The sequence below is a fragment of the Pseudoruegeria sp. SK021 genome, from assembly GCF_002119405.1.
Taxonomy (GTDB): Bacteria; Pseudomonadota; Alphaproteobacteria; order Rhodobacterales; family Rhodobacteraceae; genus Meridianimarinicoccus.
Genome location: NZ_MTBG01000028.1, coordinates 1 through 44243 on the forward strand (window position 1 = coordinate 1; position 44243 = coordinate 44243).

A 44243-nucleotide genomic window follows, 5' to 3' on the forward strand; every position below is an offset into this window, starting at 1 on the left:
TCTCTTCAGATTACAAATTGTCAAACAACGTGGGGCAAAACCCCGAAAACCTCGTCAATGCAAGAGGCAAAAATTCACAGGTGGCGCTCAATAAAAGCGCTGCCCGCTCACACTCGTCTCCAACATCGCACCAGAACCAACTCGCCGCCGGTCCCGATCCCCGTCCCCAGCGCCGCAGTCTCGTTGGCGCCGTGTCCGGTAGAGGCGTATCTAGGGAGTTCGCCCCGGAGGCGCAAGCTTTTTCTTCGGGGCGAGGCATTTTTTTTAGAATTACCCCATCGGTCGCCTATTTTTCCGTCAATCTCGCTAGACTGATAAGCCCCCCCCCATCTGCGCTTGGATCGGAGGCGACCTGGATCAGACCGGGCCTACAGAACCGCTGCACCGTCATGACTTAGCAGATCCGTATGGGCTGGCTGAACCTCGACCGGGTGACTTGCTTTCTGCAAGGCTTCGCTCCGCACAGGATCAAAACCGTCATTCCAGCGTCAACGATGAGGTGCCCCCCTTTAGACCTTACAACGCTCCACTCTCGGGACAGGTCAGAGCCGAGCCAAATTTTCAGAGCACCCTTTAAACAAGCCATCCCACCGGTGCCTTGCGCTCAGCCGCCCCCGATCCAAATCGCACAGCCGGCGTCGGGGTAACTGTCCCACGCGGGGCACCGATTATCAGCCCGACGAAAGTCCGATAAACGTCCGATCATTCCCCGACAGAGAAATTCCAATGATTACATTCGGAAGGACTGGTCTTTCTAATCTCACCACAAACCGTCCAATGCGGCTTCAGGTTTGCAGGGAGATCGGGACCCGTTAAACACGACGGATGCCGATGCCAGTTCTGAAAGGCCGCCAATGACACCCCAGAAACTCTATGCCGGCGCGAAGCTGCGCGAGATTCGCCGCGGGCTGGGACTGACGCAGCGGGCCTTCGCCGACAGGCTCGGTGTATCGTTGCCCTATCTCAACCAGATGGAGAACAATAACCGTCCGGTGTCTGCCGGTGTTGTGCTTGGCTTGGCGCGGGAATACCGGGTCGATGTCACCGATCTCAGCACTGGCGATGCCGAACGACTGGTCACCGACATGCGTGAAGCCTTGGCCGACCCCGTGTTTCATGATGCTGAGCCGCCGCTGGCCGATCTGCAACTGGCCGCCTCAAATGCCCCGGCTCTGGCGCGGGCGTTTCTGGAATTGCACCGGGCCTATCGGCAAGGCCATGAACGTCTGGCCGCATTGGACGAAGCGTTGGGTCGCGGCGGCGCCCACCGCGTCGCATCGCCGTGGGAAGAGGTGCGGGACTTTTTTCACTATTGCAACAACTACATCGATGCGGTGGACCGGGCGGCGGAAAGGTTCTCGACCCTGGAACGGGTCGGGTCGGGTCCGATGGGTTTGTGGGCGCGCGGGGTGGCTGCGCTGACGGCGATCGGGGTTGAGGTCACGATTGCCGACCAGCCCAAGCTGCGCAGCTATGATCCGGTGCGGCGTCGCCTGACCCTTGCGCAACGGGCGTCACCGGCCACTCAGACCTTCCAATTGTTGCATCAGGTTGCGCTTTTGACCCAAACGGATTTGCTGGAAGCCACCTTGGATCTGGCGCGCTTTCAATCGGGAGACGCCCGCGCCATCGCCCAAATCGGTCTGGCCAATTACTTCGCTGGTGCGGCCCTTCTGCCCTATACCCGGTTTCTGGCAGCCGCGCAGGACGCACGCCATGATCTTGAAGTGCTCGGCGAACGGTTTGGTGCCTCGCTTGAGCAGGTCGCGCATCGCCTGTCGACCCTGCAACGCCCCGGCGCAAAGGGCATTCCGTTCTTTTTTGTCTGCGTCGATCAAGCTGGAACCATCACCAAACGTCATTCCGCCACCTTGATGCAGTTCGCCCGCTTTGGCGGCGCCTGCCCGTTGTGGAACGTACACCGCGCCTTCGAGACCCCCGGTCGGTTCTTGCGACAACTGGCCGAAACGCCGGACGGGGTGCAGTATCTTTGCCTCGCCCGGGATGTTTCAAAATCCGGCGGCAGTTTCCATGCACCGATCCGGCGTTACGCCATCGGCTTGGGCTGCGAGGTCCACCACGCCGGGGCCCTTGTCTATGCCGACGACCTCGACCTCGGCAATGCCCGAGCCTTTGAACCTATTGGAATTTCTTGCCGGATTTGCGAACGGACCGATTGCCACCAACGCTCGGTGCCACCGCTGGAGCGCAGCTTGACCATCGATCCGAACCAACGCGGAACGCTGCCTTACGAGGTGACGCGATAGTTCAGACGGCCTCCACACCGGGCCGCACCCCACGCTCAGTATTTTGGGCCGTCCCATGTCACGGTCTCAATTTCGCCCGCCCGTGCAATCACCCCGTGACCGTTCACTTCGGCCGACGCCCACGGCCCGGCGGTGCCGTCTGGCCATATCACGCGAACGCGCGCCGAGGTTGCCGCTCCAAGACCGAAATGCGCAAACCCCGCCTGCCCGCCTGCGTGACCGCCGCCGACCTGCACCTCGCGAAGCGCCGACACTCCATCAGCCTGTACTTCGATCTTGGCGCCCACCGCATGCCGATTTCCCGCCGCCTGTTCAAGACGCAGTTTCAGCCAGTTTCCGGCCCCGGTGGTGACATTTTGATAAAGCTTTAGCGGCGCACGCCGTTGCACCACGACAAGATCAAGCAGGCCGTCCCGGTTCAAATCGGTCACGGCTGCGCCCCGCCCGCGGGCGGTCGAGCCAACCCCCGCGCCATCGCCATATTCAAGAAAAATGCCATCTGGCTGCTGCATCAGCAGGTTGTCGGGGTCGGCCATGGCGCTATCGGGCATCTGATCAACGTTGCCCTTCGCGATGAACAGGTCATCGCGGCCATCATTATCGACATCGCCAAATTGAACGTGCCAGCCGGTGCTGGGCCGCCCCTCGTCACCGATATAGGGCAATTGTGCCGTGGTGCCGCGCGGCCATGCGATAGACTGATATGTCGGCGCCCCGTCCGACGTCGTGAGACTATAAAGTTTTTGGTCCGCCATGCTGGTCACGGCAATCTCTGGCGCCCCATCGCCGGTGATGTCCCGAGACGCAATGCCCATCCCCCATAGCTTTTGGGTTAGCCAGCCGTCGCCGTCGCCGTATTCCTGCAAGACCGGCGACACGCGGAACAGTTGCTCGCGGCCCTCGGTGACATAATAATGGCGATCGTTGCTGATCCAGAGGTCCTGCTGGCCGGATCCGCGCCAGTCGGTGAACAGCATCGACAAAGTGCAAAAACCGGGCGCGATCGTCTCTGGCGGCAGATAGCCGTCCCCACCGGGACGAAACAACTGATGGGTGTCGCAAGCGCCGAACGGACCGTTCGGATCGGCGCGGTCAACGTAATTGCCAACGGCGAATGTCGGCCGCGCGGCCGCGCCCTCCCAAGTAGCAGAAAATGCTGTGGTCCATCCCGCACCCGGGGCAATGGTCCATGCCGCGTCGGCAGGTTCAAATTGGCAATTGCCGAGGCCGCGAAAGACGGCGTTGGCGCCGACCCGCATCACGAAAAGGTCGAGATGGCCGTCGCCATCAATGTCGAGGGGATAAGCGCCGGTGACACCGGTCAGGCCCAGACCGGGCGGTTCTGGGAAATCGAAGGACAAAGGCGCGCCCGCGCTTGGCGTGGTATTGCGCAACAGCCGGGCCGGATTGTCACCGCCTGCAACGTAGAGGTCCGGAAAGCCGTTGGAATCGCAATCAAAAACTGCAACGCCGCCGCCGACAAAATGCTCCCATCCGCCGGCATAGACATGGGTGACAGGCAGGGTGTCGCTGAGATCGCGGAAGGCCGGGTCGGCGGCCAGCGGCGTCGCAACACCCAGCAGGACCACCCAGATGAGGCGGCAGCAAGATCGCAGATTAGTCATGCGCCGCCCCCCCTGCCGCGTCGGACTTCTGTCGGACTTTCGTCGGACTTTTATCGGACCGTACCTGCGTTGGCACGCTGGGCACGGCCCCTCATTGCAGGGGTGTCAGCCAGCCGACATCGCTTCCATGACCTCGTCCGACACCTCAAAATTGGCGGTGACGATCTGAACGTCATCATCATCTTCCAAAGCTTCGATCAGGCGAAACAATTTGGTGGCCGATTCCAGATCCAGTTCGGTGACGGTCTGGGGCTTCCAAATCAGCTTAGTCGATTCAGATTCGCCCAATACCGCTTCGAGGGCGTTGGACACCTCGTTCAAATCGGTGTCGGCGGTGTAGATGACATGACTTTCGTCATTGCTTTCCACATCGGCCGCGCCGGCCATGATCGCGGCTTCCATCACCGTGTCGGCATCACCGACCGAAATCGGATAGACCACTTCGCCCATACGATCGAACATAAAGGACACCGAGCCGGTTTCGCCCAAGTTGCCACCAAGCTTGGCAAAGGTCGAACGGACCGAACTTGCCGTACGATTGCGATTGTCGGTCATTGCCTCGACGATCACAGCAACACCGTTCGGGCCATAGCCCTCATAGCGAATCTCATCATAGTTGTCGGCATCGCCAGCCTGTGACTTCTTGATCGCGCGATCAATCACGTCCTTGGGCACGGATTGCGACTTGGCTTCTTTCACCGCAAGACGCAGACGCGGGTTCTTGTCCGGGTCAGGTTCGCCCATCTTGGCGGCGACGGTGATTTCCTTGGACAGCTTCGAAAACAGCTTGGAGCGCGCCGCGTCCTGCCGCCCTTTACGATGCTGGATGTTTGCCCATTTTGAGTGGCCTGCCATGACCCAAGATCCTTCGAATTGCCCGATTTCGGTCTCTATATGTCACCGAAGGCACGGCCCGCAAGCCTTGGCAACACGCACGAGGCAGCGTGCCAAGGCCAAAGCCCGTCACAAGGGCCAGAGCAGCGGGATCAGCAGCGCCGACAGAATACCCACTGACAGGTTCAGCGGAATGCCCACTTTCATATAGTCTGTGAAGCGATAGCCGCCGGGACCAAACACCATCATATTGGTCTGATAGCCGATGGGCGTGGCGAAACTGGCGCTGGCCGCAATCATAACCGCGATCACCAAAGGCCGAGGGTCTAAACCCAGCTCATGCGCCAACCCAATAGCAATGGGCGTGACCACCACGGCCACCGCATTGTTCGACACCATCTCGGTCAACACCGAGGTCAACAGGTACACGGCCCAGACCAGCAGGAACGGCGACAATCCAGCCAGAGAAGGGGCCACCCGGCCAACCACCAACGACACAGCGCCTGACGCCTCCAGACTGGCACCGATGGCCAGCATGGAAAAAATCAGCACCAGCAAGCGTCCGTCGATAAAGCCAAAGGCCTCGTCGGCATCGATGCACCGGGTCAGCAGCACCACGGCGACCGCAACCACCGATAAAACCAAAATCGGCGCCACACCGAAGGCGGCGAGAGCCACGATCGCGGTGAGACAGACAATCGCGATCGGCGCATGGCCGCGTCGGAACGCCCGGTCAGACGGGGTCGAGACATCGACCAGATCCATGTCGGTGGCAAGGCGCTTGATGTCGGCGGGTGCGCCCTCCAACAACAGGGTATCGCCCACCCGCACCACCAGATCATCCATCTGTCGGCCGATATTTTGATTCGAGCGATGCACCGCCAGCGGATAGACGCCATACCGCCGCCGCAGGCGCAGCGCCCCAAGCGAGCGTCCGATCATCTTGCATCCGGGGGTAATCAACACTTCAACCGTGGTGGTTTCAACGGATGACAGTTTATCGACCATGGACAGGTCACGGTTCTGTTGCAGCCCCAGCAATTCCGCCATCTGGGTCCGAAGCACCACCCGGTCCCCGGCTTGCAACGACACTTGCGCCATGTCGCGCCGCAGCGAGGCGTCGCCGCGCAGCACGTCGATCAGCCGAACCCCATCGCGCTTGAACAGGTCGACATCGGTGACATCACGCCCGATCAGGGCACTGTCTTCGGGAACGGCGACTTCGGTGAAAAACTTCATCCCGCTGCGACCAGACAGCAGGCTCGCCATGCTGTCCCGCTCCGGCAGAAGCCACGGCGCGATCACCCCCAGATAGATCATGCCCCACGCCACAACCGCAAGCCCGAGCGGCGTGACCTCGAAGATGGTGAAGGCGGCCAGCCCTTGCGACCGGGCGACGCCGTCCACCAGCAGGTTGGTCGAAGTGCCGATCAGGGTCATGGTGCCACCCAGAATGGCGGCATACGACAACGGAATCAACAGCTTGGATGGGGCCTTACCCAAGGTCCGCGCCAGTTGCGTGAAGACCGGGATCATCACCACCACCACCGGCGTGTTCGACACAAACGCCGAGGCGAGCGCGACAAACGCGATCAGCGCAGCAATGGCCATTTTCGGGCTGCGCCGGGCAAGACTTTCAATTTTCTTGATGAACCAGTCCAGGGCCCCGGTCCGTACCAAAGCCCCCATGACCACAAACATGGCCCCGATTGTCCAAGGGGCGGGGTTCGATAGCACCGCCAAAGCGCTCTCATAAGGCAAGATTCCCAACACCAACATGGTGGCACAGCCGCTGACGGCCACCACTTCGGCGGGGTATTTATCTTGTAGAAAGCCCACAAACATCACCAACACAATCACCAGTGCGGCGATCGCATCTGCATGGGGAATCCCCAGAAGTTCACTCATAGAGCCGCCTCACACACTCGACGGGCGATCATCCCGCAGCAGGAACGGAACGGCAAGCCTGCGTTTTTTGTTCCGCTCCCGTCCGTGATGCATTCGCTGCGCTTTCGGCAGCGATCAAGGGGCCGAAGCCTGCAGAACACCGCCTTCGCGGACCATGCGAACGGTGCGGGCCTTGCCGGTGCGATCATCTGTCTCGACGAAAACCCCCGACAGGGTGGCCTCGCCCGAGGCGGGCGTGAACCGGCCAGACCCCATCCCGGTGACGAAGCGGCGCAAGGGTTCGGCCTTTTCCATCCCGATGACGGAATTATAGTCGCCGCACATGCCAGCATCGGTCTGATAGGCGGTCCCGCCCGGCATCACCATCGCGTCCCCGGTCGGTACATGGGTATGGGTGCCCACCACCAGCGAAGCGCGGCCATCGCAGTAATGCCCCATGCCCATTTTTTCCGAGGTGGCCTCGGCATGGACATCGATCAAAATGGCTTGAACCATGCCGCCCAACGGATGCGCTTTCAGCACCGGTTCCACCGCCGAAAACGGATCATCGAACGGGCGTTTCATGAACACCTGCCCCAAGGCCTGCATCACCAGAATCTTGCGGCCATCGGGCAGCCGGTAAACGCCATGCCCCCGCCCCGGCGCACCGCGGGCATAATTCAGCGGCCGCACGATCCGGGATTCTTTACCGATATGGGACAGCATGTCCCGCTGGTCGAAGGCATGATCGCCAAGCGTCACGCAATCGGCCCCGGCCTCAAACAAGGCCTTGGCATGGTCGGGCGACAATCCCGAACCGGCAGTTGCGTTCTCGCCATTGATGACGACGAAATCCAGCCGCCAGTCGCGACGCAGACCAGCCAAGCGTTCGGTCACGGCAGAGCGACCCGCGCGCCCCATGACATCGCCAAGAAAGAGAATTCTCATGCGCCTTGGTTAGGGGGCTGACCGGTCCGGGGCAAGCGGTTTTGCCGGACCTTTTGACCCAAGGCCGCTTGGCGCGAAATTAAGGGGCGGCCTGAAATGCAATCCCGCGCTCTGTGATCACCGCATCCAGCGGTTGGTCGGTCGCCTCTTGCGGCAGATCGGAGTCGAATTGGTCGGCAAAGGCAAAGCCCACCGCCAGCACCGGATGCTGCGTCCGCAGCGCCGCCAGCGTCCGGTCATAATGGCCTTTGCCATAACCCAGCCGCGCCCCGTTTGGACCAAAGGCCAGCAGCGGCACAATGACCACAGCCGGCAGGAGCGGCGCAGCTTCGGCAGGGGTTGGCACATTGAACGCCCCTTGCGTCATCTCAGCGCCCGGCTGCCAGCGCAGAAACTGTAAGGGCTGATCCGCGCCAACAATCTGCGGCACGCAGACAGAAGCCTCTGCCGCCCAGCCCGTCATCACCCGCAGAGGATCGATTTCCGTGCGAATGGGCATGTAGCCCGCCAAAGCCTGCCCGGCATAGGGCGCCAAAAAAGCCCAAAGATGGCGATGCGCCCCGGTTTGATCGATCCCAGCATGGGCCGCCGCGCGCCGAACCACCGCAGCCTGCCGTGCCGCCATTTTTTTGGATAATAAATCTGTCATAGCAACACCTTGCTGGCCAATCCGAGAAAGGCAAAGAAGCCGACCACATCCGTCACCGTGGTCACAAAGGTTCCCGACGCCAACGCCGGGTCAAGTTTCAACCGATCCAAAACCACCGGGATCAGGATGCCGGCCAGACCGGCCACCAACAGATTGATGACCATGGCGACAGCGATCACCCAACCCAAGGTGAAGGACGCGAACCAGACCGCACTGATCAACCCCATGACGATGGCAAAGAACACACCATTGGCCAGCCCGACCAATGCCTCGCGCCGGATCACCCGGGCCATGTTCGACCCGGTCAGATCGCGCGTCGCCAAGGCGCGGACGGCGACCGTCAAGGCCTGCGTTCCGGCGTTTCCGCCCATGGAGGCCACAATCGGCATCAGCACCGCCAAGGCCACCACCATCGAGATCGCCTCTTCGAAGCCCGAAATCACGATGGAGGCCAAAATTGCCGTCAGCAAGTTCACTGCCAGCCATGGCAAGCGCGCCCGCACAGTTTCAATCACCGTGTCCGACAGGCTGCCTTCGCCGACACCGGCCAGACGCAGGATGTCTTCTTCGTGCTCTTCGCTCATGACAATCATGGCGTCGTCGATGGTGATCACCCCGACCAGACGCCCCGCGTCATCCACCACCGGCGCGGAAATCAGGTGATACTGATTAAAGGCATAAGCGACGTTTTCTTCGGTTTCCGCCACCGGGATGGTCAAAAACGTGTCTTCGGGAATATCACGCAGCAAGGACGCGCGGGGGGCGGCCAGCATCCGGCCCAGCGTCACATTGGCAATCGGGCGCATCCGGGGATCAACCAAAATGATGTGATAAAACTGCTCGGGCAGATCGTCGTGGTTGCGCAGGTAATCAATGGTCTGACCGACGCTCCAGTCTTCCGGCGCGGTCACGACCTCGCGCTGCATCAACCGGCCTGCCGAGTATTCCGGATAGGCCAGCGCCTGCTCAACCGCGACCCGATCAACCGAATCCAGCGCCTCGAGGATGACCTCTTGCTGGTCCTCGTCCATGTCCTGAACCAGATCGACAACATCGTCGGTTTCAAGGTCACGGATGGCCAAGGACAAAGCGTCAGGCCCAAGGATTTCAATGACTTCGTCGCGGAGACCTTCGTCAAGTTCCGACAGAACCTCACCGATCCGATCGGATTTCCAGAGCCGCAGCAGCGCCTCGCGTTCGGATCGGCCGACCTGTTCCAGAACGTCGGCGATGTCGGCCGGGTGCATCTCATCAAGGATCGCGCCAAGGGCGACGGCGTCTTCGGCGTCGATCGCCGCGCTGATCAGGTCTTCGCGCTGTGCGTCAGAAATAGCGTCATGGGAGATCTGGTCTTCGGGGTCTGGGGTGTCGGACATGGGATCCCTCTTTTTCTCATATCTTATCGAGTGCACTATGGATGCAACAGCACAAAGACCGTCCCGTTGGCCGGACTGCGACACGGTGCCATGGGGGGCAAGACCAGCAACACCGCCTGCCGGGCCTTGCCGCGGGCGTCCGGTTGGCGTTCCATGGCGCCAGCCAATCGCAAAGGACACCCCGAGATGACCCCTACCACCCTTTTGACCGGGCAAACCCTATGCTTTCACGGCGATCCCTTTGCGACCCACTGGGATGATGCGGTGATCTATGAGGCGCATGGTGCCGTCGCCATCGCAGACGGGCGGATCACGGCGGTCGGACCGGCCACCACCTTGAAGCAGGCGCACCCGCACGCCACTGTCATTGACCACGGCAATGGGTTGATATTGCCGGGATTCATCGACGCGCACGTGCATTATCCGCAAACCGGAATGATCGCCAGTTGGGGCAAACGGCTGATCGACTGGCTGAACACCTATACCTTCCCAGAAGAACTAAAATTCGCCGATCCGGCCTATGCCCGAGCGATGGCAGATCTGTATTTCGACACCGTTCTGGCCAATGGCACCACCAGTGTTGCCAGTTTTTGTACCGTCCATTCCGCCAGCGTCACCGCGTTTTTCGAGGCGGCGGCGGCGCGGGGCATGTTGGTGGTGGGCGGCAAGACCTGCATGGACCGGAACGCACCTGACGGATTGCTGGACACGGCACAGACCGCCTATGACGACAGCAAAACCCTGTTGAACCAATGGCATGGACGGGGACGTTCACGTTACGCGATCACACCGCGCTTTTCCCCGACCTCGACCCCCGATCAGCTGGCGGCGATGGGGGCGCTTTGGGCGGAATTCCCCGATTGCTTGATGCAGACCCATCTGAGCGAGCAAACCGACGAGATCGCTTGGGTCAAGACGCTGTATCCCGAGGCGCGCGATTATCTGGACACCTATGAAGCCCACGGGCTGCTTGGACCGGGCGGGCTTTATGGTCACGCGATCCATCTGGAACCGCGCGAGATCGCCCGGCTGGCCGAGGTGGATGCCAGCTTGGTCCACTGCCCGACATCCAACACGTTTATTGGCTCTGGCCTGTTTGCCGCGATGGATTTTTGCACGGCGGGTCAACGGGTTGGCCTTGCGACAGATACGGGCGGCGGGTCCAGTTTTTCGATGCTGCGGACCATGGCGGCGGCCTATGAGGTTGGGCAATTGCGCGGCACGCCGCTGCACCCGGCCCAGTTGCTGTGGCTGGCAACGGCGGGGTCCGCCCGGGCGCTGCGGATGGAGGCAGAGATCGGCACATTGGCCCCCGGAATGGCGGCGGATTTGGTGGTGCTGGATCTGGCCTCGACCCCATCCATCGCCCAACGCAGCGCCCGCGCCACCGATATTTGGGAGGCGGTTTTCCCCACCATCATGATGGGCGACGACCGGGCGGTGCGCGGCGTCTATGTAGTTGGAAACGCTCGGGGATTTGCGTCGGACTAACGTCGGACTTTTATCGGACTTTCGTCGGACCTTTGACCGGCCCATCTGCACTGGGGCTTTGCGGACTGCGGGCGGTGCGGTAAGCTGCCCGCAGTCCCCTACCGGAGCGCCCCCCATGCAGCCTGATCCCACCCTTTCCCTGAACGACGGCACCGCCTTTCCGAAGATGGGCTTCGGCACATGGCGACTGGACGACGCCGCAGCCACCGAGATGGTGGGGCACGCCATCGGATGCGGCTATCGCCTGATCGACACCGCCAAGGCCTATGACAATGAAACCGGGGTCGGACAGGCGGTGCGTGCCGCCGAGGTCGATCGGGACGCCCTGTTTATCACCAGCAAGGTCTGGAACGACGATCACGGCTATGACGCCACTTTGCGGGCGTTTGACGGCTCAATGCAGCGTCTGGGGCTTGAGGTCATGGATCTGTATCTGATCCATTGGCCGGTGCCCGAGGCTGGATTGTTCGAGGACAGTTGGAAGGCCTTGGTGCGGCTGAAAAGCGAAGGCCGGGTCCGGCAGATCGGCGTGTCGAATTTTCGCGCCCCGGATCTGGACCGGATCATTGACGACAGCGGCGTCACACCCGCCGTGAACCAGATCGAACTGCACCCGCGATTTCAGCAGCGCAGCTTGCGGGCACTGCATGAACGGCTGGGCATCCGCACCGAAAGCTGGAGCCCCCTTGGGCAAGGCAATCTGGACGATGATCCGGTCCTGGCCGGGATCGCCGCACGACTGGGCAAATCGGTGCCGCAAGTGGTGCTGCGCTGGCATCTGGAGCAGGGGCTGATCGCGATCCCCCGCTCCGGCACCCCGGCGCATATTGCCGCGAACCGGGCGATCTTGGACTTCACGTTATCGGAAGAGGATCACATGGCCATCGCCCGGCTGGATACTGGAGCCGGGCGCATTGGTCCCGACCCCAGCACATTCACCGACGCCTAAGGCGCGGGTCTTCTCCCGTTACGACAGGCACTCGGCCATGTTTTGCGCCATGGCGCCAATCAGGGCGGGATAGAGGCCCGGTCCCGGCGTCAAATCGGCCCCTAACGGATCAAGGGTTGCGCTGTTGGCGTCTGATCCGTCCAGAACCGTGGTCACCAGTGCCGGGCTGAATTGCGGTTCTGTAAAGACGCAGACGACCTGCAGATCCTCGACGGTCTGGCGGATTTCCGCGATGCGGGCGGCGCTGGCCGGGCTGGCATCGCTGAGGGTAATGGCCCCGGCTGCGGCCAAGCCAAACCGGGTCTCAAAATACTGATAACCGTCATGGAAGGTGATGAACGCGCGGCCTTGGACCGGGGCCAGCAGCGCATCAATGCGGCTGATCTCTTGATCAAGAGCCGCCACACCCGCCTCGGCATTGGCTGTGTAGATGGCGGCATTATCGGGGTCGAGGTCAGACAAGTGCCCGGCGATGGTGGTCAGCCAGACTTGGGCATTGGACGGATCGAGCCACAGATGCGGATCGACGCCGCCATCGGCGTGATCATGGTCGTCGTGGTCACTTTGAGCATCCCCGTCGTGGTCATGCTCCCCATCGGCGTGGTGGTCTGCATCGTGGTCGTGGTCGTGGTCGTCATGGGCATCGTGGTCGTCATGGGCGTGATCGTCATGGTCATCGTCGTCGTGATCGTCATGATCGTCATGGGCGTGATCATGGGCATCAAAGCGCGCGCCCTCGCGCAGCGGCAGCACGGTGATGCCGGGGGTCTGGGACAGGTTTTCGACCGTGGCTTCAGGGGCCAGCGTTGTGATCGGATCGCCCAGCCATGGGCTGAGGCCGGGACCGACCCAAACCACCAGATCCGCCGCTTGCAACGCGCCTGCATCCGACGGGCGCAGGGCATAGGTATGGGGCGACTCGCCGGGGCGGACCAACACCGAAGGCGTGCCCAGATCACCCATCACCGTGGCCACCAACGCGTGGACCGGGGCAATATCGGTGACCACGGACGGCACCTCGGCCACAAGGGGCGTGGCAAGGCACAGCCCAAGCGGGGCGAGACGCAAGACGGCAGGACGGGAGAGGCGCATGACGATTCCTTGTAATACTATAACACTCGACGTTCCTAACATGCGATGTTATACTATATCAACAGCCAATCAGGAGCGCCCATGTCCGGCATCGGATTTCACCATCACGACCACGCGGTCTGCGTCGCCGGGGCCCTGCAGGCAGCCGAAGACTACTGCGCCCGGAACAAACTGCAACTGACCAAAGTACGGCGCCGGGTGTTGGAAATTTTGCTGGCGGCGCACCGGGCGATGGGCGCCTATGATATTTTGGCCCAGTTGGCCCGCGAGGGGCTGGGCTCGCAGCCGCCGGTGGCTTACCGGGCGCTGGATTTTTTGGTCAGCAACGGATTCGCCCATAAGATCGAGACGTTGAACGCCTATGTGGCCTGTTCCCTGCCGGGGGCGGCGCATTCGCCGGCGTTCATGATTTGCCGGGTCTGCGGCGCGGTGGTCGAAGCCCCCACCAGCCCGCAAGCCGGACGGTTGGGGGAAGCGGCGCGGGATCTGGGCTTTGCCATCGAAACCGCCGTGATGGAAGCCGAAGGCCTGTGCCCGACCTGCCGCGACCACGGAGCCGCAGAATGAGCCTGATTGAATTGCAAGATGTCAGCGTTCGACTGGGCGGGCATCAGGCCTTGAGCCATGTCAGCCTGACCATCGCCCCGGGCGAGATCGTGACCGTGGTCGGGCCGAACGGCTCGGGCAAGACGACGCTGCTGCGCTGCATCATCGGCGCGGTCGAGCCGCAATCGGGCGCGGTACGTCGCCAGCCGGGGCTTCGCATCGGCTATGTGCCGCAGACATTGGCCATTGACCCGACCTTGCCGATGACGGCGGGGCGGTTTTTGGGCCTGCCCCATCGCCGCCCTGCCCGCGACATCACCGAGGCCTTGATCCATGCCGGAGCCGACGGTCTGGCACAGCGCCAATTATCGGCGCTGTCGGGCGGGCAATTTCGCCGGGTGCTGCTGGCCCGCGCCCTTCTCGAGCGCCCCGCCCTGCTGATCCTTGACGAGCCGACCACCGGCTTGGACCAGCCCGGATCGGCGGCATTTTATCGCCGGATTGAACAGGTCCGGCGCGAATTGGGCTGCGCGGTTCTGATGGTCAGCCATGAATTGCACGTGGTGATGAGCGCGTCCGACCGAGTGATCTGTTTGAACGTCCATGTCTGCTGCAACGGCACGCCCGACGTCGTTGCCTCGGCCCCGGAATACCGGGCGCTGTTTGGCTCCGGCACCGGCGGCGCGCTGGCGCTGTACCGCCACGACCATACACACAGTCATGACGACGGGGCCGCATCGCCGCCACATGATCCCCCCCATGAGAGCGGCCACAGCCATGGCCCGGACTGCACCCATACCCACACCACCGGAGCGCCGCACTGATGCTGGATGATTTTCTGATGCGCGCGACCTTGGCCGGGATCGGCGTCGCACTGGCCGCAGGTCCGCTGGGCTGTTTCGTGGTCTGGCGGCGCATGGCGTATTTCGGGGATGCCACCTCTCATGCCGCGATTTTGGGCATCGCCCTGTCCTTGGCCCTGTCACTGCCGGTGTTCGCCGGGGCGATGGCCGTGGCCCTGATCATGGCGCTGATCGTGTCGGGGCTGAGCGGGCGCGGGATTGCCATCGACACGATGCTGGGGGTTCTGGCCCATTCAGCGCTGGCCTTTGGCTTGGTGGCGGTGTCGTTCCTGCAAGGGGTCCGGCTCGATCTGATGGCTTACCTTTTTGGCGATATTCTGGCGGTCAGCCGCGGCGATCTGATGGTGATCTGGGGCGGAGCGGCCTTGGTGCTGGGGCTGCTGTACTGGCGCTGGTCCGCGCTGCTGACTGCAACGCTTGGGCCGGATCTGGCCTATGCCTGCGGGGTGAACCCGCGCCGCGAGCAACTGGTGCTGACCGTCGCGCTGGCGGTCGTCGTGGCGGTGGCAATCAAGGTGGTCGGCGTGCTGCTGATCGCGGCGCTGTTGATCGTGCCTGCCGCCGCCGCCCGGCCGCTTAGCCGCACGCCAGAGATCATGGCCCTGCTGGCCGCCGGGTTTGGCGCGGCCTCGGCCTTGATCGGCTTGCGCCTATCCTATCTGCAAGACACTCCGGCGGGACCGACGATTATTTGCGTGGCCGCGATCCTGTTTGCCCTAACCAATTTGGCGGGAATGGTGATGCGCCGCCGGGCCTGATCCGCGGCGCGACTGCGGCGTGCTCAGGGGGATTTAGCCCAAGACCCCCACCGGCTGAATGTGATCGCCGCCAGACCTTACAACGCCTGCACCGCGATCCCCGCGTCGCATAGGGCGGCGCGGGTGGCCGACGCAATCGCCACCGCCTCGGCCGTGTCGCCATGCAGGCAAATGGTGTCGATCCGGGTTGGAATGCGGGCCCCACTGGCTGTCAGGATCGCGCCATCGCGAACCATTGCGACCACGCGCGTTGCCGCCGCATCGGCGTCGTGGATCACCGCCCCCGGCAGGCTGCGATCCACAAGGCTGGCATCCTCATTATAGGCGCGATCAGCAAAGATTTCAGCGGCATAAGGACCGCCCATGTCACGGGCGACCGCTTCCATTCCGGTGGCAGCAAGCACCATCAGGATAATCTCTGGCGCAACCGCGCGTGCAACACCAAAGCAAATCCGCGCCAGTTCCGGATCCTCGGTGGCCATGTTCGACAGCGCCCCATGCAGTTTGAAATGCCGCACGGTGCCGCCCGCCGCCCGGGCCATCGCCTGCGCCGCGCCAAGCTGATAGCGGACCGCATTGGCAAGACTGTCTGCGCCCAACGACATCCGCCGTCGCCCAAAGCCTTGCAGATCGGGAAACCCGGGGTGGGCCCCAATGCCGACGCCATTTTGCACCGCCAGCCGCATGGTTCGGGCCATCACATCCGGGTCACCGGCATGAAAGCCACAAGCTATATTGGCCGAGGTTACGATCTTCAGCAGCGCGGCGTCGTTGCCCATCGGCCACGGACCGAACGCCTCGCCCATGTCCGCATTCAGATCCACGCGAAGAGAGGGTGAGGTCATGGCTTAGGTGGCTCCTCGTTCAGTTCGTGCCCGGCGGTGACGCCACCGATCAGCTGGTACGACAGCAGATCGCGGATATCATGGGGGTCCCGGATCAGACGTGCCAGTTGCCCGGACAGACGGGCGGTGGCCGCATCGGCGGCACGGGTGATGGCCAGCCCTTCGGCCAGCGACACAAATTGAAATTGCAAAGCGGTGCCCGGGGCGGCCTGCGCCACGCGCGGCAGGTCAACCGGCAAGACGGTGCCAATTCGGGGATAGCCGCCTGTGGTCTGACATTCCCCCAGCAGCACGAATGGACTGCCGTCACCAGTGACCTGAACATCGCCCGGCACCACAATCTCGGACAGGATATTCAAGCCGCCCTCCACAGCGAACGGCGCCCCGTCAAATGCCAACCTCACCCCCTGACGGTTGCCGCGCGGATCCCGGGTGAAGACGGTGGCGGTGAAGCGCGCCCGTTCCGCTTGGGTGAACAGGTCGGTCTGCGCCGACGCGACGATGCGCAGGACACCGCCAGAGCAGCGATCAGGCACCGGCAGATACTGGGCCGGGGCGGAGAGGTTCGGGTCAGGTCCGACCGGCAGCGTATCGCCCGCCGCGACCGGGCGCCCCACCCCCCCTGCCAGATGGGCCGAGCGCGCGCCCAAGACCAGCGGCGTGTCGAGCCCGCCGCCCAGATGCAGATAGCCATAAACCCCAGTGCGGGCCGCGCCGATGCTTAACTGGGTGCCAGCGGGCCAGTGATGCGCCGCATTCCAACGTAGAGGCTGACCCTCCAGCGTCGCCACCATCGGCGCGCCGGTCAGGGCCAACCGCAGATCGCAGCTGGCGCGAAATTTGCCGCCCATCCCGGCCAGTTCCAACGCGGCCAGATCGGCCGATTGCCCCAACAACACGGCGCCTTCGCGCAATGCGGCGACATCGGCGGCGCCGCCGCGCGACAAGCCGACCGAAAGCAGACCTGGCCGCCCCCCGTCTTGAATGGTGACGCCCGGACCGATACTGTCGACGGTGATGCTGCGGCTATCGGCGCTCATGACAGGGCCTCAACGGTGGCACCGCCCATGCCCTCGGGGTCGTCTTCGATCATCCGGTGCAATACGTCCGCGGACACAGGGGTAAATTGAATGTCATCGCCGGCATTGAGGGCGAAGGGCGCAGCGGCATCGGGCCGGAAGCAGCGAAACCCGGTCAGGCCGATCTGCCGCCAGCCGGTTTGAGTGGCATTTGAGAACACAATCAGTTGCCGGATCGCAACCACCAGCGCCCCTTGTGGCACCATTGGGGTCAGGTCGGTTTGGCGGGGGATGTCCCATGCCTCGGGGAGCGTGCCGAGATAGGGCTGGCCGGGGGCGAAACCAATGGTCTGAACCCGGACCGGCTGCGCAGTGATTTGGGCAGCGGCGTCCTCGGGGCTGAGCCCAACCAGACCGGCGACCTCGTCCAACTGCGGGCCGGCCTCGCCGCCAAACGCCACTGGCACGCGCCAGCGCCGCCGCCGCTGTGGCAGGTCGGCAGCGGACCAGTCACGACTGGCCAGAAGCGTCGTCACGCGGGCGGACAGATCGTCCGGCGCCAATTGAAGCGGATCGAAGCGCAGGAAGGTCGAGGTCAGCGAGGTCGCGGTTTCCGCAACGCCCTCCCATGCTTCCACGTCAATCGCCGCGCGAAAGGCCAGTGCCGCTCGATTGGCAGCCTCGTCCAACCGGTCCGAGAACTGCACCAGCAGGCCAGAAAGCCCGACAGTAGCGACCCGGGGAAACCGGCCGGAACGCGGCGAGGCGGGAGGGGAGGAAACGGTCATGCTGTCCTTGTCGCGGCGCAATGGGGGCGCGGGGCACGCAGCCCCTGCCCCCTCAGTTGACCCCAATCATCGCCGCGCTTCAAGGCCCGCTTGGCCGGCCCGGGCCGCGACATGTCCGCGACGGCGCGCCAGCGTTGCATAGCCAATTGAAATGACGCTGCCTTCGCCCGACCCCAACGGCGGCCGGGCCTGCGACGTTAAGAATTTCTGGTTAGACTAGCCTGTGGGATCCGGGCACTGGCCATCTCCAAAGTACCACCTCGAAAATCACCGGCATCAACCGCCGCGTCCAGTGGAGGTTCCGGCGCGGTGGGCGCCGAAACCGGGGTCACAGGATCACGGGCCGAATTTTAGCCTTCGACGACCGCGTCACCATCGCCCTCAGGCAAGGCAGGCATATCGAAATCCAAGCCATGGGCCGCCCGAATTTTATCTTCGATTTCATAGGCGATGCGTTTGTTGGCGGCGAGGTAATTTTTGACGTTCTCGCGGCCTTGTCCGATCCGCTCATCGCCATAGGAATACCAAGACCCCGACTTTTCGACCACACCGGCTTTGACGCCCAGATCGATCAACTCGCCATTTTTGGAGATGCCTTCGCCATACATGATGTCGAATTCCACCTCCTTGAAGGGGGCGGCGACCTTGTTTTTCACGATCTTGACTCGGGTAGCGTTGCCGATCACCTCATCACGGTCCTTGACCGCGCCAATCCGGCGGATATCCAGACGGACAGAGGCATAGAACTTCAGCGCGTTTCCGCCCGACGTGGTCTCTGGGCTGCCAAACATTACGCCAATTTTCATCCGAATCTGGTTGATGAAGATCACGGTGCACCCGGACCGGCTGATCGACCCGGTCAGCTTCCGCATGGCTTGGCTCATCAGACGGGCCTGCGCCCCGACCTGATGATCGCCCATGTCGCCCTCAAGTTCAGCCTTGGGGGTTAGGGCCGCCACGGAATCGACCACGACCATGCTGACCGCGCCAGAGCGGACCAATGTATCGGTGATTTCCAAGGCCTGTTCGCCCGTGTCGGGCTGCGAGATCAGCAATTCATCCAAATTGACGCCAAGCTTGCGGGCGTATTGCGGATCCAGCGCGTGTTCCGCATCAACAAAGGCGCAGACCCCGCCTTTTTTCTGTTCTTCGGCAATGCAATGCAGCGTCAGCGTCGTCTTGCCCGAGCTTTCAGGCCCGTAAATCTCGATGATCCGCCCCTTGGGCAGTCCGCCGATCCCCAGCGCGATATCAAGACCGAGGGAGCCGGTGGAGGTCGAGGGAATGTCCTGAACAGCACCTTCCTGCCCCAGACGCATGATCGAGCCTTTGCCGAACTGCCGCTCAATTTGCGACAGCGCCGAGTCCAAGGCTTTCTGTTTGTCCATATCCTTAGATCCGCCCAGATTGAGAAGGTTCGCGCTGGCCATTTGTCCTGTCCTTATTTCACGCCCGTTACCGGTCGGCAATACTATCTATGTTCTACTCTTGTTCCCACTTGTATGGCCATCCATTCACCACAAATCAACCCAAATCTTAACGACACCAGACTTGGGCCAAGACGGTAAACAAATCCTTACCATCGATGGGGTGAATCACCCCATCTGCCGCTGAACGGTGGCGGTCAGTTCCTGAAGCGAGAACGGTTTCGGCAGAAAGATCGAATTGGGGATTCGCTCCTGCAGATCGGTGAGGGCATCCTCGGAGTAACCGGAGACGAATACCACCCGTGTCTCGGGCCGCGCCACCAACGCCTCGCGCACCCAAGTTGGGCCATCCATGCCGGGCATCACCACATCGGTCACGAACACATCCACCGACAGGGACGGATCCGACAGAATGCTCAGGGCGGCCTCGGCATTGTCTGCTTCAAGGACGGTATAGCCGCGCAGGCGCAAGGCACGCGACGCAAACGCCCGAACCGGCGCTTCGTCTTCGACCAACAACACCACACCATCGCGCCGTGATGCCGGGTCTGGCAGTCGTGGGCGGGCCACAGCAGGCGTCGCCGTCTGTGTCTCGGGCGAGAAGGCCGGGAAATACAGGGTAAAGACGGTCCCCGTCCCCTTACCGCTTTCCACGAAGATGAAGCCGCCGGTCTGTTTAACGATGCCGTAAACGGTGGACAGACCAAGCCCAGTGCCCTCGCCGGTTTTCTTTGTGGTGTAGAACGGTTCAAAGATTTTTTGCAGATTCTCTGCCGGGATTCCCATCCCCTGATCGGCCACCCGCACCAGCACATACTCGCCTGCCGGGATCACCGCCCGATTGCGGCGCAGGTCCTGCTCCAGACCGACCGTTTCGGTTTCCAGAACCACCTCGCCGCCATCGGGCATGGCATCCCGCGCATTGACCACCAGATTCATGATCACCTGTTCCAACTGGCGTTTGTCCGCGCGGATTGAAGGCAGGCTTCGGTGATGGCGCAGCGTCAACTGTACCCGCTCGCCCACAAGACGGCTTAACAGATGCGTCAGATCGGACAACGCGTCGCGCAGATCAATGACCTCAGGCTGCAAGGTCTGTTTGCGCGAAAAGGCAAGCAACTGGCCAACCAAACTAGCGGCGCGGTTGGCATTTTGATGGATCTGAACCAGATCGCCGTATTCCGGATCGCCCTGGTCATGGCGCAGCAACAACAGATCGCAATGGCCTGAAATCGCGGTCAAAAGATTATTGAAATCATGCGCAACCCCGCCCGCGAGTTGCCCGATTGCCTGCATTTTCTGGCTCTGGACGAATTGCGCCTCAAGGGTCTTCAATTCGGTCGCGTCGGTCAGCACCGCCACCAAGCATTTCTCGCCCTGTTCGACCACCCGCTTGAGCGAGACCTGTACAAAGAGATCGCTGTCCCGGCCACGAACCTGAAGAAATTCCGACTGGTTCAGCCCCCGGCCCGCGGCGGCATCCTGCAACCATTCGGTCACCGAACGCCCCAATCCCGAGACCAAGTCGGACAGCCACGTCCCTTGTTGGATGTCCCGTCCCAGCAAGGCGCAGACGCTTTGATTGGCAACGAGGACCACGCCACTGGCCGAAATCTTTAACAACGGCACCGGCAGCGTATCGAACAGGCGTTGGGTACTGTCGACGCCGCCGAAATTGGGCGGAAGCAAATAAAGCTCCCGGTTGCCGGCGATGGTAGCGTTTTCAGAACCGGAGGCTTCGGCCCCAAGATCGAGCACCCGGAACCGTTGCGACCCATCGCGGGTGGCAATCGTGTGAACGTCACCCGATTGGATTTCGCGCCCCGCCACCACCGCGTCGATCTGAACCGCCTCGGGATCGATCACCGCATCCATTGCCGGGTTCCGGGCCAAAATCCGGCCACTATCGGAGACGACGACCATTGGCAGGCCGATCGCCATGAGACCAATCTGAGCCCCCTTGGGCGACATATCCTCCAACCGCCAGCGATAGGTCCCGTCGCCCAATCCCGCCACTGACAATCGAATCTGGCCATTCCGGCAGACCCGATCCGTGGTGGCCAGACCAGAGGCCCCGGCCCGGGCCGTCAGATCGCGCAGGGTTGTCGCAGGGGCGGCATAAAGGCCCGTCAAACCTTGGGCCAATTCGGCATTTTCCCGGATTCCGAACTGCCGTTCTGATTCGGCATTGGCCATTAGAACCTGCCCGCCCGCATCCGTGATGACCACACTGCAATGATCGGCATCGATAAAGCGCCGGACGGCAGCGCCCCGAAGCCGGCACCAGCCGCGATGCCCCAGCGCCACAATCACGACCGGGATCGCGACAAGCAAGACCCCAGCCCCGGTCGCCCAAATCAGCTGAGGAATACCCGCGCCGGGCAGGTTCAACCCGATCAGCAGCATCCCTAGTCCGGCCAGTGCAGCGGGCCGGGCGATCCGCGCCAAACCTTCGATCTGAATCAAGGACTCCTGTCGACGTGCAGCGACATCCTGCATGGCTCCTCCCACGGGCGATGAGATTCAGCCATAATGCGATTTGGGTTAATCCCAGCTTAAGCAAAATCTCACTGCACGACGCTGAAATGATTACTCTTACAGCGTGTTCGTCCGATCTGGCGCTGTCAAGCGTGCTGCGAAAAAGCCGTCGCCCTGTTGCAATGGGGTGAACCACCGCCGCAAACTACAGGTCCATCCGGGATGGCGGTTTAGGAAGGCGTCAACCTGCGCCTGATTTTCGGCGTCGAGCAACGAGCAGGTCATATAGACGATCTGGCCGGACGGCGCCGTCAGGGCGGCCACGCGGTCGAGGATTTGCGCCTGTACCTCAGTAAGGTCGTTCAGACGGTCCCGGGTCAGGGCCCATTTCCCTTGCGGATCCCGCCGCCACGACCCACTGCCGGAACAGGGCGCGTCCACCAGAACCACATCATAGGGCGCGGCCCGATCCACCGCCGCGCCAGACACCGGCGTCACCGTGACCTTGGCCCGGGCGGCGCGCACGGGAAGATCGGACATGCGGCGCGGTTCAATGTCATGCACAAAGAACTTGCCGCGAACCCGTCCGCCCACGGCCAGCGTTTTGCCACCGCCGCCCGCGCAGTAATCCAGCATCCGCTGACCATCGCCCAGCGGCACCAGATCAGACACCGCCTGCGAGGCCGCGTCCTGCAATTCGATCATCCCCGATGCCAGCGCCTTTGAACCCCGGATACGCCGCGCCCCGGACACCACTTCCAGCGCCGATGGCGACAGCGGCGATGGCTCGGTGACGATCTGCTCGGTCGCCAACTGCTCTTGCGCCGATGTCAGATCGGCAAGGCGCAGGTTCACCCGCAGGAAGATTGGCGCGCGCTGACGCATGGCCCGCAGGACCGGCAGACAGGTTTGGCCCAGCGACTGGTGCAGATCGTCCAACAGCCAGTCGGGACAATCAAGCGCCGTGGCGCTGTCGGGCGGCGGCACCTGTCCCTCGCCATCATCGGGGCCAAGGGGCGGCGGCGCATGGCCCAGACCGGTGAACAGGTCCACTGGATCGCGCCCTGCGGCCCGCAACGCCCCGATCATCACCCCGCGCCCGGTCTCGGCACCACCCAGCGCCGCAAACGAGCGCCGACAGCGCAAGGCATCAAAAACATGGTCCCGCAACGCGGCCCGATCGCCCGATCCGGCAAAGCGGTGGCCCCGCGCCCAAGATGACAGCGCCCGTTCTGCCGGAACCCCTGAAAAAATCTCATCGAGAATCTCGATGGCCGCCGCAATCCGGGCTTCTGGTGTCATAGGGCGGGTCTTTCTGAACGAACGGGCCTTTTAAAATGAAGGCGACGTGGTGGCAAAGTCATCGGGCGGCTATGGTGCAGACAGACGCGCCCTGTCTTTTCGTACCCGCCCCACGGCCGAAGGGGAAGTCCGTACACAAATGATCGCCTAAGGTTTTCGCTGCGGCCGTTACCGCCGGTCTGGGCCGTCTTTGCGCCACCAGTTACGCACATGTGCCACATTCCGAACTGAGATTGGCGCTGGCAAATATAGCCCAAGTCGATTTAACTGCGACATTAACGGCCTGAATGCAGGCACGAAATTCGACGCCCACTCAGGAGTACCCCGGTATGACCCATCGCCGCCTTGTCGCCCTGCTGATTATGACTGGCAGTTTTGGGCTTTCCGCCCCAACCTTTGCTCAGCAGCCGGGAGGGGCCGCACCGGTGGTGTCGGTCGCCGCCGTGGTGACACAAGAAATCATCGAGCAAAGCACCTTTATTGGTTCGGGCGAAGCCGTGGACCAAATTGATCTGATCTCCCGTATCAGCGGATTTCTACGCGAAATCAATGTGCAGGATGGCGCGCCGGTTCAAGAAGGCGATCTGTTGTTCCACATTGAGCCGGATTCGTATCAGGCGGTTCTGGATGTCCGCGAGGCCGATCTGGCCCGCGCCGCCGCCAACCTGACGCTGGCCAATATCGAGTTGGACCGGAAGCGCGTTCTGGTAGAGAGAAAGGCGATTGCCCAGAACGAGCTGGACGTGGCACAAGCCAATGCCGATGTCGCCACCGCCGAGGTTCACGCCGCAGAGGCCGCCGTGGCGCAAGCGCTTTTGGATCTGGGATACACCGAAATCCGGGCGCCGTTCTCAGGCCGCATTGGCCGGATTCAGCAATCGGTCGGCGCCCTTGTCGATCAAAGCACCGGTGCGCTGGCAACGCTGGTCCGCGAAGCCCCGATTTATGTTTCCTTCTCACTCAGCGAACGCCAATTGGCCGATTACATGGAAACGGCGCTGGCAAACGGCACGATGCCGGGCCAGAACGCCGCCGCGAACGCGGTGCATGTCCAACTGCCTAATGGCACCCATCTGGACGAGATCGGCCACATCGTGTTCGCCGACAATCAGATTGATCCCGCCACCGGCACCCTGTCCATGCGGGCCGAATTCGACAACACCCAGCGGCTGATCGTGGATGGTAGTTTTCTGACCGTGCGCATCGAAGCCCCGCAGCCCATCGACCGGCTGACCATCCCGCAAGCGGCGGTTCAGCGCGACCAGCGCGGCGATTTCGTGCTGGTGGTGAATGCGCAGCAGATCGTCGAGCAACGCTATGTCACTTTGGGCGAACAAGTGGATATCTCGGTGGTGGTGACAACTGGCCTGCAAGAGGGTGAGGTGGTCATTGTCGAGGGTCTGCAACGGGTGCGTCCGGGGGTTCCGGTCGAAGCTATTCTGACCGGAACGGAGAACTAGACCGTGCTGTCGCAAACCTTTATCTCGCGGCCCAAGCTGGCCATGGTCATTTCGCTGGTGCTGACGGTGATGGGGATCATCGGCTATACGCAGCTACCGGTTGAACAATTTCCAGACATCACCCCGCCTGTCGTGTCGGTCACCGCCAGTTACACCGGTGCCAATGCCGAGACCGTGGAAAATTCAATCGCGGCCCCGATCGAAGCGCAGGTCAATGGCGTCGACGACATGATCTACATGTCGTCCAGTTCATCGGACGATGGCAGCTATTCTCTGAACGTCACCTTCGAGGTCGGCACCGACCCGGATATCGCCGCTGTGAACGTGCAGAACCGGGTGGCGCAGGCCACTGCGTCCTTGCCCACCGAGGTGACCGATGCCGGGGTGGTGACGCAAAAGGCGTCCACCAACATGCTGCTGGTGGTGGCACTGGAATCGCCGGGTGGCACCTATGACGAAGTGTTTCTGTCGAACTATTCGTCGATCAACATCAAAGACGCGTTAAGCCGGGTCAACGGCGTTGGCCGCGCCGATGTGATGACCGATTTCGCCTATGCCATGCGGATGTGGATGGAACCGGAGCGTATGGCCAGTCTTGGACTGACGCCGGCGGACCTGATTGCCGCCATTCGCGAGCAGAACCTTGAAGTATCGGCCGGCCAGATCGGTGCACCGCCGGTACCGGGCGCGCAGCAGTTTCAGTATACGATCAAGGCCAAAGGCCGCCTAACCACCGCCGAGGAATTCGGCAATATCGTCATCCGGGCCGGGACATCGGGTGCCATCGTGCGGATGCGCGACGTGGCCCGGGTTGAACTTGGCGCCAGTTCATACAGCGCCTCGGGCCGATACAGCGGCAAACCTGCCAGCGTTTTGGCGGTGTATCAAGCGCCGGGGGCCAATTCCTTGGCCGTTGCCGACCTCGTCATGGCCGAGCTGGAACGCCTGTCGCTCAGCTTTCCCGATGATGTGGACTATGTCGTGCCCTTCGACACCACCGACTTTGTGGAAACCGCTTTGGACGATGTCATCATGACCCTGATGATGACCTTCGTTTTGGTCATGGCCGTAGTGTTCCTGTTTCTGGGCAGTTGGCGCGCGACCCTGATCCCTGCCATCGCGATCCCGGTCTCATTGATCGGGACCTTCGCCTTCCTGCTGGTTCTGGGCATGTCGCTGAACACCATCTCGTTGTTCGCGCTGGTGCTGGCGATTGGGATCGTGGTCGATGACGCCATTATCGTAGTGGAAAATGTCGAAGCGATCATCGCCCGTGACGGGCTATCCCCGCCCGAAGCCACGGCAAAAGCGATGCGCCAGATCACCGGTCCGGTGATCGCCACCACGCTGGTTCTACTGGCGGTGTTTGTGCCGGTGACCTTCATGCCCGGCATCACTGGGCGGCTGTTCTCGCAATTCGCCGTGACGATCTCGGTGGCTGTGGTGATTTCCTCCATCAATGCGCTGACCCTGTCGCCCGCCTTGTGTGCGCTGGTGCTGAAGCCACGCTCGGGTCCGCCCAAGGGCATTCTGGCGTGGTTCGAGGGTGGCATTGACCGGGTGCGCAATGGCTATGTCGCCATTGTCGCGCGGTTTGTCCGGGTGGCGCTGCTGTCGATTGCCGTCGTCGCTGCCGTGGTCGTGTCTTTGGTGGTGCTGATGGACCGCATTCCTGCCGGGTTCCTGCCGCAAGAGGATAACGGCTACCTATTCGTCGACATCCAACTGCCCGACGCCGCAGCACTGAACCGGACCGAAACCGTCGCCTCGCGGGTCGAAGAACAGGTGCGGGGCATTCCCGGGGTCAAATCCACCATTCAGGTCAACGGCTACAGCCTGCTGAACGGGTCCGGATCGAACGGGGCCATGATCATCGTCAGCCTAGAGCCGTGGGCGGACCGCAGCACCCCTGCCTTGTCGGCAAACGGCGTTCTGGGCGCGATCTATGGCATTGCCGCCCGCGAAGCCGCTGCTACGATCATTGCCTTCAACCCCCCGCCAATTCCCGGTCTTGGCCTCAGCGCCGGGGTCGAGATGATGGTGCAGCAGACCGGTGGTGGCTCACCGCAGGACCTTTCGGCGGCTTTGGGATCGCTGGTCTACTCAGCCAATCAACGGGCCGAGATCGAGCGGTCCTACACCACCTTCCGCGCCAATGTTCCGCAACTGTTTATCGATCTGGACCGCGACAAGGCCCGGCTTCTGAATGTGCCGATCAGCGATGTCTTCACCACGCTACAGGCCTATTTGGGATCGTATTACGTCAACGACTTCAATTTGTTTGGCCGGGTTTATCGGGTCATGATTCAAGCCGAAGGCAGTTATCGCAACAAGGTCGAAGATATCTCGGCGCTGTATGTGCGCTCCAGCGATGGGAACATGGTGCCCTTGGGCACCTTGGTTGACGTAGACAAGGTGCTGGGGCCGCGGCAGTTGACGCGCTATAACATGTTCCGCTCGGCCTCGGTCACCGCGACCCCGGCCAGCGGGCTGTCGACGGGCGATGCCATCACTGTCATGCAACAGGAGGCCGCGACCGCCCTGCCCCCGGGTTATGCCTATGAATGGACCGGGACTGCCCAGCAGCAGTTGGCCGCAGGCGGTTTGGTTCAGATCATCCTGCTTCTGGCCGTGCTATTCGGCTATTTCTTCCTCGTCGGGCAATATGAAAGCTGGACCATGCCGGTGGCGATTTTGCTATCGGTGACGGTGGCCTTGTTTGGGGCGGTTGCCGCGGTCGGGATCTCGGGCAGCGATATTAACCTCTATACTCAGATCGGGATGATCATGTTGATTGGGCTTGGGGCCAAGAACGCCATTCTGATCGTCGAGTTCGCGATGGAGCGGCGCGCGGCAGGGCTAAGCATCCGCGAAGCCGCCATTGATGCCGCCGGGGCCCGGTTCCGGGCGGTGATGATGACCGCCTTGTCCTTCTTGCTGGGCGTCGTGCCGCTGATGATTGCCTCGGGCGCCGGGGCCGCCAGTCAGCGTGCGATCGGCATCGCGGTCTTCGGCGGGATGCTGGCGGCGACAGTGCTGGGGGTTATCTTGGTGCCGGTGCTGTATGTGGTGCTGCAATCCTCACGCGAGAAGGTCAAAACCCTTTTGGGCGGCAAACCGCAACCGATCGCGCAACAGGCAGACTGACCTAATACGCGGCCTGCGGATGGGCCTTTTTCCGACACCTCGCCCCGAAAATTGGGGCGGGGCCTTCAAAGAAAAGATAGACCGCGTGCAAGGGCTGTCATAAGGCGTGAGCGCGGGGCCAAAGCGTCGCCCCGCCTTGGACCGGGCACCGCCCCGACACCCTGTTCTTTGTGATCACCGTGTTTCCCCCGGGCCATATTCCGGCCCATTTCAACATCGACAACAGGACCTCAGACAAATGAAAACACTCTCCGCCTTCGCCTGCATGGCAACCCTTTGTGCCTCGGCCGCGTTCGCCGATGACGCCGCCGACAAAAGCGACAAGACCGAAAAAGGCGCACAAATCGGCGTACTGACCTGCACCATGACCGACGTGACCAATGTCATCGTCTACACCGACGAAAAATTCGATTGCAGCTATGAGCCTAAGGAAGGCGACGTGCAGACCTACAAAGGCGTGATGAAAAGCGTCGGCCTGAACCTGTCCGTGACCAAGGGCGCGACCATGGTCTGGGGCGTGGTTGCCCCGTCCATGGATCTGGATTCGGCCACCATTCTGAAGGGCAAGTATGTTGGCGGCACCGGCAAGGTCGAAATCGGCGGTGGCGTTGCAGCCAACGTCCTGATCGGCGGCGGCTCGGATTCGATCACCTTGCAACCGTTCAGCGTCAGTGGCCTGACCGGCTTTGGCGCCGCGCTGGATGTGTCCTATTTCGAACTGATGTAAATAAACCAACGGTGGGATCCTCAAAAAGGGGATCCCATCTTCGCGACGAGTTGGTAAGCTCAGCCACAATCCTTTACCATCCTAGACCGAAAGCATTTTTAATGGAAAAGACAGCCCCCAAGACGTCATCTCGGCACCGGAATTTGATGATTGGCGAGATCGCTGTCAGCCTTATTTTGCTCCTTCTCGCCTTTTTCGCGATTGCATCGTCTGACGTATCGCCCGCAAGCGCGCATCGCTACTGGGCCATGCTGGTGGCCTGCTATGCCGTTGTTGCCGTAATTGCTGACCGCTTCCAGATGCACCACCGGATCATCGATTCAAAGTCTGCAATTTGGATTGTTTTGCACTGGCTCGGCGTGTTCGGTGCGATCGAGTTGATCTTTTACTTTGCTCATTCGGGCCGCTTCAACAACGCCGATATCGGGCTGGCCAATGCGGTGATTCTGGCGCTGGGGACCTATCTCTTTGGTATCGCGAAAAACTGGCGGTTCATCGTGATCGGATGTGCTCTGGCTGCGGCCAGTGTTGGGGTCGCGATGGTCGAGCAATATCTTTGGGTTCTCGTCGGCATCGCAGTTCTGGTGGCACTTGTGCTGGGTGCTCTGTCGTACTTGAACCATCGTCGGACGTGAGCCGGCGCATCGAACACGCGCGCCCCGTTGCCTGACCGTCACCTTGCCGAACCGACAGGACCCCTAATGTACCCAGAACCAACCAAGCCCGGCCCCGTCCGCAGCCCCGAGCAATTGGCGACCGATATTGCCATCAGATTGGGTCTTCTTGGCGCATTTCTGTATCTGGCACTGGCGCTGATCCACCCGTTTCTGGGCATCCTGATCTGGTCGGTGGTTCTGGCGGTGGCGCTGTTCCCGGTGTTTTGCTGGCTACGGGATCGGCTGGGCGGTCGCAGCAGGTTGGCCGCCTGCCTGATTACCGCACTATCTTTAATGATTGTGTTTGGACCGATGGTGCTTCTGAGCACCAGTTTGGTCAGCACGCTGGAGCAACTGGCCCACGCAATTCGCTCTGGAAACTTCGTGACCCCGGCGCCGCCAAAGGAACTGGATCAGATCCCAATGATCGGCCCGGATCTGACCAAGGCTTGGGCTTGGACCGCCGTCAATCTGACAAGCCTGCTGGAAAAATACGCGCATACCCTGCTGGTGCCCGGCGAATGGCTGCTCAAGACCGTCGCCGCTTTGGCCGGAAGCATTCTGATTTTCGCGATTTCCGCCGTGCTGTCGGGCTGTCTGTTTCTTTGGGGGGCGGACTTGACCCTGGTATTGCGCGACGTCGCGCAACGGATTGCTGGCCCCCATGGGCTTGTGTTCCTAAACATCACCGGCACCACCATTCGCAGCGTCGCCCGCGGGATCATCGGAGTCGCGGTGCTGGAAGCATTGGTCATCGGGGTAGTTTTGGTCATGGCCGGTGTGCCCCATGCTGGCTTTCTGGCTGGCACTGCCCTATTTCTGGCTGTTGTGCAGATCGGCACCTTCCCGATCATCTTTCCATTGATCATCTGGGTCTGGCTAAGCCACGATACCGCGCAGGCTATCCTGTTGATGCTCGCGCTGACACCGGTTGCCATTCTTGACTATGTCGTCAAACCACTGGCCATGGGTCAAGGGTTGGACACGCCCATTTTCATCATCATCATCGGCGTGTTCGGCGGAACCCTCGTCTTTGGGATCACCGGGCTGTTTATCGGGCCAATCGTTCTGGCGGTGTTCTATGATCTGCTGAACTACTGGCGCGGCCAAGGGTCGATGCCGTCATGATCGCCGCAGCCCATATTCTGGTTCAGGCGCTGCTGATTGTCCGAGTGCTTTTGCGTCCCCATCGCGATCCGACCTCACGGTTGGCCTGGATGGTGGTGATTTTGGTCGTACCCTTCTTCGGTATCGCGGCCTATCTGCTGCTTGGCGAGACCAATATCGGGCGCAGCCGGGTCCGGCGCCTTCGCGAAGTCACCTCACTGCTGCCAGCCCCCTCTAAGGTCGAGGGCCATGACGACCCGGCCCTGCATCCGGTCCTGTCTGACCGCCACCGGGCGTTGTTCATGGTCGGCACATCGATCAGTGGCTATGAGGTCATCGGCGGCAATGACGCCACCTTGATGGCGGACAGCCTCGGCACCATCGACAGTATGGTCGCGGATATCGAAGCCGCCACCGACCATGTCCATCTGCTGTTTTATATTTGGTTGCCCGACACAAGTGGTCACAAGATCGGTAACGCCCTGATCCGGGCGGCGGCCCGCGGCGTCACCTGCCGGGCGCTGGTCGATGACATGGGGTCGCGCACCCTGATCAAATCCGACCTCTGGCGCGAAATGGGGGCAGCCGGTGTCCATCTTGAACGGGCGCTGAAAGTCGGCAACCCGCTGATCCGCATTCTTAATGGCCGGATCGATTTGCGCAATCATCGCAAGGTCTTGGTGATCGACAACCGCATTGCATATTGCGGTAGCCAAAATTGCGCCGACCCTGACTTTCTGCCCAAAGCCAAATTCGCGCCGTGGGTTGATGTCATGATCCGCTTCACCGGTCCCGTCGTTCGGCAAAACGCGCATCTGTTCGCCGGAGACTGGATGGCCAATGGCACCGAGAACATCGTCAATCTGCTGACAGCCCCGCTAGAGCCCGCGGGCCCCGGCTTTCCCGCTCAGGTCATCACCACCGGACCGACCACGCGCCACTCGGCCGCGCCGGAAATGTTCACCAATCTGATTTTTGCCGCCCGGCGCAAATTGATCATCACCACCCCCTACTATGTGCCGGTCAGTTCCCTTCAGGCTGCGATCTGCGCGGCGGCTAACCGGGGTGTCGAGACCACGATCATCTTTCCCGCCCGCAACGATGACTTCGCCGTCGCCGCCACCTGTCACAGCTATTATGAGGAATTGCTGGACGCCGGCGTTAAGATTTTTGAATACCTACCCGGCGTGCTGCATGCAAAAACCATGACCGTGGATGACGACCTGACCTTGATCGGTTCGGCCAATATGGACCGGCGCAGTTTCGAGCTGAATTTCGAAAACAACGTGTTGGTTTGTTGCGCCAAGCTGACCGCTGAAATGCAGGCGCGTCAACAAAGCTTCCTCGATCAATCACGGCAGGTCACCGCCGAAGAGGTCGCCGCATGGTCGTGGCGCACCCGGCTGGCCAACAATGCGTTGGCGATTGTCGGGCCGGTACTGTGAGGTTCAAGGTTATGACGCCGGGGTCCGCCGCGTCCGGGATCTGGAAACCCTTGGTCAGAGGCGTTAGTTAGACGAGATGGAAAAACCACTTCGGATCGCCAGTTACAACATCCGCAAAGGCATCGGCCTTGACAGGCAGCGCCGCCCCGAACGCAATCTTGCGGTCATGGCCGAGCTGGGTGCTGACATCATTGCAGTCCAAGAGGCTGACCGCCGCCTTGGCAACAGACCCGCCGCTTTGACCCCCGCGATGATCCGCGAGGGCAGCGATTTCTCTCCCGTTCTGGCCAATGAAAATGGCGTCAGTCTTGGGTGGCATGGTAACGCCGTGCTGATCAGCGACCGGTTTACAGTCACCGGAATCGACCGGCTGGATCTGCCGTCTTTTGAACCCCGGGGCGCCCTGATCGTCGATCTGGACGGGCCCCAGCCACTGACGATTGTCGCCACCCATCTCGGCCTGATGCGCCGGCATCGGCGGCTGCAATTTCGGGCGATTCTGGATCGTCTGGCCGAGCGCGACGACCGCCCCACCATCATTCTTGGTGACTTTAACGAATGGGCGCCCATCAGTTGCCTGTCGAAAATGAATGGCGGCTTCACGGTTCATAGCCCCGGCAAGTCGTTTCACGCCTCGCGCCCGATTGCCGGTCTCGACCGGATTGCCGTTAACGGCAATCTGGAATTGCTGGATGCGGGCGTTTCGGAACAGGGCGCCGCACGGATTGCATCAGATCACCTGCCGATCTGGGGCGATTTCGGTGTGGTTGATCCGAAGCCATAACCCCCGCATCCGCGGAGTGTGAGGCGCGGTGCGCCCCACACATCGCGGATGCGCTTTACGAAAACCACGATGACGAGGCGCTTTCGGGGTCAAGCAGGTCGTTCTCGGCCAGCGTTTGCTTGGTCAGGTCGGCAAATTCTGGCGCGGTGAACTCTGACAGAGTGCGCCCGGAACCACGTAGCGCGTCAACAGCGCGCACGAGGGACCCGTTTTCTGCGGCAATCGCGGCCTCAACCTCGGCGGGCTGCACCGCCAAATGCTCGGCCAGAAGATCATTGCGCAGATCCAGGATGGCCCGGCGCAGATCCGCGTCCTGCGGGCCCCGCGTGGCTTCCAGACTCAGGTCGCACTCACTGTCAAACCCCATGGAGCGGTTATTGAGGTTCGAGGACCCGACCCGCAGCAACCGGTCATCCATGATCACCACCTTGGCGTGAACGTAAATATGCGTGCCCTGCGCCGTGACCGGGGTGGACAGCCGGAACCTGTCATATGTGTCGGCGCGGCGCACCAGATCCAGCAAGCGGGCCCGCGCCGATCCCATCACCTTTTCTTCCAGCCACCCATCTGCAGCGTGCGGATTGACGATGAAGATTTCTGGCCCCTCCGGTTCGGACAATCGGGCGGCCATGGCTTCGGCAATGCGGCGCGACGCGAAATACTGGCTTTCAATATACAGGGTTTTTTCGGTCTGGCGGATGATCTCCAGATACAGGGCTTCGATCTCACGCACTTCGCGCCGATCCTCATACTCGGGCAAGCTGCGGGACAGTCCAACGTCGACATGTTCAATCATCGGCCGCAACGCCGACGGCCACAGCGGCGGCATGTGTTCGGGGACCTCAAGCGTCTCGCCCGTCGCCGTCTTCCACCGGTCGCGGGCAATGTCGCCCAAGGCCTTCGCAGCAGGCCCACTGACGGCAGTGGTGATGTCGTGCCACGGCCCATACTCGCGCTGAGAGGTCGGCCGCTTGCGCCGGGGGTCATCGTCTGGGTGGTCACGGGTGTCCCAGCGTTCGGCGGTGATGTCGATGCCGCCACAAAACGCCAAAACATCATCGATCACGACGATTTTCTGATGATGCGCTGACCCGCTCGGATGGGCGCTGTCCATTTTCATCTGAATCCGCTGATGGCTCATCAAATTGGCCAGCATCAACGGCGTCGTTCCCCGCGCCAAGGTTTTCAGCAGGCCAATGTCCCACTTCAACACGTGGACTTGCAGATCCGGGCTCTGCTCAACGACCCATTCCAGAAAGCGGCCCAGCAGGTTTGGCTTGTCCTGATCCTCGGCATCCGGTTCCAGTTCGATCCGGGTATCGAAATCCCAGCCAATGAAGACCACACTTCGCTTTGCCTTTGCCACAACCTCGCGCAGGATAGCAAAATATGCGGCCGCATCGACAATGACCGCCAATTGATCTGCCTTGGCAATCGACCAGCACGTATCCCCTGGCCGCAAAATCGGATTGTTGTCGCTGTAAGCTGTCACGTGACGTCCTCGTCGCGAATGGTGTCAGAACTTTGTAACCACCGGCGGCGGTTCATCCCCACCAAACAGGATCGAAAGACCTCCGACAATCCCGTTGGAGCCTTTCTGGCATTTTAGTGGGTGCGGATGCGCCTTCTTGCGTAGACTTAAACGGCTGCGGCGCGCACCCCACCGCAATATCGGAACCGCAGTCCGCTTTTGGCGTTGAGAGGGCATCTATCCCTCACCGGCCCCTGCCTGACACCTGCTGTCGCCCGCTGCGTCCCCGAAAGGAATTTGCTTGTCCTCTACCCCGTCTAACGATCCGCCGCAGTCGATTGGCGATGTGCTCGACCGCGCCGAGGGTGCTGCGGATGTAGATCAGCCGAGCTTTGGCGATCTGGTTGAGGCGATGGGACGATCATCGCTAACAGCAATCTTGTTGCTGGTATCGCTGGCCATCATCACCCCCCTCAGTGGCATCCCCGGTGTTTCTGCGTCCGGCGGGGTGATTATCGCGTTGGTCTCGGCTCAGATCATTATGGGGCGCGAGCGGGCGTGGTTTCCAAAATGGCTTCTGCGCCAAAGTTTGCCGGGGCACCGGGTCCGCACCGCCATTGACACAATTCGAAAACCGGCAACGGTCGTTGACCGCCATGTTCACCGCCGGATGCAGTGGATATCGGGCACCCTCGCCCGCCGCGTTTTGGGCGCCATTTGCCTTGGTCTCGGCCTTGCGATGCCCGGATTGGAATTGGTCCCGTTTAGCTCATCCATCGCCGGGTTGATGGTTGCCTTGCTGGCCTTGGCGATGTTGGCGCAGGACGGCTTACTGGTTCTGGCCGCGCTTGGCGTCTGTCTGGGCGCGGGAACTTTGGTGATCCAACTCTTTTCTGGCGGCTGACGGCCAATTACGGCGACGGACACGATCCGCCAGCCGAGTTCATCAGGCGAACAGCGAGAGGATGATCGGAAGCGTTGCCACCGACACCAAGGTCTGAGCCGTCACAATTCCCGCCATGAATGGGCCATCGCCCCCCAGTTGCCGGGTCAAGACATAGGATGTCGGCGCGGTCGGGATTGCCGAAAAAATCACTAGGATCAAAGTGGTCGCAGCATCGAGATCGGCAAGCCACGCGATCCCGATGGCGAGCGCGGGCATCACCACCAACCGCAAGGCACTAGTGCCAGCCAACGCCAATGTGTCCCGACCAAGGCTCGCAGGTTGCAGCGCTGCACCGACACAGAGCAAGCCAAGCGGCAAACTTGCCTGCGCCAGAATTTCGAAAAATTCCTGAATGCCAAACGGCAGACCAACCCCCAAAAGCGCGACCGTAATCCCGGCAACGCAGGCCAGAATAAGCGGGTTTTTCGCAATGGCGCGCAGCAGGGTCAGTGGTGTGCGCGCATCGCCTGCATCGGTCAGGGCCAAGATCGACAGAACGTTGACCACCGGCACGGCAATCGCCAAATAGACCGCTGCTTTCTCAATGCCCGCTGGTCCCAGCAAGGCGGCGATGATGGCGAGCCCGAGATAGGTGTTGAACCGGACCGCACCCTGAAGCACCGGGCCAAACCGAGCGGCGGGGGTCGGCACGACTTTTCGGGCGATGCTCAGGCCGACCGCGGCAATCAGGATCGTCGCGACGGCTGCGCCACCCAACCTTACAACATCGGGATCGCGAACCGGCGCATTTGCGAGGCTGGAAAACAGCAGCGCTGGAAATAGCAGGAAGTAGTTCACCCGCTCAGCCGAGGGCCAGAACGACGCCTGCGGAAATCCGGTTCGGGCCAGAATTCCGCCGAGGCAGATCAGCGCGAACAGTGGCCAGATTGTGAGAAGAACCATAATAACTACCGCTGTTAAGTCCATGTCCCGCGACGCGGCGTTGGCCGCAGACCCGGACGATCCGTTGTCCTTCGCGTCATTTCCGGGCGGGCGTCAAGGGCCTGCCCGGCTTCCGGCGCCAGCAATGCGTCACGTCCAGCGGCTTATGGGGGACGGACAGCCGGGTGGCCGCGAAGAATTAGGGGAGCGCTGGCTGGGATCGTCACGAAGTGGGGCGTTGTCCGGCGGCTCGCCCGATAGTCCGCGGCACGTCTCAGGCGTTTTATCGGCACCGTGGCAATGCCATACGTCATTAACAGAAAGGCGGGGTCGACCGAGGCGGAAAGACGATTGCAAGGCGACGGATCGATCTCGGGATGCAGACAGAGGCTTACCGGACCACATCGACGGCACATCAAGCCTGTCCATCATCGCGCCATTAATCGAAATAGGAAGATGGTGCTGTGAGAGAGGATTGAACTCTCGACCTCACCCTTACCAAGGGTGTGCTCTGCCACTGAGCTACCACAGCATCTTGAGCGACCATCTGGGTCGCCGTCCGTCTTGACTTCGGCGGATCGTCTGTCTGTCGAGCAGTGCAGTCCGAGGCCGTCTTCAAGGCGTGCCGGGCTGATAAGAGGAAACAGATGGGTGTGCAAGCGCCTTTCCCAGTTTTTTTTCGAAATCCCAGTTTTCTTTCCCAGAACGCCCCGATCTCCAGCATCTCTGGACCACAGCTTTTGCCTGCGATAGAAGCCGTACATGACACAGGATCCGCCAAAAAAACCGCCGGCAAAACCGAGCACGCCGAAAGATGATCGGTTGAAGGCGGCACTGAAGGCAAATCTTGCCCGCCGCAAGGCGCAGGCACGGGCCCGTAAGATCACAGATCAAAACACCGAACAGAACGAAGGCTGAGCAGCATGGACAAGATCGTCGTACAGGGCGGGTCTCCGCTGAGCGGCAGCATTCCGATCGCAGGCGCGAAAAACGCCTGTCTGGCCTTGATGCCAGCAACGCTGTTGTCGGAAGAGCCGCTGACCCTGACCAATGCTCCGCGCCTATCGGACATTCGGACCATGACCACCTTGCTGCAATCTCTGGGCGCCGAAGTGTCGCTGATGCAGGACGGCAAGGTTCTGGCCCTGTCCAGCCACGGCGCCGACAATCCCGTTGCCGATTACGAGATCGTGCGCAAGATGCGGGCCTCGAACCTTGTGCTCGGCCCCCTATTGGCACGCCATGGCGAGGCGGTCGTGTCGTTGCCGGGTGGTTGCGCCATCGGCGCGCGGCCGATGGATATTCACGTGGCGGCGATGGAAGCCCTCGGCGCCAAGGTCGATTTGCGGGACGGCTATCTGCATGCCAGCGCCCCGGGCGGTTTGAAGGGCGCGGTGGTTGAGTTGCGCTTTGCATCTGTGGGCGCGACCGAGAATACCGTGATGGCCGCCACCTTGGCGAAAGGCACTACGGTGCTGAAAAACGCCGCCCGCGAGCCTGAGATTGTCGATCTGGTCCGTTGCCTGCGGGCGATGGGCGCACAGATCGAAGGCGAAGGCACCGCAACGATTACCATTCAAGGTGTCGACCGGCTGCACGGCGCAACGCATAAGGTCGTCGCCGACCGGATTGAACTTGGCACTTATATGTTGGCCCCGGCCATTGCGGGCGGCGAAGTCGAATTGCTGGGCGGAGACTTGGATCTCCTGGGCGCGTTTTGCGAAAAACTGGATGAGGCCGGAATAAGCGTCACCCCAACCGCCCATGGCATCAAAGTGGCGCGCAAAAACGGGCGCGTGTCGGCAGTGGACGTGGTGACCGAGATTTTCCCCGGCTTTCCCACCGATTTGCAGGCCCAGATGATGGCACTGCTCTGCACGGCTGACGGCGTTAGTGTTCTGGAAGAGAAGATTTTCGAGAACCGGTTCATGCACGCCCCGGAACTGACCCGCATGGGAGCCAACATCGAAGTGCACGGCGGCACCGCAACGGTCACCGGCGTGCCGTTCCTGAAGGGCGCTCCGGTCATGGCGACGGACCTGCGGGCGTCGGTTTCGCTGATTTTGGCAGGGCTTGCCGCCGAAGGGGAAACCGTGGTGAACCGGGTGTATCATTTGGACCGCGGATATGAGCGGGTCGAAGACAAGCTTCGCGCCTGCGGCGCAAAAATTGAACGGGTAAGCGAATGACCGATGCACGCTTCGAAGATGCCAATGAGGCCCCATTGCGGCTGACAGCGGAAACCGCAGATGACCTGCAGATCATCTCGGCCCTACTGCAAGACGCTGTGTTTCCGGCCAACGAAATGACTTGGGACCGGACGCGGCGCCGTCTTGCCATCCTGCTGAACCGCTTTCGCTGGGAGGACCGCATCGCCGCCGAGGCCGCCGGGCGCGCCTATGAGCGGGTGCAGACCGTTCTGGTGATCTCAGATGTTCTGAATGTGGCCTCGCAAGGGGTGCAGCGAGGCGACGCCGATACGGTGCTATCCCTGCTCGACATCACCTTCACCGATGCCGGCGATGGTGCGGGCGAAGTGCTGCTGACCTTGGCAGGGGACGGTGCCATCCGCGCCTCGGTCGAGTGTCTTGATTTGACCCTGCGGGATGTCACCCGGCCCTATGTCGCGCCCTCTGGCAAAATGCCGTCACACCCGGATTAGTCCGAGGTCCGTCAGTTCACTTGAGAAAAAACGCTCAGGTCGGTATTGCAGCGCAATCAGGAGGCACGAGTAATGGTCCAGTATCTATCCACACAGGAATCCGGCTTTGAGGCCAAATTTTCGGCCCTGTTGACCGCCAAGCGCGAAGATTCTCCGGATGTCGACGATGCGGTCGCCGCGATCATCGCTGATGTCCGCACCCGTGGCGACGCCGCTGTGATCGAGTTGACCGAACGGTTCGACCGCCTGTCGCTGACCCCAGACACGCTGGCCTTCACCGAAGATGAAATCAGTCAGGCCTGCGATCAAGTCACGCCCGAGGACCGCACCGCACTAGAACTGGCCGCAGCGCGCATCCGCGCCTATCACGACCGCCAGATGCCTGCCGATGACAGCTGGACAGACGCCACAGGCGCCACGCTGGGATGGCGCTGGACGCCGGTGTCGGCGGCAGGGCTTTATGTGCCGGGCGGCTTGGCCTCCTACCCCTCGTCAGTTCTGATGAACGCAATTCCCGCGCAGGTCGCCGGGGTTGAGCATCTGGCCATTTGTGCCCCGACCCCGGATGGCGTCAGCAATCCGTTGGTGCTGTTGGCGGCGCGCCTTTCCGGCGTGAAGACCGTCTATCGGATTGGCGGGGCCCAAGCGATTGCCGCCCTTGCCTATGGCACCGACACCATCGCGGCCGTGGATAAGATCACCGGCCCCGGCAACGCCTATGTGGCCGCTGCCAAGCGCCGGGTCTTCGGCAAGGTCGGCATCGATATGATCGCGGGCCCATCCGAAATTTTGGTGATTGCCGATTCTGCGAATGACCCGGACTGGATTGCCCTCGACCTGCTCAGCCAAGCCGAACATGACGCCAGCGCCCAGTCGATTTTGATCACCGATGATGCCGCCTTCGGCCAAGCCGTCGGTGCCGCCGTCACGCGCCGTCTGGAAACGTTGGACCGCCGCGCCATCGCCAGCGCCAGCTGGGCCGAGTTCGGCGCGATCATCACCGTCCGCGATCTGAACGAGGCCGCCGCCCTGTCTGACCGCATCGCCCCCGAACACCTTGAGCTATGCGTCGCGGATCCCGAAGGCCTGTCGGAAAAAATCCGCCATGCCGGCGCGATCTTTCTCGGCGCATGGACCCCCGAAGCGATTGGCGATTATGTCGGTGGCCCGAACCACGTTTTGCCCACGGCCCGGTCGGCCCGATTCTCGTCCGGCTTGTCGGTGATGGACTTTATCAAGCGCACCACACTGGCGCGGATGACCCCCGCAGCCCTGCGCAGCATTGGACCCGCGGCCGAGCGGTTGGCGCGATCCGAGAGCCTCGAAGCCCATGGGCTATCGGTACGGGCCCGGCTGGACCGGCTGAACGAGGCTGCGGAATGAACCGTCTGAGCCACGTGGAATTGGACGTGGGAACTGCGCCCGCGCCCGAGATCGATCAAGAACAACGCGTCGCAATTTATGATTTGCTAGACAACAACCATTTCTCCTTGCCCGGCGGCCCGACTGGGCCCTACCGCCTGACCCTTAGCCATGACCGCGGGAAACTGTCGTTCCACCTCACCGCCGAAGCCAGCGGCGAGACCAGTGACTTTAGCGTGTCGCTGGCGCCGCTGCGTCAGGTGGTCAAGGATTACGCCCAAATTTGCCGCAGCTATTACGAGGCCGTCAAGTCGCGCCCCCCGGTCGAGATCGAGGCCCTGGACAACGCGCGCCGGGACATTCACGGCGAAGGCGGGCGCGGTCTGATTGTGTTGATGGCTGGCAAGGCCGAGATCGATGACGAGACCGCCCGCCGCCTGTTCACGCTGGTTTGCGCCCTATCGCCCGCTGGGTAAGCTGTCTCGATTCGGTCGACAATGGCCTGCGGAGGCCCTTTGAACCCGGTTTCCGGGCCCGATTGCCACGCGATGGCGGCGAAAACGTCTCAACATGTGTTTAAGCCTTGAAAATCCGCCCAGCAAAGCGCATTTACGCGCCTGTCCGTAAAGTTGGCGGACGCACAACTCAGGAGTGACCATGGCCAAGGAAGAAATGCTCGAATTTCCCGGCGTCGTTAAGGAACTCTTGCCAAATGCGACATTCCGGGTCGAGCTTGAAAACGGCCATGAAATCATCGCACATACGGCAGGAAAAATGCGCAAGAACCGGATCCGGGTTCTGGCGGGTGATAAGGTACAGGTGGAAATGACCCCCTATGACCTGACAAAAGGCCGGATCAATTACCGCTTCAAATAAGGTGGTTGCGGTGTGTGACAACACAACCGCCGCCCTCCCGGCAGAGCGCGCAGTCACGCTCGTGCTCGGTTCCGCAAGCCCGCGACGCCAAGAGCTGTTGGCGCAGCTCGGCGTCGTGCCCGATGATATTCGTGCGCCCGATATCGACGAAGACCCGCATCCGGGCGAGTTGCCGCGCCCCTATTGCATCCGCATCGCCCGCGAAAAAGTTCAAGCCATTGCTGCGGCAGACAACGAGATCGTGCTGTGTGCCGATACCACCGTCGCCCTTGGCCGGCGGATCATGGGCAAGCCACGCGACGCCGGTGAGGCCGCAGAGTTCCTGCTTGCCCTCTCAGGTCGTCGCCACCGCGTCTTCACCGCCGTTGCCGTCCGATGCGGCGATCGCATCTGGGAACGCTGCGTGGAAAGCCGCGTTAAGATGAAGCCGCTATCGGATGCCGAATTGAACGCCTACCTTGCCAGCAACGACTGGCGCGGCAAGGCGGGCGGCTATGGCATTCAAGGTCCGGCCGGTGCCTTCATCCCGTGGATCGCAGGGTCGTTCTCGGCCATTGTCGGACTGCCATTGCCTGAAACCGCAGCCCTATTGCAGGCTGCGGGTTACCCTCTCTATCGGAGCGACACATGAAGGGCCGACAGATATTGATCGACCACCTCGGCGACCGTATGGCGGCTGCCCTGCTGGTTGACGGGCAGCTTGACGATCTGCTGATCGATCCCCCCGAAACCCGGGCCCGCCCCGGTGCGATCTACCGTGCCATCGTGGACCGCCCCATGAAGGGCCAGGGTGGCCGCATCCTGCGTCTGCCCGAGGGCAGCACCGGATTTTTGCGCGACACTAAAGGACTGGCCGATGGCGACCGCCTACTGGTGCAGGTGACCGGCTATGCCGAACCCGGCAAGGCCGTGCCGGTGACCGCGCGTATTCTGTTCAAAAGCCGCTACTGCATTGTCACCCCCGGCGCGCTTGGCCGCAACGTGTCGCGCGCCATTCGGGATGACGAAGCAAGGGTCCGTCTGCATGACATCGCCCACGAGGCCGAGTTGAACGAGAGCTTTGGTCTGATTCTGCGGTCAGTCGCGGAACATGCTGACAGCGACGACGTGGCCGATGATATTGCCGAAACCGCCGCACTTGCGCAGGCCGTCTGCGCCGATCAGGACAGCACCGACGCCGAGTTGCTGCTGGATGGCCCGACGCCGGACCTGCTGGCATGGCGAGACTGGGGCGACATTGCTGCCCATGATGTGATCACCGAAGCGGGCTGCTTTGCGGCGCATGGAATCCTCGAAACCATCGCGGATCTGCGCAAGATCGCCGTCCCTCTGTCCGGCGGTGGCAGCTTTTTTGTCGAGCCGACCCGCGCCTTGGTCGCCGTGGATGTGAATACCGGTGCCGATACCAGCCCCGCTGCCGGGCTGAAGGCCAATATCGGCGCGGCGAAGGCCCTGCCCCGCGCCCTGCGCCTGCGTGGCCTTGGCGGGCAGATCACCATCGACTTCGCCCCGATGCCCAAAAAGGACCGCCGACAGGTCGAGCAAGCCTTGCGCGCCGCCTTCCGCAGCGATCCGATTGAAACGGCGCTGGTTGGCTGGACCCCGCTGGGCCACTTTGAGCTGCAACGCAAACGCGAACGACTGCCCTTGCCCGAGTCGCTGTAATGACCTGTCCTATTTGTGCACGACCCGCAAATGCCACCTACCGTCCGTTTTGTTCAAAACGGTGCGCCGATGTGGATCTGGGCCAATGGCTAACCGGGGGATATGCCATCCCAATTCCCGAAGATGACGAGTCCGCCGAGGACCACGACCCCCTACAAGACAATCCTTTTCAATCTCATTAAAAAAACCTCGAAACGGCTCTGGACACCCCCGATTACCTCGCATAAAACGCCTCAACCCGAACGCAACAGCGTTCCCCGTGCCCGGGTAGCTCAGGGGTAGAGCAGTGGATTGAAAATCCTCGTGTCGGTGGTTCAAATCCGCCCCTGGGCACCATTAAACTTCAATAATGGAAACATTTCCAATACGTTACTTGAAATCTTTGGATTTCTATCCCCCTTGCCTTATTTGAGACTACTGCGTCGTCACGGAATCCGACGAAGCGACCGAACCTTGCATGTCGAGCATTCACCACACCTACGTCTGTCCGAATGCGTCGCTTCGGCCCTTAGCGCCGATTCAATCCCGCCAGCATCCGTCGGAACGCATTCTTGATCGCTGGCAGAGCACCCAGAACAGCTTTTCCTTCTCCGACCCCCCCGTATCTGGATGACAGGGTTTGGGTGAGTTTTCTTAATTCCAGTTCACTTTCGCCGCCCACCTCGTAGGCGCGTAGAATGGCGAACAGCAATTGTTTCATTTCGTCGCCGGTCGCTGACAAGTCCTCTTCCTTGACGCTGAGAACTCGGGCCTGTCGGGTCTTTGGCGACGTGGTGAATAGGACGTAGCTCAGAACGTCGAACAAATCGCTATCAGGAGCATCGACAAGGCTGCGAGTTTCATCAGGCAGGTCACGGTCGTATCCTCTATCGGCAAGCTGGGTCAGAAAATGATGGCGGGTGTCGGGATCGCTCCAAATCTTTCGCAAGGCATCTTCATCGGCGATCATACCGGACAGGTCCCCGAACAACCTGTCCATGAACTCCCGTGCCGAAATCGGCTTTCCATCCGCGCTCCAGTAACTGGTCGTCGAAATGAAGCGGATGTGTCTCACTTTTCCATCCGCCAGCTTCACTTCCAGCTTTACCGGTGGTTCGATGTCATTGGGCGGAATCTCTGGGGGGTCAACTGGATTAGGCAGTGGCGCATCGGGACCATCCGGACTGGGCTTGGGCGGCACCGGATCAATTGGTTCGCCCACCCATTCGGGGTCCTTAAAATTCTCATGCGCCTTCACAAAATCCCAGATGGCGCTGTTGCGCAAATCTGAAACGGGCCGCAGTGCCCCTTTCCCCAGACACACTGATCCCACGGTTTGCGTAACTGGTATGCCGAGGGCGAGATATGGGCAAAAGTTGGTGACGCTTGATCAGGCGGCGGTTTGAAGTTGGCGGATCCCATCCCGGAACTCAACCCCTTGGATGATCTCGGGGAGGCGGTTTTGACCGTCGAGTTTGCGCCATTTCTTCTGCGCTGACATCATAAGTTTGAAGGCCATGGCTAGCCCGGTCGTGCGGCTGAGACAGCCTTTGGTGCGTTTCGTGCGGTGCCTTACGGTGGCGAAGGTGCTCTCGATTGGATTTGACGTCCGGATGTGTTTCCAATGTTCCGCAGGATAGTCGTAGAAGGTCAGCAACGCATCCCGGTCCTTGACTAGCTTGGCGACTGCCTTGTCCCATTTCACGCCATAGGTTTTGACAAAGAAATCGAAGGCGACGTTGGCTTCGGCTTTTGTCTCGGCCTGCCAGATGTCGTGCAGATGGCCCTTGGCTTTGGCTTGAACTGTCAATCACGGTGACATAAGGGGCCATTTACCGGCGCAAATAGGGGCCACGCTCGGGATGTCGGTGGCGCTCTGGCGCGTGTGCTCACCACATAGCTAACGCGTGCCAGAGCGCGCTGGCCGTAG

39 protein-coding genes, 2 tRNA genes and 1 pseudogene are annotated in these 44243 nt (G+C 61.5%); 24 read left to right on the top strand and 18 right to left on the bottom strand.

The window, feature by feature from the left end:
• Positions 1–854 precede the first annotated feature (854 nt).
• Positions 855–2267 carry a short-chain fatty acyl-CoA regulator family protein gene (locus tag BV911_RS14510; RefSeq protein WP_086054347.1) on the top strand — a complete coding sequence of 471 codons (1413 nt, stop codon included), beginning with the start codon at positions 855–857 and terminating at the stop codon, positions 2265–2267.
• A gap of 35 nt (positions 2268–2302) precedes the next feature.
• Here the strand turns inward: BV911_RS14510 and BV911_RS14515 are convergent, their stop codons facing one another.
• The 6 genes from BV911_RS14515 to mgtE form a co-directional block, all read right to left on the bottom strand.
• Complete coding sequence (locus tag BV911_RS14515; protein WP_086054348.1) at positions 2303–3892, bottom strand: CRTAC1 family protein; 1590 nt, start codon at positions 3890–3892, stop codon at positions 2303–2305.
• A 105-nt stretch (positions 3893–3997) separates the two neighbouring features.
• Positions 3998–4747, bottom strand: coding sequence for a YebC/PmpR family DNA-binding transcriptional regulator (locus BV911_RS14520; protein ID WP_086054349.1), 750 nt, complete (start codon positions 4745–4747; stop codon positions 3998–4000).
• A 108-nt stretch (positions 4748–4855) separates the two neighbouring features.
• The gene (locus BV911_RS14525) at positions 4856–6634 is read right to left on the bottom strand and encodes an SLC13 family permease (protein WP_086054350.1); all 1779 of its coding nucleotides are present in this window, start codon (positions 6632–6634) and stop codon (positions 4856–4858) included.
• Between the two features lie 114 nt (positions 6635–6748).
• On the bottom strand, positions 6749–7561 hold the full coding sequence (locus BV911_RS14530; protein ID WP_086054351.1) for a TIGR00282 family metallophosphoesterase: 813 nt from the start codon (positions 7559–7561) through the stop codon (positions 6749–6751).
• A gap of 79 nt (positions 7562–7640) precedes the next feature.
• Positions 7641–8210, bottom strand: a complete 570-nt coding sequence (locus BV911_RS14535) for a 5-formyltetrahydrofolate cyclo-ligase (protein ID WP_086054352.1) — start codon at positions 8208–8210, stop codon at positions 7641–7643.
• Positions 8207–9586 carry a magnesium transporter gene (gene mgtE / locus BV911_RS14540; RefSeq protein ID WP_086054353.1) on the bottom strand — a complete coding sequence of 460 codons (1380 nt, stop codon included), beginning with the start codon at positions 9584–9586 and terminating at the stop codon, positions 8207–8209. Before mgtE ends, BV911_RS14535 begins: the two co-directional genes overlap by 4 nt.
• Before the next feature lie 186 nt (positions 9587–9772).
• Here mgtE and guaD point away from each other — a divergent pair, with 186 nt between their 5' ends.
• Positions 9773–11077, top strand: a complete 1305-nt coding sequence (gene guaD, locus BV911_RS14545) for a guanine deaminase (protein WP_086054354.1) — start codon at positions 9773–9775, stop codon at positions 11075–11077.
• Positions 11078–11192: 115 nt separating this feature from the next.
• Positions 11193–12026: an aldo/keto reductase gene (locus BV911_RS14550; protein WP_086054355.1), complete on the top strand. Its 834-nt coding sequence runs from the start codon at positions 11193–11195 to the stop codon at positions 12024–12026.
• Positions 12027–12044: 18 nt separating this feature from the next.
• Here the strand turns inward: BV911_RS14550 and BV911_RS14555 are convergent, their stop codons facing one another.
• Positions 12045–13118: a zinc ABC transporter substrate-binding protein gene (locus tag BV911_RS14555; RefSeq protein WP_086054356.1), complete on the bottom strand. Its 1074-nt coding sequence runs from the start codon at positions 13116–13118 to the stop codon at positions 12045–12047.
• An 81-nt stretch (positions 13119–13199) separates the two neighbouring features.
• Between BV911_RS14555 and BV911_RS14560 the strand changes: the two genes are divergently transcribed.
• Genes BV911_RS14560 through BV911_RS14570 form a run of 3 tightly spaced genes read left to right on the top strand, consistent with a single transcriptional unit; the run spans position 13200 to position 15285 of the window.
• On the top strand, positions 13200–13685 hold the full coding sequence (locus BV911_RS14560; protein ID WP_086054357.1) for a Fur family transcriptional regulator: 486 nt from the start codon (positions 13200–13202) through the stop codon (positions 13683–13685).
• Positions 13682–14488, top strand: a complete 807-nt coding sequence (locus tag BV911_RS14565; RefSeq protein WP_086054358.1) for a metal ABC transporter ATP-binding protein — start codon at positions 13682–13684, stop codon at positions 14486–14488. Before BV911_RS14560 ends, BV911_RS14565 begins: the two co-directional genes overlap by 4 nt.
• Positions 14488–15285, top strand: coding sequence for an iron chelate uptake ABC transporter family permease subunit (locus tag BV911_RS14570; RefSeq protein WP_086054359.1), 798 nt, complete (start codon positions 14488–14490; stop codon positions 15283–15285). The genes BV911_RS14565 and BV911_RS14570 overlap by 1 nt, the downstream gene beginning before the upstream one ends.
• A gap of 77 nt (positions 15286–15362) precedes the next feature.
• On the opposite strand, the gene BV911_RS14575 is transcribed toward BV911_RS14570, so the two are convergent.
• From BV911_RS14575 to BV911_RS14600, 6 genes are all read right to left on the bottom strand, one after another.
• A complete protein-coding gene (locus BV911_RS14575; protein ID WP_086054360.1) occupies positions 15363–16130 on the bottom strand; it encodes a LamB/YcsF family protein in 768 nt (255 codons plus the stop codon).
• Positions 16127–17170, bottom strand: coding sequence for a biotin-dependent carboxyltransferase family protein (locus tag BV911_RS14580; protein WP_086054361.1), 1044 nt, complete (start codon positions 17168–17170; stop codon positions 16127–16129). Before BV911_RS14580 ends, BV911_RS14575 begins: the two co-directional genes overlap by 4 nt.
• Entirely contained in the window at positions 17167–17937 is a 771-nt protein-coding gene (locus BV911_RS14585; protein WP_086054381.1) for an allophanate hydrolase subunit 1, read from the bottom strand. Before BV911_RS14585 ends, BV911_RS14580 begins: the two co-directional genes overlap by 4 nt.
• A 350-nt stretch (positions 17938–18287) precedes the next feature.
• Positions 18288–19367, bottom strand: a complete 1080-nt coding sequence (recA, locus tag BV911_RS14590) for a recombinase RecA (protein WP_086054362.1) — start codon at positions 19365–19367, stop codon at positions 18288–18290.
• A gap of 165 nt (positions 19368–19532) precedes the next feature.
• On the bottom strand, positions 19533–21770 hold the full coding sequence (locus BV911_RS14595) for an ATP-binding protein (protein WP_205963864.1): 2238 nt from the start codon (positions 21768–21770) through the stop codon (positions 19533–19535).
• Positions 21771–21959: 189 nt separating this feature from the next.
• Positions 21960–23144 (bottom strand): RsmB/NOP family class I SAM-dependent RNA methyltransferase, encoded by a 1185-nt coding sequence (locus BV911_RS14600; RefSeq protein ID WP_086054364.1) that lies wholly within the window; start codon positions 23142–23144, stop codon positions 21960–21962.
• Positions 23145–23473: 329 nt separating this feature from the next.
• Here BV911_RS14600 and BV911_RS14605 point away from each other — a divergent pair, with 329 nt between their 5' ends.
• The 7 genes from BV911_RS14605 (at position 23474) to BV911_RS14635 (ending at position 32470) form a co-directional block, all read left to right on the top strand.
• Positions 23474–24604: an efflux RND transporter periplasmic adaptor subunit gene (locus BV911_RS14605; protein WP_240512263.1), complete on the top strand. Its 1131-nt coding sequence runs from the start codon at positions 23474–23476 to the stop codon at positions 24602–24604.
• A 3-nt stretch (positions 24605–24607) separates the two neighbouring features.
• A complete protein-coding gene (locus BV911_RS14610; RefSeq protein ID WP_086054365.1) occupies positions 24608–27751 on the top strand; it encodes an efflux RND transporter permease subunit in 3144 nt (1047 codons plus the stop codon).
• Positions 27752–27989: 238 nt separating this feature from the next.
• On the top strand, positions 27990–28478 hold the full coding sequence (locus BV911_RS14615) for a DUF992 domain-containing protein (RefSeq protein WP_086054366.1): 489 nt from the start codon (positions 27990–27992) through the stop codon (positions 28476–28478).
• Positions 28479–28624: 146 nt separating this feature from the next.
• Positions 28625–29113: a hypothetical protein gene (locus BV911_RS14620; protein WP_086054367.1), complete on the top strand. Its 489-nt coding sequence runs from the start codon at positions 28625–28627 to the stop codon at positions 29111–29113.
• Between the two features lie 66 nt (positions 29114–29179).
• On the top strand, positions 29180–30262 hold the full coding sequence (locus tag BV911_RS14625) for an AI-2E family transporter (protein WP_086054368.1): 1083 nt from the start codon (positions 29180–29182) through the stop codon (positions 30260–30262).
• Entirely contained in the window at positions 30259–31686 is a 1428-nt protein-coding gene (cls, locus tag BV911_RS14630) for a cardiolipin synthase (protein ID WP_086054369.1), read from the top strand. Before BV911_RS14625 ends, cls begins: the two co-directional genes overlap by 4 nt.
• Before the next feature lie 76 nt (positions 31687–31762).
• Complete coding sequence (locus BV911_RS14635; RefSeq protein WP_086054370.1) at positions 31763–32470, top strand: endonuclease/exonuclease/phosphatase family protein; 708 nt, start codon at positions 31763–31765, stop codon at positions 32468–32470.
• A 55-nt stretch (positions 32471–32525) separates the two neighbouring features.
• Here BV911_RS14635 and BV911_RS14640 read toward each other — a convergent pair whose 3' ends face one another.
• Positions 32526–33962 carry a phospholipase D-like domain-containing protein gene (locus tag BV911_RS14640; RefSeq protein ID WP_086054371.1) on the bottom strand — a complete coding sequence of 479 codons (1437 nt, stop codon included), beginning with the start codon at positions 33960–33962 and terminating at the stop codon, positions 32526–32528.
• 280 nt (positions 33963–34242) lie between these two features.
• Here BV911_RS14640 and BV911_RS14645 point away from each other — a divergent pair, with 280 nt between their 5' ends.
• The gene (locus BV911_RS14645) at positions 34243–34845 is read left to right on the top strand and encodes an exopolysaccharide biosynthesis protein (RefSeq protein ID WP_168184093.1); all 603 of its coding nucleotides are present in this window, start codon (positions 34243–34245) and stop codon (positions 34843–34845) included.
• A 42-nt stretch (positions 34846–34887) separates the two neighbouring features.
• Here the strand turns inward: BV911_RS14645 and BV911_RS14650 are convergent, their stop codons facing one another.
• Both BV911_RS14650 and BV911_RS14655 read right to left on the bottom strand, forming a co-directional pair.
• Positions 34888–35790 (bottom strand): AEC family transporter, encoded by a 903-nt coding sequence (locus tag BV911_RS14650; RefSeq protein ID WP_086054373.1) that lies wholly within the window; start codon positions 35788–35790, stop codon positions 34888–34890.
• A gap of 436 nt (positions 35791–36226) precedes the next feature.
• Positions 36227–36301: transfer RNA gene (locus BV911_RS14655), tRNA-Thr, on the bottom strand.
• 230 nt (positions 36302–36531) lie between these two features.
• On the opposite strand from BV911_RS14655, the gene BV911_RS19610 reads away from it, so the two are divergent.
• From BV911_RS19610 to BV911_RS14700, 10 genes are all read left to right on the top strand, one after another.
• Entirely contained in the window at positions 36532–36687 is a 156-nt protein-coding gene (locus BV911_RS19610; RefSeq protein WP_168184094.1) for a hypothetical protein, read from the top strand.
• A gap of 5 nt (positions 36688–36692) precedes the next feature.
• Complete coding sequence (gene murA / locus BV911_RS14660; RefSeq protein WP_086054374.1) at positions 36693–37958, top strand: UDP-N-acetylglucosamine 1-carboxyvinyltransferase; 1266 nt, start codon at positions 36693–36695, stop codon at positions 37956–37958.
• Complete coding sequence (locus tag BV911_RS14665; protein WP_086054375.1) at positions 37955–38431, top strand: DUF2948 family protein; 477 nt, start codon at positions 37955–37957, stop codon at positions 38429–38431. The genes murA and BV911_RS14665 overlap by 4 nt, the downstream gene beginning before the upstream one ends.
• 72 nt (positions 38432–38503) lie before the next feature.
• Positions 38504–39814, top strand: a complete 1311-nt coding sequence (gene hisD, locus BV911_RS14670; protein WP_086054376.1) for a histidinol dehydrogenase — start codon at positions 38504–38506, stop codon at positions 39812–39814.
• Positions 39811–40269, top strand: a complete 459-nt coding sequence (locus BV911_RS14675; protein ID WP_086054377.1) for a UPF0262 family protein — start codon at positions 39811–39813, stop codon at positions 40267–40269. Before hisD ends, BV911_RS14675 begins: the two co-directional genes overlap by 4 nt.
• 181 nt (positions 40270–40450) lie before the next feature.
• Complete coding sequence (gene infA / locus BV911_RS14680; RefSeq protein ID WP_011455993.1) at positions 40451–40669, top strand: translation initiation factor IF-1; 219 nt, start codon at positions 40451–40453, stop codon at positions 40667–40669.
• A 10-nt stretch (positions 40670–40679) separates the two neighbouring features.
• Positions 40680–41300 (top strand): nucleoside triphosphate pyrophosphatase, encoded by a 621-nt coding sequence (locus BV911_RS14685; RefSeq protein ID WP_086054383.1) that lies wholly within the window; start codon positions 40680–40682, stop codon positions 41298–41300.
• Positions 41297–42334, top strand: coding sequence for a ribonuclease E/G (locus BV911_RS14690; RefSeq protein ID WP_086054378.1), 1038 nt, complete (start codon positions 41297–41299; stop codon positions 42332–42334). Before BV911_RS14685 ends, BV911_RS14690 begins: the two co-directional genes overlap by 4 nt.
• Entirely contained in the window at positions 42334–42516 is a 183-nt protein-coding gene (locus tag BV911_RS14695; RefSeq protein ID WP_086054379.1) for a DNA gyrase inhibitor YacG, read from the top strand. Before BV911_RS14690 ends, BV911_RS14695 begins: the two co-directional genes overlap by 1 nt.
• Positions 42517–42595: 79 nt before the next feature.
• A tRNA-Phe gene (locus BV911_RS14700) sits at positions 42596–42670 on the top strand.
• A gap of 172 nt (positions 42671–42842) precedes the next feature.
• Here BV911_RS14700 and BV911_RS14705 read toward each other — a convergent pair.
• On the bottom strand, positions 42843–43535 hold the full coding sequence (locus BV911_RS14705; RefSeq protein ID WP_168184095.1) for a type I restriction-modification enzyme R subunit C-terminal domain-containing protein: 693 nt from the start codon (positions 43533–43535) through the stop codon (positions 42843–42845).
• A gap of 168 nt (positions 43536–43703) precedes the next feature.
• Positions 43704–44114: pseudogene (locus BV911_RS14710) on the bottom strand (transposase); the annotation flags it as partial.
• Positions 44115–44243 lie beyond the last annotated feature (129 nt).

Excerpts from the sequence above, each read along its gene's own strand:
- BV911_RS14510 (WP_086054347.1), top strand. The coding sequence starts at position 855 with ATGACACCCCAGAAACTCTATGCCGGCGCGAAGCTGCGCGAGATTCGC.
- BV911_RS14515 (WP_086054348.1), bottom strand. The coding sequence starts at position 3,892 with ATGACTAATCTGCGATCTTGCTGCCGCCTCATCTGGGTGGTCCTGCTG.
- BV911_RS14520 (WP_086054349.1), bottom strand. The coding sequence starts at position 4,747 with ATGGCAGGCCACTCAAAATGGGCAAACATCCAGCATCGTAAAGGGCGG.
- BV911_RS14525 (WP_086054350.1), bottom strand. The coding sequence starts at position 6,634 with ATGAGTGAACTTCTGGGGATTCCCCATGCAGATGCGATCGCCGCACTG.
- BV911_RS14530 (WP_086054351.1), bottom strand. The coding sequence starts at position 7,561 with ATGAGAATTCTCTTTCTTGGCGATGTCATGGGGCGCGCGGGTCGCTCT.
- BV911_RS14535 (WP_086054352.1), bottom strand. The coding sequence starts at position 8,210 with ATGACAGATTTATTATCCAAAAAAATGGCGGCACGGCAGGCTGCGGTG.
- mgtE (WP_086054353.1), bottom strand. The coding sequence starts at position 9,586 with ATGTCCGACACCCCAGACCCCGAAGACCAGATCTCCCATGACGCTATT.
- guaD (WP_086054354.1), top strand. The coding sequence starts at position 9,773 with ATGACCCCTACCACCCTTTTGACCGGGCAAACCCTATGCTTTCACGGC.
- BV911_RS14550 (WP_086054355.1), top strand. The coding sequence starts at position 11,193 with ATGCAGCCTGATCCCACCCTTTCCCTGAACGACGGCACCGCCTTTCCG.
- BV911_RS14555 (WP_086054356.1), bottom strand. The coding sequence starts at position 13,118 with ATGCGCCTCTCCCGTCCTGCCGTCTTGCGTCTCGCCCCGCTTGGGCTG.
- BV911_RS14560 (WP_086054357.1), top strand. The coding sequence starts at position 13,200 with ATGTCCGGCATCGGATTTCACCATCACGACCACGCGGTCTGCGTCGCC.
- BV911_RS14565 (WP_086054358.1), top strand. The coding sequence starts at position 13,682 with ATGAGCCTGATTGAATTGCAAGATGTCAGCGTTCGACTGGGCGGGCAT.
- BV911_RS14570 (WP_086054359.1), top strand. The coding sequence starts at position 14,488 with ATGCTGGATGATTTTCTGATGCGCGCGACCTTGGCCGGGATCGGCGTC.
- BV911_RS14575 (WP_086054360.1), bottom strand. The coding sequence starts at position 16,130 with ATGACCTCACCCTCTCTTCGCGTGGATCTGAATGCGGACATGGGCGAG.
- BV911_RS14580 (WP_086054361.1), bottom strand. The coding sequence starts at position 17,170 with ATGAGCGCCGATAGCCGCAGCATCACCGTCGACAGTATCGGTCCGGGC.
- BV911_RS14585 (WP_086054381.1), bottom strand. The coding sequence starts at position 17,937 with ATGACCGTTTCCTCCCCTCCCGCCTCGCCGCGTTCCGGCCGGTTTCCC.
- recA (WP_086054362.1), bottom strand. The coding sequence starts at position 19,367 with ATGGCCAGCGCGAACCTTCTCAATCTGGGCGGATCTAAGGATATGGAC.
- BV911_RS14595 (WP_205963864.1), bottom strand. The coding sequence starts at position 21,770 with ATGCTGCTGATCGGGTTGAACCTGCCCGGCGCGGGTATTCCTCAGCTG.
- BV911_RS14600 (WP_086054364.1), bottom strand. The coding sequence starts at position 23,144 with ATGACACCAGAAGCCCGGATTGCGGCGGCCATCGAGATTCTCGATGAG.
- BV911_RS14605 (WP_240512263.1), top strand. The coding sequence starts at position 23,474 with ATGACCCATCGCCGCCTTGTCGCCCTGCTGATTATGACTGGCAGTTTT.
- BV911_RS14615 (WP_086054366.1), top strand. The coding sequence starts at position 27,990 with ATGAAAACACTCTCCGCCTTCGCCTGCATGGCAACCCTTTGTGCCTCG.
- BV911_RS14620 (WP_086054367.1), top strand. The coding sequence starts at position 28,625 with ATGATTGGCGAGATCGCTGTCAGCCTTATTTTGCTCCTTCTCGCCTTT.
- BV911_RS14625 (WP_086054368.1), top strand. The coding sequence starts at position 29,180 with ATGTACCCAGAACCAACCAAGCCCGGCCCCGTCCGCAGCCCCGAGCAA.
- cls (WP_086054369.1), top strand. The coding sequence starts at position 30,259 with ATGATCGCCGCAGCCCATATTCTGGTTCAGGCGCTGCTGATTGTCCGA.
- BV911_RS14635 (WP_086054370.1), top strand. The coding sequence starts at position 31,763 with ATGGAAAAACCACTTCGGATCGCCAGTTACAACATCCGCAAAGGCATC.
- BV911_RS14650 (WP_086054373.1), bottom strand. The coding sequence starts at position 35,790 with ATGGTTCTTCTCACAATCTGGCCACTGTTCGCGCTGATCTGCCTCGGC.
- BV911_RS19610 (WP_168184094.1), top strand. The coding sequence starts at position 36,532 with ATGACACAGGATCCGCCAAAAAAACCGCCGGCAAAACCGAGCACGCCG.
- murA (WP_086054374.1), top strand. The coding sequence starts at position 36,693 with ATGGACAAGATCGTCGTACAGGGCGGGTCTCCGCTGAGCGGCAGCATT.
- BV911_RS14665 (WP_086054375.1), top strand. The coding sequence starts at position 37,955 with ATGACCGATGCACGCTTCGAAGATGCCAATGAGGCCCCATTGCGGCTG.
- hisD (WP_086054376.1), top strand. The coding sequence starts at position 38,504 with ATGGTCCAGTATCTATCCACACAGGAATCCGGCTTTGAGGCCAAATTT.
- BV911_RS14675 (WP_086054377.1), top strand. The coding sequence starts at position 39,811 with ATGAACCGTCTGAGCCACGTGGAATTGGACGTGGGAACTGCGCCCGCG.
- infA (WP_011455993.1), top strand. The coding sequence starts at position 40,451 with ATGGCCAAGGAAGAAATGCTCGAATTTCCCGGCGTCGTTAAGGAACTC.
- BV911_RS14690 (WP_086054378.1), top strand. The coding sequence starts at position 41,297 with ATGAAGGGCCGACAGATATTGATCGACCACCTCGGCGACCGTATGGCG.
- BV911_RS14695 (WP_086054379.1), top strand. The coding sequence starts at position 42,334 with ATGACCTGTCCTATTTGTGCACGACCCGCAAATGCCACCTACCGTCCG.